The sequence below is a fragment of the Kitasatospora sp. NPDC058218 genome (genome assembly GCF_042882445.1).
Taxonomy (GTDB): domain Bacteria; phylum Actinomycetota; class Actinomycetes; order Streptomycetales; family Streptomycetaceae; genus Kitasatospora.
Genome location: NZ_JBHVWC010000049.1, coordinates 1 through 57,671 on the forward strand (window position 1 = coordinate 1; position 57,671 = coordinate 57,671).

The 57,671-nt window shown below is 74.1% G+C and carries 47 protein-coding genes and 1 pseudogene (1 of these 48 running past the window's edge); 32 read left to right on the top strand and 16 right to left on the bottom strand.

What is annotated here, in order from left to right; genetic code table 11:
- The first annotated feature begins 333 nt into the window (after positions 1-333).
- The gene (locus ACFVYI_RS28125) at positions 334-846 is read left to right on the top strand and encodes a universal stress protein (RefSeq protein ID WP_387890604.1); all 513 of its coding nucleotides are present in this window, start codon (positions 334-336) and stop codon (positions 844-846) included.
- Between the two features lie 161 nt (positions 847-1,007).
- Here the strand turns inward: ACFVYI_RS28125 and ACFVYI_RS28130 are convergent, their stop codons facing one another.
- Positions 1,008-1,337, bottom strand: a complete 330-nt coding sequence (locus ACFVYI_RS28130) for a chaplin family protein (protein ID WP_387890607.1) — start codon at positions 1,335-1,337, stop codon at positions 1,008-1,010.
- A 375-nt stretch (positions 1,338-1,712) separates the two neighbouring features.
- On the opposite strand from ACFVYI_RS28130, the gene ACFVYI_RS28135 reads away from it, so the two are divergent.
- The 10 genes from ACFVYI_RS28135 to yidD all read left to right on the top strand — a co-directional run bounded on the left by ACFVYI_RS28135 (position 1,713) and on the right by yidD (position 12,724).
- Positions 1,713-2,000 (top strand): hypothetical protein, encoded by a 288-nt coding sequence (locus tag ACFVYI_RS28135; protein WP_387890609.1) that lies wholly within the window; start codon positions 1,713-1,715, stop codon positions 1,998-2,000.
- A gap of 208 nt (positions 2,001-2,208) precedes the next feature.
- A complete protein-coding gene (locus tag ACFVYI_RS28140; protein WP_387890611.1) occupies positions 2,209-3,735 on the top strand; it encodes a PLP-dependent aminotransferase family protein in 1,527 nt (508 codons plus the stop codon).
- A gap of 209 nt (positions 3,736-3,944) precedes the next feature.
- Positions 3,945-4,454 carry a hypothetical protein gene (locus ACFVYI_RS28145; RefSeq protein ID WP_387890612.1) on the top strand — a complete coding sequence of 170 codons (510 nt, stop codon included), beginning with the start codon at positions 3,945-3,947 and terminating at the stop codon, positions 4,452-4,454.
- A 126-nt stretch (positions 4,455-4,580) separates the two neighbouring features.
- Entirely contained in the window at positions 4,581-5,519 is a 939-nt protein-coding gene (locus ACFVYI_RS28150; RefSeq protein ID WP_387890614.1) for a DUF1963 domain-containing protein, read from the top strand.
- 169 nt (positions 5,520-5,688) lie between these two features.
- A complete protein-coding gene (locus ACFVYI_RS28155; RefSeq protein ID WP_387890616.1) occupies positions 5,689-6,663 on the top strand; it encodes a hypothetical protein in 975 nt (324 codons plus the stop codon).
- Positions 6,664-6,842: 179 nt separating this feature from the next.
- Positions 6,843-8,123 carry a KamA family radical SAM protein gene (locus ACFVYI_RS28160; RefSeq protein WP_387890618.1) on the top strand — a complete coding sequence of 427 codons (1,281 nt, stop codon included), beginning with the start codon at positions 6,843-6,845 and terminating at the stop codon, positions 8,121-8,123.
- 419 nt (positions 8,124-8,542) lie between these two features.
- On the top strand, positions 8,543-9,952 hold the full coding sequence (locus tag ACFVYI_RS28165; protein WP_387890736.1) for a family 2B encapsulin nanocompartment shell protein: 1,410 nt from the start codon (positions 8,543-8,545) through the stop codon (positions 9,950-9,952).
- Between the two features lie 316 nt (positions 9,953-10,268).
- On the top strand, positions 10,269-11,144 hold the full coding sequence (locus tag ACFVYI_RS28170) for a hypothetical protein (protein WP_387890619.1): 876 nt from the start codon (positions 10,269-10,271) through the stop codon (positions 11,142-11,144).
- A 186-nt stretch (positions 11,145-11,330) separates the two neighbouring features.
- A complete protein-coding gene (locus ACFVYI_RS28175) occupies positions 11,331-12,104 on the top strand; it encodes a hypothetical protein (RefSeq protein ID WP_387890622.1) in 774 nt (257 codons plus the stop codon).
- A gap of 86 nt (positions 12,105-12,190) precedes the next feature.
- Positions 12,191-12,724: a membrane protein insertion efficiency factor YidD gene (gene yidD, locus ACFVYI_RS28180; protein WP_387890624.1), complete on the top strand. Its 534-nt coding sequence runs from the start codon at positions 12,191-12,193 to the stop codon at positions 12,722-12,724.
- Between the two features lie 129 nt (positions 12,725-12,853).
- On the opposite strand, the gene ACFVYI_RS28185 is transcribed toward yidD, so the two are convergent.
- Positions 12,854-15,199: a glycosyl hydrolase family 18 protein gene (locus ACFVYI_RS28185; protein ID WP_387890627.1), complete on the bottom strand. Its 2,346-nt coding sequence runs from the start codon at positions 15,197-15,199 to the stop codon at positions 12,854-12,856.
- 275 nt (positions 15,200-15,474) lie between these two features.
- On the opposite strand from ACFVYI_RS28185, the gene ACFVYI_RS28190 reads away from it, so the two are divergent.
- From ACFVYI_RS28190 to ACFVYI_RS28200, 3 genes are all read left to right on the top strand, one after another.
- On the top strand, positions 15,475-16,125 hold the full coding sequence (locus ACFVYI_RS28190; protein WP_387890629.1) for a class I SAM-dependent methyltransferase: 651 nt from the start codon (positions 15,475-15,477) through the stop codon (positions 16,123-16,125).
- 234 nt (positions 16,126-16,359) lie between these two features.
- On the top strand, positions 16,360-16,944 hold the full coding sequence (locus ACFVYI_RS28195) for a TerD family protein (RefSeq protein ID WP_387890631.1): 585 nt from the start codon (positions 16,360-16,362) through the stop codon (positions 16,942-16,944).
- Between the two features lie 244 nt (positions 16,945-17,188).
- Entirely contained in the window at positions 17,189-18,226 is a 1,038-nt protein-coding gene (locus tag ACFVYI_RS28200) for a DUF5954 family protein (RefSeq protein WP_387890633.1), read from the top strand.
- A gap of 90 nt (positions 18,227-18,316) precedes the next feature.
- Here the strand turns inward: ACFVYI_RS28200 and ACFVYI_RS28205 are convergent, their stop codons facing one another.
- The 7 genes from ACFVYI_RS28205 to ACFVYI_RS28235 all read right to left on the bottom strand — a co-directional run bounded on the left by ACFVYI_RS28205 (position 18,317) and on the right by ACFVYI_RS28235 (position 25,886).
- Positions 18,317-19,735 (bottom strand): lytic transglycosylase domain-containing protein, encoded by a 1,419-nt coding sequence (locus ACFVYI_RS28205; protein ID WP_387890634.1) that lies wholly within the window; start codon positions 19,733-19,735, stop codon positions 18,317-18,319.
- Positions 19,736-19,957: 222 nt separating this feature from the next.
- Complete coding sequence (gene pqqB, locus ACFVYI_RS28210) at positions 19,958-20,947, bottom strand: pyrroloquinoline quinone biosynthesis protein PqqB (RefSeq protein WP_387890737.1); 990 nt, start codon at positions 20,945-20,947, stop codon at positions 19,958-19,960.
- Positions 20,863-22,263 carry a pyrroloquinoline quinone biosynthesis protein PqqE gene (gene pqqE / locus ACFVYI_RS28215; RefSeq protein ID WP_387890637.1) on the bottom strand — a complete coding sequence of 467 codons (1,401 nt, stop codon included), beginning with the start codon at positions 22,261-22,263 and terminating at the stop codon, positions 20,863-20,865. The genes pqqB and pqqE overlap by 85 nt, the downstream gene beginning before the upstream one ends.
- Positions 22,260-23,006, bottom strand: coding sequence for a pyrroloquinoline quinone biosynthesis protein C (locus tag ACFVYI_RS28220; RefSeq protein WP_387890639.1), 747 nt, complete (start codon positions 23,004-23,006; stop codon positions 22,260-22,262). The genes pqqE and ACFVYI_RS28220 overlap by 4 nt, the downstream gene beginning before the upstream one ends.
- Positions 22,991-23,158, bottom strand: a complete 168-nt coding sequence (gene pqqA / locus ACFVYI_RS28225) for a pyrroloquinoline quinone precursor peptide PqqA (RefSeq protein ID WP_387890642.1) — start codon at positions 23,156-23,158, stop codon at positions 22,991-22,993. Before pqqA ends, ACFVYI_RS28220 begins: the two co-directional genes overlap by 16 nt.
- A 192-nt stretch (positions 23,159-23,350) precedes the next feature.
- Positions 23,351-24,934 carry a PQQ-binding-like beta-propeller repeat protein gene (locus ACFVYI_RS28230; protein WP_387890645.1) on the bottom strand — a complete coding sequence of 528 codons (1,584 nt, stop codon included), beginning with the start codon at positions 24,932-24,934 and terminating at the stop codon, positions 23,351-23,353.
- A 271-nt stretch (positions 24,935-25,205) separates the two neighbouring features.
- Positions 25,206-25,886, bottom strand: coding sequence for a hypothetical protein (locus tag ACFVYI_RS28235; protein ID WP_387890648.1), 681 nt, complete (start codon positions 25,884-25,886; stop codon positions 25,206-25,208).
- 421 nt (positions 25,887-26,307) lie between these two features.
- Here ACFVYI_RS28235 and ACFVYI_RS28240 point away from each other — a divergent pair, with 421 nt between their 5' ends.
- Positions 26,308-26,691 (top strand): hypothetical protein, encoded by a 384-nt coding sequence (locus ACFVYI_RS28240; RefSeq protein WP_380577156.1) that lies wholly within the window; start codon positions 26,308-26,310, stop codon positions 26,689-26,691.
- A 21-nt stretch (positions 26,692-26,712) separates the two neighbouring features.
- A complete protein-coding gene (locus ACFVYI_RS28245) occupies positions 26,713-26,976 on the top strand; it encodes a hypothetical protein (protein ID WP_387890649.1) in 264 nt (87 codons plus the stop codon).
- Positions 26,977-27,021: 45 nt separating this feature from the next.
- Here ACFVYI_RS28245 and ACFVYI_RS28250 read toward each other — a convergent pair whose 3' ends face one another.
- Positions 27,022-27,957 carry an NADP-dependent oxidoreductase gene (locus ACFVYI_RS28250; protein ID WP_387890651.1) on the bottom strand — a complete coding sequence of 312 codons (936 nt, stop codon included), beginning with the start codon at positions 27,955-27,957 and terminating at the stop codon, positions 27,022-27,024.
- A gap of 142 nt (positions 27,958-28,099) precedes the next feature.
- Here ACFVYI_RS28250 and ACFVYI_RS28255 point away from each other — a divergent pair, with 142 nt between their 5' ends.
- Positions 28,100-28,501, top strand: a complete 402-nt coding sequence (locus ACFVYI_RS28255) for a winged helix-turn-helix transcriptional regulator (protein ID WP_387890654.1) — start codon at positions 28,100-28,102, stop codon at positions 28,499-28,501.
- Here ACFVYI_RS28255 and ACFVYI_RS28260 read toward each other — a convergent pair.
- Together ACFVYI_RS28260 and ACFVYI_RS28265 are read right to left on the bottom strand one after the other, a co-directional pair.
- The gene (locus ACFVYI_RS28260; protein WP_387890656.1) at positions 28,480-29,154 is read right to left on the bottom strand and encodes an AAA family ATPase; all 675 of its coding nucleotides are present in this window, start codon (positions 29,152-29,154) and stop codon (positions 28,480-28,482) included. The two genes, ACFVYI_RS28255 and ACFVYI_RS28260, sit on opposite strands and share 22 nt — an antisense overlap.
- 70 nt (positions 29,155-29,224) lie before the next feature.
- On the bottom strand, positions 29,225-29,992 hold the full coding sequence (locus ACFVYI_RS28265; RefSeq protein WP_387890659.1) for a hypothetical protein: 768 nt from the start codon (positions 29,990-29,992) through the stop codon (positions 29,225-29,227).
- 209 nt (positions 29,993-30,201) lie between these two features.
- Here ACFVYI_RS28265 and ACFVYI_RS28270 point away from each other — a divergent pair, with 209 nt between their 5' ends.
- Positions 30,202-30,738: an AAA family ATPase gene (locus ACFVYI_RS28270; RefSeq protein ID WP_387890661.1), complete on the top strand. Its 537-nt coding sequence runs from the start codon at positions 30,202-30,204 to the stop codon at positions 30,736-30,738.
- A 21-nt stretch (positions 30,739-30,759) separates the two neighbouring features.
- On the opposite strand, the pseudogene ACFVYI_RS28275 reads toward ACFVYI_RS28270, so the two are convergent.
- Positions 30,760-31,290 (bottom strand): annotated as a pseudogene (locus ACFVYI_RS28275) (MarR family winged helix-turn-helix transcriptional regulator); the annotation flags it as partial.
- Positions 31,291-31,336: 46 nt separating this feature from the next.
- Between ACFVYI_RS28275 and ACFVYI_RS28280 the strand changes: the two are divergent.
- Entirely contained in the window at positions 31,337-32,272 is a 936-nt protein-coding gene (locus tag ACFVYI_RS28280) for an EamA family transporter (protein ID WP_387890663.1), read from the top strand.
- A gap of 57 nt (positions 32,273-32,329) precedes the next feature.
- Here the strand turns inward: ACFVYI_RS28280 and ACFVYI_RS28285 are convergent, their stop codons facing one another.
- Entirely contained in the window at positions 32,330-33,634 is a 1,305-nt protein-coding gene (locus ACFVYI_RS28285) for an MFS transporter (protein WP_387890664.1), read from the bottom strand.
- Positions 33,631-34,878 (bottom strand): aminotransferase class V-fold PLP-dependent enzyme, encoded by a 1,248-nt coding sequence (locus ACFVYI_RS28290; RefSeq protein WP_387890665.1) that lies wholly within the window; start codon positions 34,876-34,878, stop codon positions 33,631-33,633. Before ACFVYI_RS28290 ends, ACFVYI_RS28285 begins: the two co-directional genes overlap by 4 nt.
- Between ACFVYI_RS28290 and ACFVYI_RS28295 the strand changes: the two genes are divergently transcribed.
- The 4 genes from ACFVYI_RS28295 (at position 34,877) to ACFVYI_RS28310 (ending at position 40,524) form a co-directional block, all read left to right on the top strand.
- A complete protein-coding gene (locus tag ACFVYI_RS28295) occupies positions 34,877-36,304 on the top strand; it encodes a PLP-dependent aminotransferase family protein (RefSeq protein WP_387890668.1) in 1,428 nt (475 codons plus the stop codon). The genes ACFVYI_RS28290 and ACFVYI_RS28295 overlap by 2 nt on opposite strands.
- A 506-nt stretch (positions 36,305-36,810) precedes the next feature.
- The gene (fusA, locus tag ACFVYI_RS28300) at positions 36,811-38,922 is read left to right on the top strand and encodes an elongation factor G (RefSeq protein ID WP_387890669.1); all 2,112 of its coding nucleotides are present in this window, start codon (positions 36,811-36,813) and stop codon (positions 38,920-38,922) included.
- 170 nt (positions 38,923-39,092) lie between these two features.
- Entirely contained in the window at positions 39,093-40,010 is a 918-nt protein-coding gene (locus ACFVYI_RS28305) for a neutral zinc metallopeptidase (protein WP_387890670.1), read from the top strand.
- 151 nt (positions 40,011-40,161) lie between these two features.
- A complete protein-coding gene (locus ACFVYI_RS28310) occupies positions 40,162-40,524 on the top strand; it encodes a hypothetical protein (RefSeq protein ID WP_360642264.1) in 363 nt (120 codons plus the stop codon).
- 203 nt (positions 40,525-40,727) lie between these two features.
- Here the strand turns inward: ACFVYI_RS28310 and ACFVYI_RS28315 are convergent, their stop codons facing one another.
- A complete protein-coding gene (locus ACFVYI_RS28315) occupies positions 40,728-42,272 on the bottom strand; it encodes an alpha/beta hydrolase (RefSeq protein WP_387890672.1) in 1,545 nt (514 codons plus the stop codon).
- A 771-nt stretch (positions 42,273-43,043) separates the two neighbouring features.
- Here ACFVYI_RS28315 and ACFVYI_RS28320 point away from each other — a divergent pair.
- The 9 genes from ACFVYI_RS28320 to ACFVYI_RS28360 all read left to right on the top strand — a co-directional run.
- Positions 43,044-44,375: a condensation domain-containing protein gene (locus ACFVYI_RS28320; RefSeq protein ID WP_387890674.1), complete on the top strand. Its 1,332-nt coding sequence runs from the start codon at positions 43,044-43,046 to the stop codon at positions 44,373-44,375.
- 260 nt (positions 44,376-44,635) lie between these two features.
- Positions 44,636-45,484: a fatty acid desaturase family protein gene (locus ACFVYI_RS28325; RefSeq protein ID WP_387890677.1), complete on the top strand. Its 849-nt coding sequence runs from the start codon at positions 44,636-44,638 to the stop codon at positions 45,482-45,484.
- Between the two features lie 20 nt (positions 45,485-45,504).
- The gene (locus ACFVYI_RS28330; protein ID WP_387890679.1) at positions 45,505-46,173 is read left to right on the top strand and encodes a GNAT family N-acetyltransferase; all 669 of its coding nucleotides are present in this window, start codon (positions 45,505-45,507) and stop codon (positions 46,171-46,173) included.
- Positions 46,145-47,854, top strand: a complete 1,710-nt coding sequence (locus tag ACFVYI_RS28335; RefSeq protein ID WP_387890682.1) for an aspartate aminotransferase family protein — start codon at positions 46,145-46,147, stop codon at positions 47,852-47,854. The genes ACFVYI_RS28330 and ACFVYI_RS28335 overlap by 29 nt, the downstream gene beginning before the upstream one ends.
- 107 nt (positions 47,855-47,961) lie before the next feature.
- Entirely contained in the window at positions 47,962-49,467 is a 1,506-nt protein-coding gene (locus ACFVYI_RS28340; protein ID WP_387890740.1) for an AMP-binding protein, read from the top strand.
- The gene (locus ACFVYI_RS28345; RefSeq protein WP_387890683.1) at positions 49,464-50,537 is read left to right on the top strand and encodes an amidohydrolase family protein; all 1,074 of its coding nucleotides are present in this window, start codon (positions 49,464-49,466) and stop codon (positions 50,535-50,537) included. The genes ACFVYI_RS28340 and ACFVYI_RS28345 overlap by 4 nt, the downstream gene beginning before the upstream one ends.
- Entirely contained in the window at positions 50,534-50,782 is a 249-nt protein-coding gene (locus ACFVYI_RS28350; RefSeq protein ID WP_387890685.1) for a phosphopantetheine-binding protein, read from the top strand. The genes ACFVYI_RS28345 and ACFVYI_RS28350 overlap by 4 nt, the downstream gene beginning before the upstream one ends.
- Positions 50,779-51,762 (top strand): amidohydrolase family protein, encoded by a 984-nt coding sequence (locus ACFVYI_RS28355; RefSeq protein WP_387890686.1) that lies wholly within the window; start codon positions 50,779-50,781, stop codon positions 51,760-51,762. Before ACFVYI_RS28350 ends, ACFVYI_RS28355 begins: the two co-directional genes overlap by 4 nt.
- Before the next feature lie 125 nt (positions 51,763-51,887).
- Positions 51,888-57,671, top strand: partial view of an amino acid adenylation domain-containing protein gene (locus ACFVYI_RS28360; RefSeq protein ID WP_387890689.1) — the 5' portion only. The gene runs 552 nt beyond the window's last position; 5,784 of the gene's 6,336 nt are visible here — the first part of the coding sequence; it begins with the start codon at positions 51,888-51,890; its stop codon lies off the right edge, out of view.

Below are 57,671 nucleotides of genomic sequence, written 5' to 3' on the forward strand. Positions count from 1 at the left end.
CAACGGGTTCGAAGTTACGGGGGTGGTGGTGGGGGTTTCAAGGATTCGGAGGTTTAGGCATGTCAGGGTGGTGTTACCGGGTGTATGGATCAAGGAAATGGGCTGTTTTGAAGGCAAATGTCCCGTTTTTCAAGATCGAATATGGCCGCGAAGTGGTCCGGGCCACAGGATTGGTGGTGTGAGGCCGGGCACATCGTCGACGGTGGGTGACGGGTCCTCGGCCGCCCGTACGCGGATCGGGGGGTGGCCGTCCGCTCCCGGGTGGCGCGCACCACAGCCCTCACCCGTCGTGCCCGGCGCCCTCACCCGCCGTGTCCGCCATAGCCTCTGGGCATGAGCAACGAGAGCGATGCAGAGGCCGTCGGCGGTGCCGAGGAGCCGGGGGCGGCGGTCGCGCCGGCCGGGTTCGAGCTGGGGACGGACGGGCCCAAGGTGATCCTGGCGGGCCTGGACGGCTCGGAGTCCTCGTGGCGTGCGACCGCCTACGCGGCCGGCCTCGCCCGGCGGCAGAGCGCGAGCCTCGCCGTGGCGTACGTGCAGCCCGTCCTCGGGGCGGCCACCGCGCTCGCGGGCGCGGCCGTCGAGGAGACCACCCAGGAGATCGCCGACGAGCTGCTGACGGCGCTGCGCGAGGCGGAGCACCGGTTGAGCGACGTCTGGCGGGTGGACTGGCGCTTCCTGACCGTCCGGGGCGACCCGTTCGCGGGCCTCGCGCGGACGGCGGACGAACTCCGGGCGGACGCCGTGGTGGTCGGCGCCTCGGAGCAGGCCGGGCACCGGGTGATCGGCTCGGTCGCGGTCCGGCTGGTGAAGGCGGGCCGCTGGCCGGTGACCGTGGTGCCGTAGGGGAGTGCGCGCGGGGGCCGGCAGGAGGGGGCACGGAGGAGGAGGGTGGGAGGCCGCGGGGTCGTTCCGGGGCGGTGGAAAGGCCGAAGGGCTGCGATCCGGAGCGAAGACCGGATCGCAGCCCTTCGGCGATCGAGGAGGGGGTAGTCGGAGACGGGCTCCTAGTTGTTGCCGCCGCTTCCGCCACCGACCGGGTTGAGCGCACCGATCACGTTGACGCTGTTGCCGCAGATGTTGATCGGGATGCTGATCGGGATCTGGATCTGGTTACCGGAGAGCACGCCCGGTGAACCGGTGACGACGCCGCTGGCGTAGGCACCGCCGGTGTTGATGCAGGTGGTTCCGCCTCCGCCCCCGGAGAACGCCTCGGCGGCGGCGGGGGCGCTGTGCGCGGACGCGTCGCAGTCGCCCGCGAACGCCGGGCCGGTGGAGATGACCGCCAGCGCGGCGGTGAGACCGGCGGCGAGCAGGTACTTCCTGGTGTTGGTCATGCCGGAAGGAATAGCCAGCCGACACGCTGAACCGGACATGATCCGACCGAATTGCCACCCGATCGGAGCTGCGATCCGACCCCGATGCAGGAGCCGGGCGGCCCGGTGGTCACCCGGACGGACGGCAGCCCGCGCGGCCCGCGGCCACCCGCGCCGGCCTCGCGCGGGTCCGGGTCCGGGCCCGGGTCCGGCGTCCGGTCCCGGGCTCTCGCCGGGCCCTGTCCCGGTCCGCGGCCGGGGCCGCGATGGGCCGCCGGCCCCGTGCGCCCGGGACATCCGCCGTCCGATGCTCGATGCACGGGGTCGTCACAACGGCCCCGCGGCTCACCGCCCGACGTCCACCCCCGACGGCTCACGCCACGCAAGGGAGACCGCATGTTCGCGCACTGGGGAACCTTCACCAAGAACGACACCCTCGGCGACTGCCTCGGCCTGGCCCAGTCCGCGCTGCAGCGCCAGGGCTTCCAGGTCTGGGACCTCGCCGGCGACGGCGACTACCAGGTCATCGGCGGGAACAGCAATGTGATCGCCAACATCGTCTGCGTCCCGCAGTCCGGGAACATCTGGATCACGGTCAGCGCCTACTCGCCCGACTCGACCCTCGCCGAGCGGACCCGCAACGACGTCCGCACGTTCATCGTCGACTCGATCCGCATCGACTGAGACCGCCCGGGGCCACCGACGGGGACCGACCGGACCGGACAGGACCAGATCGGACCGGACGGGCCGAGGCGGGACGGAGCGCGCCCGTTCCGCCGACTCCCGCCGACGTTCCGCCCGGACCTCGGCGCCCGCCCCGTTGCGGACCGGCCCCGGTGGTGGCCCGCCCACCCTCGGGGCCGGTCCGTACCCGGCGATAGGGTTCGTGACCATGACGGACACCCCGGTCGCGCACCCCCGGACGCCCGCCCGCCGGACGGCCGGGGCCAGACCCCGCCCGGCAGCGACCGCGACGGCGACGCCCGTCGCCGACCCGCCCGCCACCCTGCCCGGCAGCGACCTGCACCTCGAACTGGCCGCCACCGGCGGTCGCCGCGCCGCGTTGATGGCCGCCCTGCGCGAGGCGATCCGCAGCGGCCGCCTCGCCCCCGGCACCCGGCTGCCGCCCTACCGCTCCCTCGCCGCCGACCTCGGCATCGCCCGCAACACCGCCGCCGACGCCTACGCCGAGCTGGCCGCCGAGGGCTGGCTGACCGCCCGGCAGGGCTCCGGCACGACCGTCGCCGACCGGGCCGAGCCCATCGCCCCGACGCGGGCCCGCCGGTCGGCCCCGTCCCACCGGCCCGCCCACGACCTGCGCCAGGGCCGGCCCGACACCGCCTCCTTCCCCCGCGCCGCCTGGCTCGCCGCCGGCCGCCGGGCCCTCACCGCCGCGCCCAACGAGGCCTTCGGCCCGGGCGACCCGCAGGGCCGCCGCGAGCTGCGCGTCGCCCTCTCCGACTACCTGGCCCGGGCCCGGGGGGTGCGCACCGACCCCGAGCGGATCGTCGTCTGCTCCGGCTTCGCCCACGCGCTGCGCCTGCTGTTCGACGGACCGGGTGCGGTGCTGGGCGGCCCGGCCGCGGGGCCGCTGGCCGTCGAGGCCTACGGGCTGGCCTTCCACCGGGGGCTGCTCGCCCGGGCCGGGGTGACGACCGTGCCGTTGCCGTTGGACGAGGACGGCGCACAGGTCGAGGCGCTCGCCGCGCACCCGGAGGTCCGGACGGCGCTGCTCACCCCGGCCCACCAGTTCCCGACCGGCGGCCCCCTGCACGCGTCCCGGCGTGCGGCGGTGGTCGACTGGGCGCGCGGGCGCGGCGCGCTGGTGCTGGAGGACGACTACGACGGGGAGTTCCGCTACGACCGCCGGCCGGTCGGTGCGCTGCAGGGGCTCGACCCCGAACGGGTGGTCTACCTCGGCAGCGTGAGCAAGAGCCTCTCGCCGGCGCTGCGGCTCGGCTGGATGGTGCTGCCCGAGCAACTGGTGGACCGGGTGCTGGCCGCGAAGGGGGAGCGGGAGGCCTGGGCGAGCGCGCTCGACCAGCTGACGCTCGCGGAGTTCATCGACTCGGGCGGGTACGACCAGCACGTGCGGCGGACGCGCCGGCGCTACCGGGACCGCCGGGACCACCTGGTGGCCGCGCTGGCCGCGCGGGCGCCGCACATCGAGGTGTCCGGGATCGCGGCCGGCCTGCACGCGGTGCTCCGGCTCGCCCCCGGCACCGAGCGGTCCGTGCTCAAGGCGGCGGTCTACCGGGGGCTGGCCCTGGACGGGCTGGCGGACTACCGCCACCCGCGGATCGGGCAGGACGCGATGCCCGCGACGGACGGCCTGGTGGTCGGGTACGCCGCGCCGGCCGACCACGCCTACCAGGCGGCCGTCGCCGCACTCTGCGACGTCCTGCCCGACCCGCTCTGACCGGCCCGACCCGCGTCGCCCTTCGGCGCGGGGGCGGGGCGGGGCGCCGGACCGGCGGCGTGCGGGCCGGAGGGTAAGGGGCCGCGCCGCGCCGGGGGGCGCCGTGGCGTAGCCAATGGCCCGCCGCGTCCGCTCGGCTGTCATATGCCGGTACGGGCCTGGGCGGAGGCCGCTTCCCGAACCGGCGGCGGCCCCTACGCTTTCTGGTCATGCGCACAACACATGTGAGCCGTCTCGGAATCGCCGCGATCCTGGCCCTCGTCGTCGGTCTGCTCCTCTCGGCCGCCCCCGCCCAGGCGGACACCCCGCTGCTCTCCGTCAGTTCCGACCGGGCGACGGCGACGCCGGGCACCTCGGTCACGCTGACCCTGACCCTGACCAACCCGCACGACACCCCCGTGCAGTTCGTCTACCAGTCCGTCCAGCCGACCTACACCACCACCCAGGTCGCCGGCCTGGCGTACGCGTTCTCCGCCTGCGGCGGCGCCGTCAGCGCCTGTGACACCGGCAGCACCAGCGGCCTGGTCCACCACACCGTGCCCGTCGCCGCCGGCGCCTCCACCACCGTGACGCTGACCTACGACATCGGTGCCGGCTCGGCCTGCGGCACCGGCACGCGGATCGACTTCTACACGTACCTCTACTACGAGTACCAGTCCGGCGCCGCCTCCGACTCCGGCATCTTCGACGTCCCCGGCAACGAGGTCGTCTGCTCCTGACCCGTCCGGTCCGGCCCGCTCGCGCGGGCACCCACCCGAGCCCCCGTCAGGTGCCGGCCGCCCCCGTACCGGCACCTGACGGGCCTTTAGCGTGGACTGTCGGACCCCCGTGGCAGGCTTGCGCCCATGGCCGAACCGCTGATCGACGCGACCGACCGCGCCACCGTGCGCGCGCCCGCACCTGTGCACACGGGCGCGGGCGGCCCCGAGGGCGTCCACCCGGTCCGGCCCGCCGCCCGGGCGGGTGGGCCCCACGCGGACGAGCCCCACACGGACGATCCCTGCCCGGCCGAGCCGCGCCCGACGGAGTTCGACGGGCCTCCGCTGCCCGTCCCGCACGGCGTCCACGAGGCGATCCGTGCGCGGGCCGACGAGCGGACGGCGCCACTGGTCCACCGGCTGATGCGGCCTTCGCTGGCCCTCGCCGCCGAGGGCGACGGCCCGCCGGCCGGCCGCCTCGGCGGGCTGCCCGCGCTGCCGGCCGGCACCGAGTGGCCGCGGTTCGCCGGCCAGCCGATGCAGTTGCTGGCCCAGCTCGACTGCGCGGGCCTGGCGGAGGCCTTCCGCACCACCGGCCGGGGCGGTGACTGGCCGCTGCCGGCGGCCGGGCTGCTGCTCTTCTTCCACGACGAGTGGGTGTCCGACTTCAGCGGCCGCGGCTGCCGTGTCCTGCACGTGCCCGCGGGCGCCCCGCCCGGGCCCGCCCCGGCGGACGGGCCCGGCACGCCGGCCGTCCCTGCCGTCGAGATCCGGGCCCACTGGCGGCTCTCCGCGCCCTCCTACCAGGACCGCGAGCTGGAGAACCTCTTCCCGGACGACTTCATGATCGCCCTCGACCTCGCCGCCGACTTCCGCGACCACCTGTCCGCCCCCGGCGTGCGCGTGCTCGGCTGGTGCGACACCGACACCGGCCGCCCCGTCGGTCACCGCCCGCTGCTGCAGGTCGAGAGCCGCGCCCTGGACGTGGACTGGGGCGAGTGCGTCAACGTCTCGTTCTGGATCACCGACGAGGACTTGGCGGCCGGCCGCTTCGACCGCGTCCGGCACGGCTTCGAGGCCGCCTGAGCGGTGGCGCCTCCGGCTCGGCTCCGAGGTCGCCCGCCCGGGCCCCGCGCTGCCCGGGCGGCCAGACCCCGCCCCCACTAGGCTGCTGGGAGAGGTGGGCACCCTACCGCGGCTGCCGGTCCCCCGGCCGGGCGGTCGGTCCCCCGATCGCCGACGCAGTGGGACGGACGTGACAGCAGAGGGATCGGCGGCACCCGACGCGGAGGCGCCCGACGAGCCGGAGCCCCCGGTCGGTGAACTGCTGCGCTCGGTGCGGGCCCACCCCTCCCGGCTGCCCGAGATCCTCGCCGTGTTCGCCGTCCGCCACCGCGGCCCCCGGGCCGCCCGCCGGATCGCCGCCCTGCGGGCGGCCCATCCGGAGGCGACGCCGCAGGAGCTCGCGGCGCTGGCCGTGACGCATGCCCGGCGGGTCAGCCAGAGCGAGGGCGCCTTCGTCGGCGGGCCGTTCATGGTGCTCATCCCGTTCGCCTTCTGTACGGCGCTGCTGGCCCAGGGCCAGCTGTTCCTCGAACTCGCCGCCCTGGCCGGCGAGGACCCGGCCGCCCGGGCCCGGGCCGCCGAGGTCCTGGTGCTCCAGGGCGCGTACCCCGATCTGGCCGCGGCGGAGCGCGCCCTCGCGACCGCCCCCCGGCCCTCGGGCGACCGACGGCGCGGGCTCTGGTCGCTGCTCCGGCGGATGGCCCGCCTGCTCGGGCTGACCAGTGAGGGGGCCGACCCGCCGCCCTCCCGCTGGCGGACGGCCGGCGGGTGGCTGCTGGTGCTGCTGACCTTCCTGGTCGGGTTGGTCGCCCCGCTGGTCTGGCTGCCCTACATGGCGTTCTCCTACGCCCGGGCGACGGACCGGGTCGGCGCCCGGGCCGTCGACTACTACTTCGGCGGCGACGTCGCCGGGGCCGCGCTGCAGGGGCGCCGACGCCGCGCCGACCCGGGGACCATCGCGGCCACGATCAGGGCGGGGATCTCGCTGCTCCTGCCGGCGGCCGCGCTGATCGTGCTGGTGCTCGCCGACATCCGGCTGGCGGGCAGCCGGTGGCCGCTGCTCTCGCTCACCCTCGTGTTCCTCTCCTGCCTGGTCGGCGAGCTCTGGCACCGCCGCTACCGCCGTCGCTACCGCCGCCTCCGCCGCCGCCACCGGCGGGGGTAGCGCGGTGCGGGTGGGGGTCCGCCCCGCGGGCGATCGGGTACCCGACGGTCCGTCATCCGGCGCGGTTAGGCTGCCCGGAGGGCCGTGGGGTGCGGCCGGGGCGAAGGGTGGCAAGGATGCGAACGATGCGCAATGGCCAGGGGGAAACGGGAGTTGAACGGCGTCCGAAGCTGAGGGCGGTGCCCGGTCACCGGCTGGCGGGGCTGCCGCAGCTCGCTGGCGCGCCGGAGCGGCTGCGGCACGAGATAGCGGTGGTCGCCGCCGTCCTCCCGTTCAAAGTGAACAACCACGTCCTGGAGGAGCTGATCGACTGGAGCCGCGTCCCGGACGACCCGATGTACCGGCTGACCTTTCCGCACCGGGACATGCTCCCGCCCGAGATCTTCGAGCGGATCTCCCGGCTGATCGCCGACGGGGCACCGCGCGAGCTCCTCGCCGAGGCGGTCGCGGCCGCCCGGCGCGCGCTCAACCCGCACCCGGGCGGGCAGTTGGAGGAGAACATCCCGGAGCTCGGCGGCCGGCCGGTCCCGGGGCTCCAGCACAAGTACCGGGAGACCGTGCTGCTGTTCCCCGCACAGGGCCAGAGCTGCCACGCCTACTGCGGCTACTGCTTCCGCTGGGCGCAGTTCGTCGGCGAGCCCGACCTGCGGCAGAGCCTGCCCGGCCCGGCCACCGCGCTGGAGTACCTGCGGGCCCACCCGGAGGTCTCCGACGTGCTGATCACCGGTGGCGATCCACTGATCATGTCCACCGACCGGCTGGCCGGTTACGTCGAACCGCTGCTCGGGCCCGGCACCGAGCACCTGCGCACGATCCGCCTCGGGACGAAGGCGCTCGCCTGGTGGCCGCACCGGTTCACCACCGACCCGGACGCCGACGCGCTGCTCGGCCTGTTCGAGCGGGCCGTGGCGGCCGGCCGGCAGGTGGCCGTGATGGCCCACGTCAGCCACCCGCGCGAGCTGGCCGGCGATGCGGTCCGCGCCGCGGTGGCGCGGATCAGGTCCACCGGTGCGGTGGTCCGCGCGCAGGCACCGCTGATCCGGCACGTCAACGACGATCCCGACGTCTGGGCCCGGATGTGGCGCGACCTCGTCCGCCTCGGCATCGCGCCGTACTACCTGTTCGTCGAGCGGGACACGGGTGCCAGCTCCTACTTCGAGGTGCCGCTGGCCCGCGCGCTGGAGGTCTACCAGGGCGCCGTCCGCCAGGTCTCCGGTCTGGAGCGGACGGCGCGCGGGCCGGTGATGTCCGCCGGTCCCGGCAAGGTGTGCCTGGACGGCGTGGCCGAGGTCGCGGGGGAGCGGGTCTTCGTCTGCCGGTTCCTGCAGGCCCGCGAGCCCGGTCGGGTGGGTGTGCCGTTCTTCGCCCGGTACGACGAACGGGCCACCTGGTTCGACCAGTTGCGGCCCGCCTCGTTCGAACGCCGGCCGTGGTTCGAGGGGGAGCCGGCCCTGGTCTGAGGGGGCGCCGCCCGGCGCGGCCGCACTCCGTGGTCATCCGTTCGAGAGGCGAACACCTGTTCCGTCCGCCCGTGGGCCGCCCGCCGGCCCACGGGCTTTGGCGTTGCTCCGTTCGGGTGGAGGGGATCGTTCCGGGGCGGGGACGATTCGCATGCACAGCAAATCGGACATCCGTAAGGGAAGAGTGCGGGATTCCAACCGCCCGGCGCGTCAGATTCACCCTATCGGGGGGTGCAGTGGGGCCGTACGGCTTCGGTCGGGCGCGGGTGATCTAGGGTTCCCGGTGGGTCGCCCCGAGTGGGCGGACACCATCGCGAGATTTCGCCAACACCCCTTCCCATACACGTATCTGATGATCCGTCCCCGGCTCTCCCGGGGTGGGTCGGTGTGACCTTGACCAGATGAAGGAGACCCTGCCGATGCCGGTGGAGACCAGCCCGGAGACGCAGCAGGTACCGCAGCAGTCGAGCCTGACGACGGCCGCTGCCCGCAACCTCGCCACCACCACCAAGTCCGCACCGCAGATGCAGGAGATCACCTCCCGCTGGCTGCTCAAGGTGCTTCCCTGGGTCCAGGCCGCCGGTGGCGCCTACCGGGTGAACCGCCGACTCACCTACACCGTCGGCGACGGCCGGGTGGAGTTCGTCAAGACCGGCTCGCAGGTCCGGGTCATCCCCCGTGAGCTCGGTGAACTCGCCCTGCTGCGCGGCTTCGACGACGAAGATGTGCTGACGGCCCTCGCCGACCGCTGCGAGCAGCGCGACTTCGGCCCCGGCGAGGTGCTGGCCGAGCGGGGCGCCGAGGCGGACCGCATCTTCCTGATCGCCCACGGCAAGATCAACCAGATCGGCACCGGAAAGTACGGCGACGAGACCGTGGTCGGTGTGCTCGGCGACGGTGACCGCTTCGGCGAGCACGCCGTGCTCGACCCGGACGCCGTCTGGGAGTTCACCGCCAAGACGGTCACCGGCGGCACCGTGCTGTCGCTGCCGAGGCGCGAGTTCCAGGCCATCCGGGACGGCTCGCCCGCGCTCCAGCAGCACCTGCACGACTTCCTCGCGCTGCCGCTCCAGCGCCAGAACGAGCGCGGCGAGGCCGAGATCGCCATGTCGGCCGGTCACCAGGGCGAGTTCGAGCTGCCCGGTGCCTTCGTGGACTACGAGCTGAAGCCGCGCGAGTACGAGCTGAGCGTCGCCCAGACGGTGCTCAAGGTGCACAGCCGGGTCGCCGACCTCTACAACCAGCCGATGAACCAGACCGAGCACCAGCTCCGGCTGACCATCGAGGCGCTGCGCGAGCGCCAGGAGTACGAGCTGGTCAACAACCCCGAGTTCGGCCTGCTCAACAACGCCGACTTCTCCCAGCGGATCCAGACCCACTCCGGCCCGCCCACCCCGGACGACCTCGACGAGCTGCTGAGCCGCCGCCGCGACCCGGACTACCTGCTCGCCCACCCGCGCGCCATCGCCGCGATCGGCCGCGAGCTGAACGCCCGCGGGCTCTACCCCCACCACGTCGACCTCGGCGGGCAGCAGGTGCCGGCGTGGCGCGGGGTGCCGATCCTGCCGTGCAGCAAGATCCCGATCACCAAGGAGAACACCAGCTCGATCCTGGTGATCCGGACGGGCGAGGACAACCAGGGCGTCATCGGCCTGCACCAGACCGGCATCCCGGACGAGTACCAGCCGAGCCTCTCGGTGCGGTTCATGGGCATCAGCGAGAAGGCGATCATCTCGTACCTGGTCAGCGCCTACTACTCGGCCGCGATCCTGGTGCCGGACGCGGTCGGCGTCCTGGAGAACGTCGAGATCGCGCACGGCCGCCACTGAACAACGGCCCGATCGGGCGCGGCCGGGCCGTAACCGGCCCACCGCAAGATCGTTTCACCTGACGTCGGACGGCCCGCCCCCGGGGTCCTGTCCGGTCGATCCTGGCGCTGATCCGCCAAGATCGGCCGGACGGGGCCCAGGGCGGGCCGTCCGACGTCGCCCCTCCCCTCCCGGTGCCGACCGGCCCGCCGGGCGGGGGCGACCCTCCCGATGAGGCCAATTTCCCGCAGGGGCGGGCCTCCTGACGATGCGAGAGGTGCATGGAGTCCATGCCGCAGCCCCAGCAGCCCCGACGGATACCGGTGGACGGGCAGTCGTGACCGCAGACCTGATCGTCGTGAGCGGCGGCGCTCCCGGGCGCCGGGCCCGGCTGGCCGGCGCGGCAGCCGGCGTGGCCGCACTCTGCGCACTGCTGAGCGGCGCGGCCGGCGCCCGGTCCCCCGAGCACCACGACGGGGGCGGCCCGCACGGGCCGGTCGTCGAGACCTGCGTCTCCACCGGGACGGACGTCTCGGTGTCGGTCGGCCACGGGGGCGTGGGCGTCGATGTCGATGTCGACGTGGCGGTGGGCGTCACGGTCGACCTCTTCGGAGTGCTGCACCACCCCGGACCGCGTCCGAAGCCCGGCCACCCGCCCTGGCACCACCACCACCCGTGCCCGAGCCCCACCCCGACGCCCAAGCCGTCTCCGACGCCGACACCCACGCGGACGCCGACCCCCAGCCCGACCTTCACACCGACGCCGACACCGACACCGACGCCGACACCGACGCCGGAACCGAAGCCCACGCCGACCCCGACGCCGACCCCCGCGCCGGTGCCGCCGCCCGCACCCGCCCCGACGCCGAGGCCCACCCCGCCACCCGCGTCGACCAGACCCGCGCCGAAGCCCACGCCGAAGCCGACCGTGGCACCCGTCGTGCCGCCGCCGGCTCCTCCGCCGGCCCCCGAGCCGCCCTCGCCGACCGCCACGCCGACTCCGGCGCCGGTCGTCCCGGTGCAGCCGCGGCCGGTGGTCAAGCCCGTCCGGGTGCCGCTGGCCCCGCCGGTGCCCGCTCCGGAACGCCACCACGGCAGCCCTCCCACCCGGACGATGCTGCTGGTCACCGTGCCCGCGGTGCTCGCGGCGGCGGCGCTGCGTCCGCGCGGCCGTGCGGGCCGCGCCGGCCGGGGTGGCTCCGGCGGCTCCTGAGGCGGCCCGCCCCGAGCGGGTCTGTCCGTACCGGGCCCGGCCCACCCCGAGCCGGTCGGCCGCGGGGCAGGCGCGGGGCGGACCGGCCACGGCGCGGCCGGTGCAGGATCGTTCCAGCCGGCCCGGCCGCGTTCCGACGGTGGCCGGGCCCCGACCAGAAAACCCGAGCTGAAGAAGGGAGTTCCCATGTCCGAGTGGTTGGCGCTGGCCATCGCCATGTCGGCGGCCTGCGCCGTCGTGGTGGCGGTGGTGTTACTGAGGCACCGCCGGGTCAGTGAGGAGGAGGACACCGACGAGACACCCGACGTCATCGAGTACATGACGATGATGATCGGTGTGGTCTACGCGATCGTGCTCGGCCTGGCCATCGCCGGCGTCTGGGAGGCGCGCGGCGCCGCCCAGGACGACGTGTCGCGCGAGGCGCAGTCGCTGCACGAGGTGAGCGAGCGCGCCCAGATCTACCCGGTCGAGTTCCGCGACAAGGTCCGGGCCGATGTGGACGCCTACGTCTCCTACGTCGTCGACGTCGAGTGGACGTACATGCGCGAGCACGGCGAGATCTCCGAGCGGGGCACCGAGCTGCTGGACAAGCTGCGCACGGACGTCGCCACCCGCACGCCGGCCAGCGACTTGGAGGCCCAGGCCTACCAGCCGATCATGGACCGGATCAGCGTCGTCGACGACGCCCGGAACGCACGCGGCCAGAACGCCGGACCGACCATGCCGGGGGTGGTCTGGTTCGGCCTGATCGTCGGGGCCGTGGTGACCGTCGGCATGGTGTTCGCGCTGCAGATCCGGCGCTCGGCCCGGGAGTTGCTGCTGGCAGGGGCGTTCAGCGCGCTGATCGCCTTCCTGCTCTTCCTGATCTGGGACTTCGACGACCCGTTCGGCCGGAGCGTCTCGGTGACCACGCAGACGTTCACCGACCTCTTCCCCACGCTGGGTGGCGGTCAGGACTGACAGTTCACCCGTGGCGGCCTCCTTCGATAATCTGATCGGGCCGTCGGGGGTCGGTCCCGTCGGGCGCATCGAGAGGATCGTCAGTCGTGACCTACCCGCCGCCCCAGCAAGGCGCGCCGTACCCGCCCCGACGCCCCCGGGTGGCCTGGTGGTGGCTGCCCGAGAAGGAGCGCCGCCGGCGCAGGCAGCAGCGGGAGGAGTGGAAGGCGTACCAGCGGCAGAAGGGCAGGAAGAACGACAACGACTGCTCGGACGCCTGCGACTGCTGCGACCTCGGGGATCCCTGCCTGATCGCGCTCGTCCCGGTGATGATGGCCTCGGGTCTGCGCTTCGCCGTGACCGGGGGCCGTGGCCCGGGTGGCGCCGCCGATCCGGCGGCGCCCGCCCCGAACGGCTTCGCGGCGGGTGTGCTGTACGGGGCGGTGCGGTACTACCGGAGCGAGGTCAGCCCCGGGCGTCCGGCCTGCTGCCCGTACACGCCGACCTGTTCGACCTATGCCGTCCAGGCGCTGCACCGGCACGGTGCCGTGCGCGGCGCGCGGTTGACGGTCGGCCGGCTGCTCCGCTGCCGCCCGGGCGCGGCGCGCCGCGGCGGGGCCGACCCGGTGCCGGGCCGCTAGGCCCGGTCGGCCGAGGCCCGGTACGCCGCGCCACGGCACCCGGCGGCGGTGCGGGGACCGGCACGCAGAGCGGCGCGGGGGCCGCGCGGATCACTGCGATCCGTGCGGCCCCCGCGCTGTGACGGTGCGTCAGTGCAGGCTGCTGTTGATCGCGTTCAGCAGGGTGCCGGAGGCGTCGTCGTTCTCCAGCGAGAAGGCGAACATCCCGGCCAGGCCCTTGCTCTTGGCGTACGCCCCGCGCGCCTGGATGGCCTGCGGGGTGTCACCCGTCCAGAAGTTGGTGCCGTCGTAGACCCAGGAGGTCTCGGTCACCGGGTCCCAGTGGGTGGTGGCCGCCGTGGGGTTGAGCTCCTTCCAGGCGGCCAGGCCGGCCTCGGCGCTCAGCGGCTTGGCCGGGGTCGGGCCGGTCGCGCTCTGGTACAGGCCGAAGTTGGAGCCGGCCGGCACACCCGTCCACCCGCGCCAGTAGAACGGGATGCCCAGCACCAGCTTGTTGGTCGGGAAGCCGCCCGCGATGCCGTACTCCGGCAGCCCGGTGGTGTACGCGGCGAGGGTGGTGTCCACGTTGTACTTGCGGGTGCCCGGGGTGATCGGCGTGGTCGGGTCGGCGGGGCTGTCGTGCAGCGGGTCCTGGTGGTTGGTCGGGCCCTTGGCGTCCCAGGCGCCGTGCATGTCGTAGGTCATGACGTCGGCGTAGTCCAGGTACGCGCCGATCTTGTCGGTCTCCAGCTGCGCGATCTTGTCCTGGCCGCTGGGCAGCGCCGCGGTCAGCAGGAACCGCTTGCCCTGGGCGTTGCCGAGGGCGTCCAGCTGGGTGCGGAACTCCTTCAGCAGCAGCGTGAAGTTCTGCTTGTCGGCGGGGGAGTAGTGGTTGCCGGTGTGACCGCCGGCCGAGCCCGGGTACTCCCAGTCGAGGTCGACGCCGTCGAAGAGGCCGGCCGCGGAGGCCTGGCCGCCCGAGGCGTCACCGGCGACGCCGGTCGGCAGGTTCCCCTTCAGGAACATGTCGACGCAGGAGGAGACGAAGGCCTTGCGGGAGGCGTCGGTCGCGGCCGCGTCCGAGAAGTACTTGGAGTACGTCCAGCCGCCGATCGAGATGGTGAACCGCAGGTTGGGGTACTTGGCCTTCAGCTGGCGCAGCTGGTTGAAGTTGCCCTTGAGCGGCTGCTCCCAGGTGTCGCTGCTGCCGTCCACGCTGGCCGCGCCGTTGTAGTCGGCCTGGTAGTCGGCGTAGGCGTCCCCGGCACCGTCCCCGGCGTTGGGGTTGGACTCGTTGGCCGAGTCGGAGGCCTTCACGGCCTGGAAGCAGGTGTGCGTGGTCGGGTGGATGTTGGCGAAGGCGTAGGTGATCACGTCCAGCTTGCCCGCCGCACCGCTGGTGTCCACGTTCTTGGCGTGGTACGCGTTCTCGTAGACGCCCCACTGGTCGAAGTAGGCCGAGCGGAACGGGCTCGCGGCCGGGGCGGCCGCGGTGGTGGTGGCGACCGGCGCGGACTGCGCGGAGCCGTGGCTGCCCGAGTAGCCCTGCACGGTGAAGGTGTAGGCGGTGGTCGGCAGCAGCGAGCTGACGGCCACCGAGGTGCCCATCGAGGTCGCCACCAGCTGGCTGCCCGCGTAGACCTTGTAGGAGACCGGGCCGTCACCGCTGGTCAGGGTGGACGGCTGCCAGTTGAGCACCACGGCGTTGTGGGTGACCTTGCCGACGGTGAGCCCGCCGGGCGTGGTGACCTTGCCGTCCCCGGCCGGGCCGGTGCCCGTCGCGGTGGCGGTGGCCGTCGCGGTCGGGCTGCCGGTCGCGGTGGGGCTGTTCGACGCCGTCGGGCTGGTCGACGCGGTGGGGCTGCCGGTCGCCGTCGGGCTGCCGGTCGCGGTGGGGCTGGTGGAGGCGGTCGGGCTGGTGGACGCCGTCGGGCTGGTGCTGCTGGTCGGCCCGGCCGGTCCGGTCAGGCTGAGGTCGTCCGCGCGGTAGGTGCCGGTGCCGTACCAGCCGTGCGTGAACACCGTCACCGAGGTGGTGGTGGCGCCGGTGGTGAAGGTGCTGCTGAGCTGCGTCCAGCCGGTCGCGCTGGGCGTCCAGGCCGAGGAGTTGACGCCGGTCCCGGTCGCGCCGAGGTAGACGTAGCTGCCCTGGACCCAGCCCGACAGGGTGTACTGGGTGTTGGGCAGGACGGTGACGGTCTGCTGGCACTGCGCGGTGTCGGAGGCCGAGGCGGCCCCGCTGAGCGCGTAACTCCCACTGTGCACCGGGGTGGTGACGACGGATCCGTTGACACAGGTCCAGCCGGCCAGCGAGCCGGTCTCCAGACCGGCGTTGGTCAGCAGGTTGACGGGCGCGGCCGAGGCCGTGTTCAGGGAGAGCGCGAGCGCGGCGGTGCCGGTGGTGAGCGTGGCCGCCAGTGCCAGTGCGGTGGCCCGCCGGCGTGGTGCGGCGGACCGGCGCTCGGCAGGGCGCGCGGGCGTGACTCGGTCGTGCATGAGGTGTCCTCCGGATGAGTGGGGTTCCGGCGGTGCGATGGCCCGGGCGGGCCGAAGGGAGCCGAACCGAGCGCTGTGGGGGCGCCCGGGCGGGTGACACGTGCTGCGGTGCGGTGCGTCGACGCGGTCGGGCCGCTGGCCCGTACGCATCAACGACACCACAGATTGGACTGGACCAATATTCGCCGTCAAGGGTGTCCGCCCGCTGGACGGTCGGGAGTCGGCGCGCCGGTACGGTGGCCTACGGAGCAGCCCCGCCGAACGGAGGACGAGTCATGGACAGCCAGGACTGGAACGACCGCTACGCCGCGAGCGAGCTGGTCTGGGGCGCCGAGCCCAACCGCTGGGTGGTCGAGGAGCTGACCGGCCGCACCCCCGGCCACGCCCTCGACCTCGCCGCCGGAGAAGGGCGCAACGGCATCTGGCTCGCCCGCCAGGGCTGGCGGGTCACCGGCCTCGACTACTCCGCCGTCGCCCTCGAACGCGCCGAGCGGCTCACCGCGGACCTGCCCGACGAGGTCGCCGACCGGCTCACCTGGCGTCACGACGACGCCCGCACCTTCCCGGTCCCGCCCGAGGGCTACGACCTGGTGCTGGTCGCCTACCTCCAGCTCCCCGCCGACGACCGCCGGACGGCGCTGCGCCGGGCCGCCGCCGCCCTCGCCCCCGGCGCCACCCTGCTGGTGGTCGGGCACGACACGACCAACCTGACCGAGGGCGTCGGCGGCCCGCAGGACCGGCGCGTCCTCTTCACCCCGGACGACGTGCTCGCCGACCTCGCGGACGCCGGGCTGCGGACCGTCCGCGCCGAGCGCGTCCACCGCCCGGTGGCCGCGGAGGCCGGGCACCGCGGCTCCGCCGGCGAGGGCCGGGGTGTGGCGATCGACGCCCTGATGCGGCTGGAGAAGCCGGTTCCGTTCGGGTAGGTCCGATCCGTGCGCCCCGGGTGAGGGGGCGGCCCGCGGGCCTGATTCGGAGCTGACCGGCCGGACTCCCGGCGGCCGCCGGCGCAAGGCGCCCGGGAGAGCGGTCCGTGCCCGGATCATGTGGTGTTGATCGTGGGAGCGGGGTACGGGGATTCCCAGGGACGACCCTGTGCACCGAGAATCTCTACAGTGCTGTAGATTCAAGGCGCAGGGCGGAGCAACGAGGAGGACGCGATGAGCGTTTCGCTGGCCAAGGGGCAGAAGCTGAGCCTGGAGAAGCCGGGCGGGGGGCAGCTGGGCCTGGTGCGGATGGGCCTCGGCTGGCGGGCCGCCCAGCGGAAGGGGTTCTTCGCCAAACTGCTGGCCTCGCAGGAGATCGACCTGGACGCCTCGGCGGTGCTGTTCGCCGCGGGGAAGCCGGTGGACGTGGTCTTCTTCCAGCACCTCACCAGCAACGACGGTTCGGTGCGGCACAGCGGTGACAACCTGACCGGCGGCGCCGGGGACGCCACCGACGACGAGTCGATCACGGTGGACCTCACCCGGGTGCCGGCCGAGGTCGACCAGATCCTCTTCACCGTCAACTCCTTCACCGGGCAGACCTTCCAGGAGGTCGAGAACGCCTTCTGCCGACTGGTCGACGAGCAGACCGGTGCCGAACTGGCCCGCTACACCCTCACCGGCGGCGGCCCGTACACCGCCCAGATCATGGCCAAGGTGCAGCGCGCGGGCGGTGGCTGGCAGATGGCCGCGATCGGCCAGCCCGCGAGCGGGCGCACCTTCCAGGACCTGATGCCGGAGCTGGCCAAGCACCTCTGACCGGCCCGCGCATCACCCGCGACCGGCCCCCGGCCGGTCCGCCGACCGGCGGCGCGGGGCCCGTCCGATCTCCCCCCGGACGGGCCCCGCGCCCGCTGTCGCGCGCGCCCGCCCCGGGCGGGCCCGCGCCGCCGCGCGTGCGGACCGGGGCGGACGGCCCGCACGACCGCCCCGCGCTGCCCGGTCGGGTGCTCTTCCCCGATAACCCTGCGGCGCGCTCACCGCGTCCGCTAACACTGGCCGCATGGACGATGACGCTGTGCAGCTACCGGAGCACCTCACCATCCGGGTCGCCCACACCGACGACCCGGTCGCGGCCGTGGCCGGTCTGGAGGCCTGGGCGTCGCGCGAGCGGTATCCGAGCCTGATGATGATGCCGCCCGCCTTCGGCAGTCTCCAGCGCACCGACGACGGGGCCTGGCGCATCCTCGGCTACCACGCGACCACCCCGCAGATGGCCCGCGACGACCTCGGCCACCGGTTCCGCTGCTGGGCGCAGGCCGATCCCGGCACCCGGTTCGCCGCCACCTGGGACATCACCGACGAGGAGCGGGCCGCCTACACCGAGGCGTACCGGCGGATGGAGTGGGAGGCCCTCGACGAGATCACCGTCGCCGGGCGGGAGTACCGCGTCTTCCGGGCCGAGCAGGTCCTGCGCTCGGGGCCCGAGGGCATCGAGCCGCCGCGCCCCACCGACCCGGATCCGGCCGCCGTCGGCAAGGCCTACCGGGTGCCCTCCCGGGTGGACGGGTTCGTCATCGACCCCGCCGCCAGCGTCACCCTGGTCGACGGGATCCTCCGGCTGGACATGATGGCGCTGGTGCCGACCGGCCGGGGCATCCCCGAGGACGTCCGTGCCGAGGCCCGGCGCGCCTCGCGCCGGTACCCCAATGTGTTCGTGCTCCCGGTGCACTGTGCCGTCGCCGAGTACGAGGGTGGCCGCTGGGGCCCGATGACCGGGGCCTGTGAGACTCCGCAGGCCGCCCGTGACAGCCTCGCCGCCTACCTGCGCGACTTCGCCCCGCGCCTGATGCCGGACCTCGGCGAGGACGAGCGCGTCCAGTACGCCGCGGCCGCCGACCGGCTGGACGCCGAGCGCGGCCATGAACTCCGGGCGGCCGACCGGCGGTTCCGTCTGGTGCGGGTCGAACCGGTGGTCCGCCTCGGCCCCGACGGCCCCGAGCTGCCCCGGACCTCCGACTGGGATCCGGACCTCCCGGTCAAGGTGCAGGAGCAGCAGGACCGGGCGGCCGGGCGTTTCGAGGACGACGACGAGGACTGACCGGGCGCCGGCCCGGTGGGCCGCCCGTCGGGGGCCGCTCGGTGCAGCGGCCGGAGGAGCCGGGCGTGGGCCCCTCCGACCCGTGCGCGGTCAGCGTGCCGACGGCGAGGCCGACGGGGAGAGGGCGGCCGAGGGGGAGGCCGAGGCGCTCGCGGTGGCGGCGCCCGACGAGGTCGCCGTCGGGGTCCCGCTCGGGGTGCCCGTCGGGGTCGGGCAGCCGGGCGCGGTGGGCGCCGCGGTGGCGGTGGCCGAGGGGGAGGCCGTCGGGCTCGCGCCGTCGGTGGGCGTCGCCGTCGCCGTGGCCGTGGCGCAGGTGGTGGGCGTCCCGGTCGGGGTCCCGGTGGGGGTCGCCGTCGGCGTCCCGGTCGGGGTCCCGGTGGGGGAGGTGCTGGGGGTGCCGGTCGGCGTGGCGCTCGGGCTGGTGCCGGCCGAGGGCGACGAGGTGGGCGTGGGTGCCACGGTCGGACCCGGGCTCGGCGTACCCGTCGGCGTCGGTTCCTGCGTCGGGGCGTCGGTCGGCGTGCCGGTCGGGGTCGCCGAGGGCGCCGGCGCCGCGGGGCTGGTCGCCGGAGCGGTCGCGAACGGGGACGGACCGGTCGCGGGCGGCGTGGTGGCGGCGGGGGCCGGCCGGTCCGGGGTGGTGGTCGCCGTCCCGCTGCCGAAGTGGGCCATCCAGTTCTTGACGGTCCGCAGGTACTCGCCCGAGTTGTTGTAGCCGAGGATCGCCCGGTCCAGCTGCGCCGGGTCGGCGAGGTTGCGCCCGCCCGCGCAGAGGTAGCGGCCGGCCGACTCGGCGGCGTCGAAGACGTTGTTCGGGTCCGCCTGGCCGTCGCCGTTGGCGTCGACCCCCCAGTAGGCCCAGGTGGAGGGGATGAACTGCATCGGCCCGACGGCCCGGTCCCAGAGCCGGTCGCCGTCGTAGCGTCCGCCGTCGGTGTCGGCGATCGCCGCGAAGCCGTTGCCGTTGAGCGCCGGGCCGAGGATCGGCCGGTACGTCGTCCCGGCGGCGTCCACGCCGCCGCGGTTGGCCTGGCCGGACTCGACCTCGCCGATCGCGGCCAGCAGCTGCCACGGCAGGTGGCAGGCGGGCGAGCGCAGGGTCAGCGCCGCCTCGGCCTTGCGGTAGGCGGCGAGGACCGTCGCCGGCAGGGCGGGCCCGGTCCGGAACGGTCCGGCGGACGGGTCGCCCGGCGGGGTCGTGGGCGGCTGCGGCAGCGGGATGGCGCCGCCGCCGTCGACGGGCACGGCGGGCCCGCCGGGGAGCGTCGGCAGGGCGGCCCCGGACGGCGTCGCCCCGGGCAGCTCGGTGGACGAGGCGACCACGGCCGTGGTCGGGTCGGTCGCGGACGGCACCGGGCCGGCGGCCGCGACGGCGGAGAGGCCGAGGCCGGTCACCTGAGAGCCGGTCAGGGCCGCCAGCGCGGTGAAGGCGGCCGCCGTGCCGGTCACCCGCTTGCCCAGCCGTATCCGGCGCCCCGCCCGCTGTCCGCTGCCGACTCGTGTCCTCATGCCGTGCCCTCCCCGTGACCGTCCGGACCCTCGGGGAACGGACGGGCTGTCACCATCGTGCCTGCCGGCGCATGACGGTTCGTGTTACCGCAATGATTAGTATCACGACGATCCGACCGGGCCCGGGTGAGCAGCGGCTGTCCCGGGCCCCACGGTCCGGTGAACGTGCAGGTGAACGTGCAGGTGACGCCGGGCCGTGGGGCACGGAGCGGCGGTGGCGCCTCAGAACTCGACGAGCTGTCCGTCCTCGGCGACGGCCGCGCCCACCGCCGCCATCGCCGCCGCGAGGTCGGCGGAGCCGGGCGAGCCCGGGTGCGCCAGCGGGTTGGTGTTGTTGAGGTGGGTGTAGAGGTAGCGCGGGCCGGGGCGTCGGGCCAGGTGGGTCAGCGAGTCCTCGATCGCCAGGTGGCCCATGCCGCGCGAGGAGCGCGAGCCGCCAGTGCGCTCGGCGAGTTCGTCGTCGGTGGCGAAGGTTCCGTCGAGGATCACCACGGCCGCGCCGGCCACCGCCCGGTCGAGCTCCGGCGTCCAGGCGGCCAGCCCGGGCGCGTAGACGGCGCTCGCGTCGCTCCCGGCCGCGGTGAACCGGTAGCCGGTCACCCAGTCGGCCCGGCCGTCCCAGCCCTCGCCGGGCAGGTCGGCGGCGTACCGGGGCCGCTTCCCGCCGAGCGCCAGCGGCTCGGCGCGCAGGCCGCCGGCCAGGTCGACGGTGGTGCCGGGCACGACGGACTGCCAGCGGGCCTTGGTGTAGGGCGCGAGCAGCGGGCCGACCGGGAAGGCGCCGTGCAGCGCGGCCCGGACCGGCTCGGTCGCGTGCACGCTCAGCCCGGCGGCCTCCCGCAGGGTCAGCAGTCCGAGGGTGTGGTCGAGCTCACCGCTGGTGAGCAGGACGCCGCGCAGCGGGGTGTCCCGGGTGCCGGCGGCCGGGGCGAGCTCGGGCGCGGCCAGCAGCTGGCCGCGCAGGTCGGGTGAGGCGTTGACCAGGTACCAGGCGGCGCCGTCCGCGCTGACCGCCAGGCAGTCCTGGCTGCGGGCGGCGCCGGTGCGGCGGGCGGTGGCGCAGCCCTCGCAGCCGCAGTTCCACTGGGGCAGGCCGCCGCCGGCGGCCGTGCCGAGGATCCGGATCTTCAGCGCATCCTCCGGGGTGCGGGTGCGGGGGCGGCCGCCGGGACCGGCCCGGTGACCAGGTGGTGGTCGGGGGAGAGCCGGCAGGCCGGGTCGGTGGCGCCCGGGTCCCCGGTGAACTGGAAGGCCTGGCACCGGCAGCCGCCGTGGTCCACCTCGCGCAGCGCGCAGCTGCGGCAGGGCTCCGGCATCCAGTCGGTGCCCCGGTAGCGGTTGAACAGGGGCGAGTCGTGCCAGATCGCGGCGAGGCCGTCGGTCACCGCGTTCGGCAGCGCGGGACCGGGCAGCTGTGCGGCGGCCAGGCAGGGCAGCACGTCGCCGGTGGGGGCGACCACCAGCTGCCGCCTGCCCCAGCCGTCCATGCAGGGCTTCGCGGTGCCGCCGTGGTGGTCGGCCGCGACGTGCACGATCTCGATCCGGTCGCCGTGGCGCTCCCGGGCGGCGGCCACGTCCAGCTCGGCCTGGCGGACCTGCGCCTCGCTCGGGGCGAGGTGTGCCCGGTTGTGCCAGGCCCAGCCGTAGTACTGGGTGTGCGCCAGCTCGACCCGGTCGGCGCCGAGCGCCACCGCCAGATCGGCGAGCGCGCCGAGACGGGCCAGATTGCCCCGGTGCAGCACGGCGTTGACGGTCAGCGGCAGCCCGGCGCCGGTCAGCAGCGCGGCCGCGGCGAGCTTGCGCTCGTGCGCGGCCAGGCCGGCGACGGCGTCCGCGCGGCGCAGGTCGGCGTCCTGGACGGAGAGCTGGACGTGGTCCAGGCCCGCCTCGGCGAGTGCGGCGGCGCGTGGCCCGTCCAGCGGGATGCCGCTGGTGACCAGGTTGGTGTAGAGGCCCAGGCCGTGCGCGTGGGCGACGATCCGGTCCAGGTCGCGGCGGAGCAGCGGCTCCCCGCCGGTGAGGTGGACCTGCAGGACGCCGAGCCCGCGGGCCTGGTCGAGCACCCGGAGCCACTGATCGGTGTCCAACTCGTCCCGGTAGCGGGCGAGTTCGACCGGGTTGGCGCAGTAGGTGCACTGCAGCGGGCAGCGGTAGGTGAGCTCGGCGATCAGGCCGAACGGCGCCGGCGCCCGGACGGCGGCGCCCGGCAGCCCGGTGGCCGGGTACGGCAGCGCGGGCGCGCCGGAGCCGTCCAGGGTGAGCAGCCGGCGCTCGGCGAGGTCGGCGAGCAGTGCGCGGACCTGTGCGCCGTCCACTCCGTCGTACTCGGCGGCGAGCCCGGCGGTGATCAGGCCGGCGTCGCGCCGGCCGTCGCAGTGGCGCAGCACGGCGGCGGCGGTGTCGTTGAGCAGCAGGACGCCCTCGGGGTACAGCAGTGCCGCCCGGTCGCGGACCGGGTCGTGCACCAGCCGCACCCCGCGCCGCAGCCCGGGCACCTCGACGGTCGGAACGGTCGGAACGGTCGTCACCGGTCGCCCCCGTAGTCGACGGCGTCCAGCATGGCGCGCAGCACCTCGCACTTGAAGGCCAGGGCGTCGAGCGCGGCCTGCTGCTGGTGGGCGGTGACGCAGTGGTCCAGCACGAGCTCCAGGGTGCGGGCGCTGTCCTTGCGGGCGGTGGGGATGCGGTGCTCGAAGTACGCGTACCCCGCCGGGTCGATCCAGTGGTAGTGGGTGCGCCAGGCGGTCACCCGCTCGGCCATGTGGTCGGGCGAGAACATCTCGGTGAGGGCCGCCGCCACGCCCTCCGTCCACGGCCTGGTCTGGCAGAAGTGCAGGTAGCCGTCGACGGCGAAGCGGACGCCGCGGGCGACGTGCCGCTCGTCGGTGACCTCCGCGCGGTCCAGGCCGACGGCCTCGGCGAGCACCAGCCAGTCGGCCAGCCCGCCCTCGGTCGGCGCGGCGCCGTCCCTGCTCCCGGTCCGGTCCCGGTCCTCCGGGGCCGTCGGCCCCGGGCCCGGTCCGTCCTGGTAGCCGAGCCGCTCGACCCAGGCCCGACGGACCTCCGGCAGCGGGCAGTTGGCGATGATCGCGGCGTTCTTGCGGGTCAGGCAGAGCTGGTAGTACCAGCGGTTGGCGACCCAACGCCGCAACTCCGGTGGCGTGCAGCCACCGGAGTGCAGGCGCAGATGGAACGGGTGGGTGTCCCAGTACCGTTCCCGCAGGTCGTACAGCCTGGCCGCGAACCGCTCGCGGGTCAGCGGTTGCGCCACTGGGCGGCCCGTCCGGCGTAGGCGGTGACCTCGGCGCCGGTGCGGTGGCACTCGACCGCCGGCGCGGACCAGGCGGGCCTCGCGGCGGCGCCGGCCGGGCGCTCGGGCGGTGCGGTGGCGGGGGTGGGCAGCGGAGCGGCAGTGCGGTTCATCGGGATTCCTCCTCGGGAGGGGGTGGGTGGGAGGAGCGCACGGGCCCTGCGGGCCGCGCGGCCCCGTGGGTCAGGACGCTACGAGCCGTCGGGCCCGGCCGCCGGTCCAACCCGCACGATGCGCGGGCAAACGCGCTCGAACGGGTGACGGACCGGGGCCGGGGGTTCGGGCGCTCGCACCGCGGTCCGCGGTCAGGAAGCGGCGCGACCGAAGGCGACCAGGTGCCCGTCCTTGGTGCCGACGAACACCCGCCCGGCGTCCGTGGCGGGGACGGAGAACCTGCTCACCGTGCCGAGCGCGAAGCTGCGGCGCAGCTTGAGCGTGCCGTTGACCGGCAGCGGGTCGTACACCCGAAGCTCGCCGTTCTGCCCGCCCGGACCGGTGCCGGAATAGACGGTCCAGACGAGCGCCGAGCCGGAGACCGTCCCGTTGGAGGTGACCACGGGTGAGCCGGAGGCGTAGCCGAAGCCCTCGGCGCTGGTGCCCGCGCTGGTCAGCTGGGGGTTCCCGGCGCCGTTCACCGAGTACTTGAGCGCGCGCAGCGAGCCGTAGTTCTCGACCAGGTAGACGTAGCCGCCGTCGCCGCCCCAGACCCCGGGGTGGCCCCAGACGCCCTTGAACGGGCCGGTCGTGCCGACCGCGCCGTCGGTGCCGTTCGGGCCCTGGCCCATGCCGCCCAGGTGGTCGCGGTCCAGCAGGAAGATCCGGCCGTCCTTGCCGACCTGCACCAGCAGGTGCGGGTGGGCGGCCGTGCCGAAGGCGGACGGCAGGGCGGCCGGGCCGCCGGAGCCCAGGTCCACGTCGCCGTGGTCCATGTCCCGGTTGTTGGTCGGGCTGAAGAAGTCCTTCGGGGCGAGGCTGCCGTCGGCGTTCACGCCCAGCCGCACGACGGACTCGGCGAAGTGGCCCTGCGGCTTGTCGCCAGGACCCTTGGGCGGGGAGGAGCCCGCGCCGGCGCCGTTGCCGGTGGCGAGGATGATCCGCCCGGCGCCGTCCGAGACCAGGCCGCCGCCGCTCATCCAGACACCCGCGTTCTGCGAGGCGGAGCCGGACTCGGTGGACCAGAGCGTGAGCTTGCGGGAGCTCGTGTTGACGCCCCCGACGACGCCGACGTACGTGCCGACCCCGCAGTCCGAGGCGAAGCCGAAGTACACCGCGCCGTCCAGCAGCAGGAGCCCGGCGCGCTGCGCCGAGGTGCCCGGGTCGAACGGCACCCCGGGGCTGTTCACCGGCGAGCCCTGGATGGGGACCGGCCAGCCGCTGCGCTCGGCGCCCGAGGCGACGTCCAGCGCGTGCACCGAGAAGTGGGCGCCCCCCTCGGAGGACTTCGTCACCAGGTAGACCGTGCCGGTCGCCTTGTCGTACACGGGCGTCGAGGTGATGCCGGTGCCGGGGGAGAGGCAGGCGGTGGACGACGGGACGGGCGCGCCGAGCGCGCGCTGCCACAGGATCCGGCCGTCGGCCGCGCCGATCCCGTAGACGTGGTTCGTCTCGCTGGCGACCACCACGGTCGAACCGGCGACCAGCGGTTGCGCGAGGACGGCGCCGTCGACGGCGGTGGACCAGCGCCGGCCGAAGTCCGAGGCGGAGACCTGCGCGGGGCCCAGGCCCGGCTCGGCCGCGTCCCAGCCGGTGCGCAGGCTGTTCACCGAGACGGTGGGGTTGTCGGCCCGTGCGGGTGTCGCGGTGGCCAGCGAGCCGGCCACGGCCGGGGCGAGCAGCGCCAGCCCGCTCAGCAGGGCCGTACCGGTGCGGGCCGCCGGTGTTCGGGGCACCGCAGGACGGCCTGCCGGCGCGCTGCGCGGGCCGCCCGGGGGCGGGGATGGGTGGAGTCGGCTCATACGGTCCGCCTTGGCTGTCGGGGGAGTACGGGTACGGCGCCGTGGCGTCATTCTGTGAACGCCCGCGCCGTGCCCGCATCCGCCCGCAGCCCCCGCCCCGGCGCCGTTCACGCCCCGGAGGGAACGGGCTGCGCCGCCCGGCGTCTCCCCGGTCGTCCTCCGCAGCTCCTGCGCCGCTCCTCCGCCGGACCGGGGCCGGGGCGGCTCAGCCCGTGAGCTGCTTGGCCAGCACCATCGCCAGCGCGCCCTCGGCGAGCGCCTCGGCCGGGGCGTTGACCTCGTCGTCCGGGCCGCGGTCCTTGACCACCTCGACGGCGTAGGCGCGACCGCCGGCCAGGAAGAGCACCCTCGGGTGGGTGCCGTCCTTGCGCTGGGACAGCACCGCCTCCTGCCCGACCCCCGGCAGCGGGGTGACCTGGAGCTCGCCGTTCGCCCTGGCGGCGGCCAGGGCGGTCGGGCTCGTCTCGCGGATGGAGGCGTACGACTGGAAGGAGCCCCAGGTGCAGCCCCAGACCGGGCTGCCGTCGCTCGCCGGGTCGGGGTGGGTGCCCCGGAACGGGCCGCCGGTGCCCACCGCGGCGATGACCTGGGGCGAGGTCAGCAGCGTGCAGGCGTCACCCGGCCGGGCGGCGGGCGCGGTGCTGGGCGTGCCGGCGGCGGTGGGGGCCGGCGCGGAGGCGGTGGGCGCGGTGGATCCGGGCGGCGTCGATCCGGCGGGGGTCGACGCGGTGGGCGCCGTCGGGGTCGCCGCGGGCGTGGTGGGCGGCGGCGCCGCGGTGGCCCCGCCGCCGGAGGACGAGCAGCCGGCCACGGCGACGGCCGCGAGGGCCAGCGCGGGCAGCCAGAGCTGCCGACGGTCGTACCGGACCGGTGACTTGAGCTGCATGGGACCCCCTCGACTGGCGCCCGCCGGTGCGGCGGACTGCGATATCGAAGGGATCCTAGTGGTCGGGCCCGGCCGGTATTTCCCGTTCCCGCAACGGGAGTTGTACGACTGCGTCACGACGGTGAACCCGGCGCGTCCGGCGGCCGAACGGGCGGTCCGGGGTGCGGGGGTGGTGCGCGCACGTCCGGGCGGGCTCCGGGCGGCGCCCGTGGCGGGTGGTCCTGACCAGGTCCGATGCGGTGAACGTCCTTTACCAGTGCGGGGTGTTCGGTGTCGAGCTCTCCACCATCAGCTCCCCGGACGGGTGATGTTCTGGTGAAAGTGGTCATGCCAGGAACGGTCGCCCGGCATCCTTGGGCCGGTGACCAGGTGGATCCCGCACCCGGCGGATCCCGTGACCAGGCGGATGGAGGCCCAGACGGTGAGCACGAACCTGCCGGAGACCGTGGCGGAGGGGCCGGTGGTCCTCCCGGCGCCGCCTCGCGTGGTGGACGACCTGGCCCGTGACCTGACCCATGCCGCGGCCGCCGTCCGCGCGGTCTCGCGGGCGGGGCGCAGCGGCGGCGACGTCGCCGTCGCCGCGTACACCGCCGTGGTGTGCACCGGCCGTTCGGCGGCCCGGGCCCTGGAGGAGGCCGCCGCCTGGTGCCGGCAGGCGCCCGAGGCCGAGGTGCACTCGCTGGCCTGGGCCCGCGTGCCCGGGCACCGCGACGACGTCTACGAGTACCGCGTCACCCTGGCCGTCAGCTTCCCCGACCACGAGACCGGCGAGCACAGCGGCGACACCCACCACGCCCCGCGCTGAGGCCGACGTAGGATCGCCCTCATGGATCATGGGGGAACGACCGATACGCAGGCGACGGCGACCGAGGAGCGGGAACTGTCCACCGGGGCGGCGGTGGCCGCCACCGCGTTGGCGGCGCTGGGTGCCGTCGCGGTCCTGCTGGCCGTCTTCCACTGGCTTGGCTGGACGGCGCCCGGCATCGGCTGGCTGCTCGCCAAGGGCGCCGTCAAGCTCTGCGCGGGCGGCGTGGTCGGCCTGCTCGGCGCACTCGCCTGGCTCCGCCAACGGTACACGGGGCGAAGGTAGTTCGAGACCTCGGGCAGCCCGGACCGGCGGCCGGCCCGGGGTGGTTCAGGGCACCAGGACGAGCCGGCCGCGCAGGCCGCCGCGGGCCAGCCGGCGGTGGGCGTCGGCGGCCCGCGCCAGCGGGTGCGTGCCGGCCACCCGCAGGGTGAGCCGCCGGTCGGCGGCCAGGGCGGACAGTTCGGCGAGTGCCCGGCCGTCGGCGGCGATCCAGACGGTGGACACCCGGATGCCGCGCAGGCCCTGCGGTGCGCCGCCGGCCACGCTGACGAAGGCCCCCCGGTTGCGGACCGCGCCGAGCGCGACCACCCCGAGCAGGGCCGCGTCCAGGGCGCCGTCCGCCCCGCCCGGGACGAGTGCCCGGACGGCGGCGGCCGGATCGGCGGTGCCGCGCGGCACGAACCGGTCGGCGCCCAGCCCCCGGACCAGCGCCTCGTCGGCCTCGCCGGCCATCGCCACGACCCGCAGGCCCCGGAGGGCGGCGAGTTCGACGGCGAAGCCGCCCACCGCACCGGCCGCGCCGGTCACCAGCAGCGTGCCGCCGGCGGGCAGGTCGAGCAGGTCCAGTGCCTGGGCGGCGGTCAGTCCGTTCAGCGGCAGGGTCGCGGCCTCGACCGCCGGCACCCCGGCCGGGGCCGGGGCCAGCGCCGAGGCGTCCAGCACCACGTACTCGGCGTAGGTGCCGAGGGAGACGTCCAGGCGGTCGCGCAGGCCGATCACCGGGTCGCCCGGGCCGAAGCCGGACACCCCCGTGCCCACCCGGTCGACCGCCCCGGCCACGTCCCAGCCCAGGCCGGTCACTTCGCGCGGTGCCATCAGCCCCGCCGCCAGCAGGGCCCCGGACCGGGTCACGGCGTCCACCGGGTTGACCCCGGCGGCCGCCACCCGGATCCGCACCTGGCCCGGTCCGACCTCGGGCACGGGGACGTCCACCAGCTCCAGGGCTTCGGGACCGGCATTGCTGCGAACGACGACGGCGCGCATGGCGCACTCCTCGGGGGAACGACAACGGGGACTGTGGAAGGCCCGGAGGTCCGGGCTTGCCAACGGCCCCCACGCTAGGGAGAGTTGCCCTCCAGCGGGAAGCACGCACCGCGAAGTGCGTACCGCACGGGGAGGAGAGCCCATGGCCACCATGACCGCCGCTCAGCGCCGCTCGGCCGAGCGCGCCGGCTTCGACGCCTATCTCGCGCAGTGCCCGGCCCGGCAGTTGCTCGACCGGATCGGTGACAAATGGGTCAGCCTCCTCGTCAACGCCCTGGCCGACGGCCCGCAGCGCTACAGCGACCTGCGCCGCCGACTGGCCGGGGTCAGCGAGAAGATGCTCACCCAGACCCTGCGCGCCCTGGAGCGCGACGGCCTGCTCACCCGCACCGTCACGCCCTCGGTGCCGGTCCGGGTCGACTACGCGCTGACTCCGCTGGGGGCCGGCCTGCTGCCGCTGATGCGGGCGATCAAGGCCTGGGCCGAGGAGAACATGCCCGAGGTGCTCGCCGCCCGGGACGCCTACGACACCCGGCCGCTCTGACGGACCGCCGGGGCCGGGGCCCCGGCCGGGACCTCGGCCGGAGCCTCGCCCCGGGGCGGGCGAAGCGCTTCGTCGAGGCGTGCGGCGAGCGTGTCCCAGGGGCGGCAGGCGACCACCGGGAGGGCATGGCGGTGGGCCTGCTCCGCGAGCCACCGCGAGTACCGGGCGCCGACCTGCGCCCGCCGCGCCTGTACGCCGCACTCGGGCTCGCGGGCGGCGTAGTTGGCGGTGATCCGGGCCGCGGCCGGCTCGTGCAGGAAGACCGCCCGGACGCGCCGCCCGGCCGCCCGGCCCGCCTCGACGGCCCGGGCGGCGGCGGCCGGGGTGAGATAGTCGCCTTCGACCACAGCGGGCACGTCCACCGTCAGCCGGTTGCGGACGACGCCGAGCACGGCGGGTTCCAGCGCCCGGGCGGTGGCGATCTGCAGCTCCAACTCCCGTTCGACCGACAGGCCTTCGGCGCCGGCGAGGTCGTCGAAGTGGTGCAGCCCCGGGTGCTGGGCGGCTGTGGTGATCTCCTGGACGGCGCTGACCACGTCGTCGAACTCCACCACGAAGGCGCCCGCCTCCCTGGCCAGCCGCGCGGCGGCCCGGCTCTTCCCGATGCCCGAGGCCCCGCCGATCAGCACGATGTCCCACCACAGCTCCGCCATGGGGCGGACGGTACCGCGTGCCACGGTGCGGGATCACCCGCATTCGGCCGGACCGGTGCGGGGGCGGCGGTCAGCTCCGGGTCTCGTGGGCGGAGACGTTGGCGGTGACGCCCTTCAGCAGGGGATCGAGGCGGTCGGTGAGTTCCTGGTAGTCGCTCTGCCGTCCGTCCGACCACTGGCCCAGGCCCACCACCATCGCGCGCCCGGTGCCGGTGAAGGCCTGGATCATCCCGCTGTCGGGTGCCAGCGTGGGAAGGCCGGAGCCGGGCGGCGGCGCCTGGGCGCCCACCTGGTAGTCGTCGAACGCCATGGCCAGCTGGGTGACCAGGTGCACGGTGTCGGCGGGTTCCCGCATGGTGAAGACCGACAGGTTGAACTGGTTGTTCCGGGCGTCCTTGTAGAGCGCGACCTGGTGGCTCACGCAGCCCTTGCTCCTCTTGATCATCGAGATCAGGCGGGGGCCGACGGAGTCCTGGAACGTGCAGGAGTCCAGGGTCTTGGCGGCCACCTTGGTATAGACCGTGCCCGAGTCCGCCCTCACCTCGGCGGGGAACGCCTGCTCCAGCGGCACGGCCGGCCGGGACTCGGCGGCCGCGGGCGGCGTGGTCGCGGACTGCGCGCCGGCGGACGGCGCGGTCGGGCTCGGTGCGGCCGGGGGGACGGCCGGGGCCGCCGCCGGGGGTGTGCCGCCCCCGGCGTCCTCGGACGGCGGCTCGACGGCCTTCATCGCCCCGAACGCCACCGCCGCCGCGGCGAGCGCGAGTGCCAGGTTGCGGGGCCAGACCGGCTTCCGGGGCTCGGGTCGGTCCTGGTCGGGGATGTTGTCGCTGGTGTTCACGCCGATACCGTAGTGATCACTGCAGTCGAACTGATGACCGGTCGATCACATCTTGATCACTGACGGCGGCGCGCGGTTGCTCCCGGGACCGGGGTGTCGGGCGGGCGGGGCGGTGGGCCCCGGCGCGCCCGCCGGCGGTCCGGTTCGTGCGCAACCCGGTGGCAGCGGAACGACTGACGCCCCGGGGGCCGTCCACTAGCGTGGTGCAGATGACGGGGAGTGAGCACACCGTGCTGATCGTCCTGCGGGGCAACAGCGGATCCGGCAAGTCGAGCATCGCGGCCGCCCTGCGGGCCCGGTACGGGCGAGGGCTCGCGCTGGTCGGCCAGGACAACCTGCGCCGGACCGTGCTGCGGGAGCGGGACACGGACGGCGCGGCCGCGATCGGCCTGATCGACACCGTCGCCCGCTACGCCCTCGACCACGGCTTCCACGTCGTCGTCGAAGGCATCCTGTCCGCCGCGCGCTACGGCCCGATGCTGGGCCGGCTGGCCGCGGACCACCGCGGCCGCACCCGGCTGTACTACCTCGACGTCGACCTCGTGGAGACCTTGAACCGCCACGCCCTGCGGCCGCAGGCCACCGAGTTCACCTCGGAGGAGATGACCGGCTGGTACGTCGGGGGCGACCTGCTGCCCGGGGGTGTGGAGCGGGTCATCGGCCAGGACAGCACGCTGGAACAGAGCGTGGACCGGATCCTGGACGACACCGGACTGACGCCGCCGGGGCCGATGCCGGCGCCCTGAGCGAACGGCGGCGGTGGGTGGCTGCGGGTGGTCCAGGCGGTGCTGCCAGGCGGTCAGGAGGCCCTCCAGGGTGCCCGCCTCCTGCGGGGTGAGGAGCTCCAGCAGGCGGTGCTCGTTGCGCATGTGGGCGGTGAAGGCCTCGTCGATCAGCCGGCGGCCGGCCGGGGTGAGGGCGACCACGCGCCCGCGCCCGTCCTCGTCGCTGCGGCGGCGGGTGACCAGGCCGGCCCGTTCCAGGCGGTCGATCCGCTTGGTCATGGCGCCGGTGGTGACCATCGTGTGGGCGGCGAGCTCGCCGGGCGCCCGTTCGAACGGGGAACCGGCCCGGCGCAGGGCGGCGAGCACGTCGAACTCGCCCTCGCTCAGGCCGTAGCGGCCGTACACCAGGCCGAGTTCGTCGGTGAGGCGGGCGGCGAGGCGGTGCAGCCGGCCGATCACCGCCTGCGGCGAGACGTCGAGGTCGGGCCGCTCCCGTCGCCATTCGGCCTGGATGGCGGCCACGTGGTCCGGGGCTCCGGGCGGCGGTCCGACCGGTTCGCGCTGCTGCTCCATGGCCCCATCCTAGCCGGATAGCTTCCTTGGAAGGTATATTGCTTCCATGGAAGCGAATCTGCGGTGGGTGCTGCTGACCGCCGTCGCGCCGGTCGCCTGGGGTGCCAACTACTACGTCACCCGCGAGTTCCTCCCGGCGGACCGCCCGCTCTGGGGCGCCGCCCTGCGGGCCCTGCCGGCCGGGCTGATCCTGCTGGCCCTCTGCCGACGGCGGCCGCGCGGCGCCTGGTGGTGGCGCTCGGCGGTGCTCGGGCTGCTCAACACGGGCGTCTTCTTCGTCCTGCTCTACGTCGCCTCGCAGCTGCTGGCCACCAGCATCGCCTCGACCGTCATGGCGGCCTCCCCGCTGGCGATGATGCTGATCGCCTGGGCCCTGGTGGCCGAACGACCCGCCCGCGCACACCTGGCCGGCGCACTGGTGGGCCTGGGCGGGGTCGGACTGATGGTGCTCACCCGGACGGGCCCGGTGAGCCTGCCCGGGCTGGCCGCCTCGGTGGCGGCCATGCTGGTCTCCTCCTGCGGCTACGTGCTCGCCGGGCGGTGGCGCGACGGCGCGGACGTCCTGGCCTCGACCTCCTGGCAGCTGATCGCGGGCGGGGTCGTACTGCTCCCGGTGGCCGCGCTCGCCGAGGGGGCGCCGCCGGCACCCGCCCTGCCGGAGCTGCTCGCCTTCGGCTACGTCACCGTGGTGGCCACCGCGCTGGCGTTCGCGGCGTGGTTCGCCGGACTGCGGCACCTGCCGGCGGGGACGGTCGGGCTGATCGGGCTGCTCAACCCGCTGACCGGCGTCCTGCTCGGCACGGCGGTGGCGGGGGAGGAGTTGGGGCCGCTCCAGGCGGGCGGGCTGCTGCTGGTCCTGGCGGGCGTGGTGCTGGGACGGCCGCGCGGGGCGGGGCGCCCACCGGGGCGCCGCCGGTCGGGGCGCCGGTCGAGGATGCCGGCCGCGCCGGCCGGGAGCGAGGCCTGCCGCAGCGCACCCTGACGTCGCCCGGGGTGCGGTCCGGGCGGCCGGGCAGGGTCCCGGCCGCCCGTTCCGGGTTCAGCGGCCCACGTCGTCGGCCGCCGCAGGCAGCTCGCGCAGGTGGCGGACCGGGGAGACGAAGAGGCCGATCACCACGGCGGCGGAGCCGGCCGCGGCCACCCGCAACGCGCCCTCGGCGCCGATCCGACCCGCCAGGAGGCCGGCGCAGAGACCGCCGAGCGCGCCGCCGCCGAACAGCAGGGTGCGGAACGCCGCCGTCATCCGCCCCATCATCGACTGCGGCGTCATGGCCTGGCGCAGGCTCACGATCACGACCCCGGCCACCCCCAGCCCCAGGTAGGTGGTGAAGAAGGAGAGCACGCACAGTGCGATCACCACCGGGCGGGGGCCGGCCGCCAGGGCGATCGGGCTCGGCCCGAGCAGCAGCGCGGACTGGGCGACGAGGTAGACGCGGCCGAGCGGGAACCGGGCGACCACCCGGCGGGAGATCAGCGCGCCGAGGAGCCCGCCCACCGAGGAGGTGGCGAAGACGGCGCCGAGGGCGGCCGAGCCGAGGTGGAGGTCGTTCGTCCCGTGGAGCAGGAACATCGTCCAGACGGTGACCATGGAGAAGTTGCAGCAGAAGCCGATCAGCGCGAGCGCCCGCAGGACGTCGTTGCCCATCACCCATCCCAGGCCCTCCCGGAGTTCGGCGAGCAGGTGCCGCTCGGCGGCCGGCTCCGGGTGCGGTTCGGGCGTGCGGATCAGCAGCAGCGTCAGCACGGACACCGCGTACGAGCAGGCGTCCACCACCAGGGCCACCGGGGCCGTGAGCGCCGACACCAGGAGGCCGGCCAGGCCGGGGCCGGCCACGTCGGCGGCGGAGGAGCCGGCGCCCATCTTGGCGCCGGCCTCCACGTAGTGCGCGGGGCTCTTCACCAGCACGGGGACGTACGACATCCAGCTGACGTCGAACACCACCGAGGCGACACCGACCGCGCAGGCGATCACCAGCAGGACGGGCAGGTCGAGCGCGTGCCACCAGTACAGCAGGGGGACGAGGGCGAGCAGGACCAGCCGGGTGAGGTTGGCCGCCAGCATGACGGGGCGCCGCCGCACCCGGTCGGTCCAGACGCCGATCAGCAGGGCGAGTCCGAGGTAGGGCGCGAGCTGCAGGAAGCGCAGCAGGCCGACCTGTTCGTCGGTGGCGCCGAAGGCGCTGATGGCGGTCAGCGGCAGGGCGAGGTTGGTGACCTGGGTGCCGAGCAGTGACACCGTCTCGCCGAGCCAGAACCGGAGGAAGTCGCCGTTGCGCCACAGGCTCGCCGGGGGTGCCCCGGTCGCGCCGTCCGCCGTCGCCGCCGTCAGTTGGGCGTCCGTCATCGCACACCGCCCGGTGCACGGCGGGCCAGCCGGGCGACGGTGTCGGCGACCGCGTCCACCTCGTCCTCGGTGTTGTAGTAGTGCGGCGACAGGCGAAGGCACCACTCGACGTCCTTGTCGGCGAAGTCGAACTGCGCGAACTCGCGGTGGCTCAGTGCGGAGTTGATGCCCTGTGCGTCCAGCGCCGCCTTGAAGGGGCCGGCCTGCCACAGCTCCACCGCGAAGGTCACCAGCGCGGCGGGCGCCCGTCCGCGGTCGAGCAGGCGCACCCCGGGGGCGTCGGCCAGTCGCTCGCGCAGCCGGGCGGCGAGCGCCGGGGTGCGCCGCGCCACCGGCTCGACGCCGACCTCGAGCGCGTAGCGGACGGCTGCCGCGCAGCCGAGCACGGCGGCGTACGGGAACTCCCACTCCTCGAAGCGGGCTGCGGTGTCGACCGGGCGGTAGGCGTCGGGGGCCGTCCAGCGCGCGCCGTACATGTCGATGAACAAGGGCTCGAACCCGGCCCGGAGCAACCGCTCGGAGACGTACAGGAAGCCCGAACCACGGGGCCCGCGCAGGAACTTGCGGCAGGTCGCCGTCAGCAGGTCGCAACCGATCTCCTCGACGTCCACTCGCAACTGGCCGACGGACTGGCAGGCGTCCACCAGGTACAGCAGGTCCAGCTCCCGGCAGTGCCGGCCGATCTCGGCCACCGGCTGGACCAGGCCGGAGTTGGTGGGCACGTGGGTGACGGCCACCAGGCGCGGCCGCCGCGCCCGCATGAGGCGGGCCATCGCCTCGACGTCGACGCCGCTGCCGTCCTCGTGGTCGGGGGCGTGCACGATCTCGACGCCGTGGCGCCGGCGCAGGGCCAGGAAGGCGATCTGGTTGGAGACGAAGTCGTTGCGGGTGGTCAGAACGACGTCGCCGGGCCGGAAGTCGATCGCGGAGAGCGCCTTGGTGTAGGCGTGGGTCGCGCTGCCGGCGAAGGCGATGGTGCCCGGCCGGGCGTTGATCAGCTCGGCGACGGAGGCGTGGAAGTCGGCGACCTCGGCGGCTCGGGCGGCGGAGGCCTCGTAGCCGCCGATCGCGGCCTCCAGGTGCAGGTGGTCGACCATCGCGCGGAGCACCGGGCGGGCCGGCAGACCGCAGCCGGCGTTGTTGAAGTGGATCACGGACTCGCAGCCGGGGGTGTCGGCCCGGAGGGCGGCGAGATCGAGAAGCGGTTCCGGGCTGCGGGTGAAAGCGCTATTCTCATTCTTCATGTCAGACGGTAGCAGTACTGAGATGCTCGTGACGATCCTCCGGGCCGAGATCGCCGCCCTCGGGCCCGGCGACCGGCTGCCCAGCAGCCGCGACCTGATCACCCGTCACGGGGTCGGCCCGGTCACCGTCTCCCGCGCGATCGCCCTGCTGGCTGCCGAGGGTGCGGTGGTGACCCGCCCCGGCAGCGGCACCTTCGTGGCCGTCCGGCGGCCCCGGCAGAGCGGCGGAGCCGCCGACACCTCGTGGCAGGCGGTCGCCCTGGCCGGCCGCCCGCACGTTCCCGGAGCCGACCCCGGGGCCGAACCCGGTGGACCCGACGGATCGTCGACCCCGCTCCCGGCCGGCACCATCAGCCTCTCCGGCGGCTACCTGCACGAGAATCTCCAGCCCACCAGGGCACTTGGCGCGGCACTCGCCCGAGCGGCCCGCCGGCCGGACGCCTGGCACCGGGCCCCGGCCGCCGGCCTGGCTCCCCTGCGCGCGATCTTCGCCCGCCAGGCCGGGGCTGGAGTCGGCCCCGAGGACGTCCTGGTCACCGGAGGGGGGCAGGGGGCGCTGTCGATGCTCTTCCGGGCGATCGCGGCGCCGGGCGGTCCGGTGCTGGTGGAGTCGCCCACCTACCCCGGCGCGCTCGCGGCGGCCCGCGCTGCCGGCCTGCGCCCGGTGCCCGTCCCGATGGACGACGACGGCATCCGCCCCGACCTGCTCGCCGACGCCTTCGCCATGACCGGAGCGCGGCTGCTCTACTGCCAGCCGACCTTCCACAATCCGACCGGCACCGTGCTGAGCCCCGAGCGCCGCCGCCAGGTCGTCGACGTCGCCCGCGCCGCCGGGGCGTTCCTGATCGAGGACGACTTCGCCCGGCACCTCGGTCACGGCCGCCCGGTGCCGCTCCCGCTGGTCGCCGACGACCGGGACGGCACCGTCGTCCAGCTGACCTCACTGACCAAGGCCGCCTCACCCAGCCTGCGGATCGGCGCGGTGATCGCCCGGGGTCCGGTCATGGGACGGCTCCGGGGCATGCGGCTGGTGGACGACTTCTTCGTCGCCCGCCCGCTCCAGGAGGCCGCCGTCGAACTGGTCAGCAACCCTGCGTGGGACCGTCACCTGCGTACCCTGGCCACCGCGCTGCGCGAGCGCCGGACCGTCCTGGCCGACGCGCTCGCCCGGGAGCTGCCGGACTGGACGGTCGCCGGCCTGCCGTCCGGCGGGCTGCACCTGTGGGTGCGTCTGCCGTCCTCGGAGCCGGACACCGCCGTCGCCGACGCGGCCCGGGCGCACGGTGTCGCCGTGAACGCCGGCCGGCGCTACTTCCCCGCCGAGCCGCCGGCCGCCCACCTGCGCCTCAGCTTCGCCGCAGCCGCTGATCAGGCCGAACTCACTGAGGCGGCCCGGCGGTTGGCCGTGGCTCGCGCCGGTGGGTGAGGCCCGCCGCTGACCGTCGGCTGTCGGCGGCCCCTCGGCTGTCGGCGCCCTCGGCGGGCGTCGCCTCTCCGGCAGACCGCCCGGTGGGTGCCTTCCCGGGGGAGCCGCCCGGCGGGTGCCGCCGTGGCCGACCGGCGTCGGGCGGGAAAACCGGGTGACCCGCGCCGCCCGGGCTCCCTAGACTCGCCCCGCAGTCGCACGCCGCCGCGGTCCGTGGGGTGGCGTGCCCCGTGACGAGAGAGGGAGGACCAGTCGTGCGCTACCGCACCGCTGTTGTCGTTCCCTCGTCGCGGTACGAGGTGATCCTGGTGTCCTCGTGCGCCCGGTGCCCGCTGCGCGGCCGGCACCGGAAGTCCGCGACGAACGCCTGAACTCCCGTCCCAACCCGCCCTGATGACAGGGTGCCGGGTGGGCTCGGACGGCCGGACACCCTCCGGCCGGTTCGCCGCCGTCGTCGCCGCAATCGCGCCGCCACCTCCGCGGAACACCCCGAAAGGCACCGGGCCATGCGCACCGACCTCGTCAGCACGACCACCGCCACCACGACCACCGCCGCCACCACGACCGCCGCCGCCACCGCGGCCATCGCCACCGTGCGCAATCTGGGCATCCTCGCCCACGTGGACGCGGGCAAGACCACCGTCACCGAGCGGATCCTCTACCTCACCGGCGCCACCCACAAGCGGGGCGAGGTCCACGACGGCACGACCGTCACCGACTTCGACCCCCAGGAGCGCGACCGGGGCATCACCATCTTCGCCGCGGCGGTCAGCTGCGCCTGGGACGGCCATCGGATCAACCTGATCGACACCCCGGGCCACGTGGACTTCGCCGACGAGGTGGAGCGCTCGCTGCGGGTGCTCGACGGGGCGGTGGCGGTCTTCGACGCCGTGGCGGGCGTCGAGCCGCAGAGCGAGTCGGTGTGGCGCCAGGCCGACCGGCACGGGGTGCCGAGGATCGCGTTCGTCAACAAGCTCGACCGCGCCGGCGCCGACCTGGACGCGGCCGTGGCCTCCATCCGCGACCGCCTGCACCCCGTCCCGTTGGCCGTCCAGTTGCCCATCGGGCAGGAGGAGGGCTTCACCGGCGTGGTGGACCTGCTGCGGATGCGCGCCCTCACCTGGGCGGACCGGCCCGGCCCGGACGCCTACCGGGAGGGCCCCGTCCCCGAGGAGCTGCGGGCCGAGGCCGAGCACCGCCGCCGCCTGCTCGACGAGGCGGTGGCCGGGCTCCACCCCGGCGCGCTGGAGGAGTACTGCGACCGTGCGGCGCTCTCCACCGGGACGCTGTCCGCCGCGCTGCGCGACCTCACCCGCACCGGCGGGGCCGTGGTCGTGCTGTGCGGCTCGGCCTACCGCAACCGGGGCATCGAACCGCTGCTCGCGGCCGTGGTGGACTACCTGCCCTCGCCGCTGGACGTGCCGGCCGTGCGCGGTCTGCTCGACGGCGCGGAGCAGCTGCGCACCGCCGATCCGGCCGGGCCGTTCGCCGCGCTGGCGTTCAAGGTGAACGCCACCGCCACCGGCCGGCTCACCTACCTGCGCGTCTACTCGGGCACGATCCGGAAGGGGGAGACGGTGCTGGACGCCGGCACGGGGCGCACCGAACGGGTCGCCCGGATCCTGCGGGTCCAGGCCGACCGGCACGCCGAGACGGAGTCGGCGGCGGCCGGGGACATCGTCGCCGTGGTCGGGGTCAAGGCCGCCCGCGCGGGTGCCACGCTCTGTGCGCCCGGCGCGCCGCTGGTCCTGGAGCCGACCGTGGCGGCCGACCCGGTCGTCACGGTGGCCGTCGAGGCCCGCCGGGCCACCGACACCGACCGGCTGGCCACGGCGCTGGCCCGGCTCGCCGAGGAGGACCCGTCGCTGGTGGTCCGGACCGACCCGGAGACGGGCCAGCGGGTGCTGTCGGGGCTGGGCGAGCTGCACCTGGAGGTCGCGGTGGAGAAGATCCGCCGCACCCACGGGCTGGAGGTGACCGTCGGGCGGCCGCAGGTGGCCTACCGGGAGACCATCGCCGGCGGCGTGTCCGGCCTCGTCCACCGGCACGTCAAACAGGACGGCGGCGCCGGCCAGTTCGCCCATGTCGTGCTCGACGTGGCACCGCTGGACGGCGACGACGCCCGGGCCGCCGAGGGGTTCGTCTTCCGTTCGACCGTCACCGGCGGTCGGGTGCCCAGGGAGTACGTCCAGGCGGTGGAGGCCGGCTGCCGCGACGCGCTCACCGAGGGACCGCTGGGCGGTCACCCCGTCACCGGGGTGCTCGTCACGCTGACCGACGGGGCCACCCACCCCAAGGACTCCTCGGACCTGGCGTTCCGCACCGCCGGGCGCCAGGCCCTGCGCCAGGCGCTGCGGGCCTGCCGCCCGCTGCTGCTGGAGCCGGTCGCCGAGGTGACGGTGAGCGTGCCCGAGGAGGTGGTGGGCGGTGTGCTCGGTGACCTGGCGGCCCGCCGCGGCCGGGTCCAGGGCTCGCAGGCACGGGCCGGTGCGGCGACGGTGACGGCGACCGTGCCGGTGGCCGAGCTGTTCGGCTACGCCACCGGGCTGCGCAGCCGCAGCCAGGGCCGGGGCACCTTCACCGCCCGGCCCGCCGGCTACGCCCCGGCTCCGCGGTAGGCGCCGGCCGGGCCCGCCCGCACCTGGGCGGGCCCGGGCCACGGGTGCGGCTGCCCGCCCCGGCAGACCGCCTCTGACCTGCGCGTCCTTCCCCGGTCGGGGTGGCTCGACGGGCTACCGTGGCCGGGCGGCCGCACCCGCGCCGCGGCGGGTACGACGGACGGACGACCATGCAGTTCGACGAGCAGGGGGACCTCGACACCTCACAGGTGGACGACCGGCGCGGGCGGCCGGGTGGCCGGATCGCGATCGGCGGTGGCGCGGCGGGCCTGCTGGTCGCCCTGGTCGCGGTGCTCCTCGGTGTCGACCCGAGCGTGCTCGGTCTCTCCGACGGGGGTGGGGAGGGCGCCGGCGCCCTCCCCAGCACCGCCGGGGAGGTGCAGCAGGTCTGCCGCAGCGGTGCGGACGCCAACCGCCGTCAGGACTGCCGGATCGTGGCCGTCACCAACAGCGTTCAGGAGTACTGGCGGGGCGAACTGCCCCGGCACGGCACGCCCTACCGGCCTGCCGAAACGGTCCTGTTCACCGACCGGGTCTCCACCGCGTGCGGCGCGGCGAACTCCGCCGTCGGCCCGTTCTACTGCCCGGGTGATCGTCAGGCCTACTTCGACCTCGGCTTCTTCGACGAGCTCTCCACCCGGTTCGGCGCCCGCGGCGGCCCCTTCGCCGAGGCGTACGTGGTGGCGCACGAGTACGGGCACCACATCCAGAACCTCACCGGCACGATGGAGAAGGTCGGCCGGGACCGGCAGGGCCGGGACAGCGCCTCCGTGAAGCTCGAACTCCAGGCGGACTGCTACGCGGGGGTCTGGGCCCACCACGCCACCACCACCCCGCAGGCCTCCACCGGCCGCCCGCTGATCAGCACCCTCACCGATCAGGACATCGCCCAGGGCCTGGACGCGGCGGCCGCCGTGGGCGACGACCGGATCCAGCAGCGGGCCACCGGCCGGATCGACCCGGAGAGCTGGACGCACGGCTCCTCCGAGCAGCGCAAGGCCTGGTTCACCACGGGGTACCGGACGGGCTCCATGACCGCCTGCGACACCTTCACCGTCCCGCGCCGACCGGCGCCCGCGTCGTCCTGACCGTCGGGCGTCCTGACGGCCCCCGCGTCGACCCGCGGCCCGGCACACCCTGTCATCCGTCAGGGACCGCTGCCGCCGCACCGCTCCTACGCTGCTGATCACCGGCCGGGCCAGTCACACCCGGACCAGCCACAGCAGAGGGAGAACCACCATGCGCAGGATCCTGCACGCCGCCGCGGCGCTCGCCCTGGCGACCGCCGCCGTCACCACCCTGGGCGCCACCGGTGCCCAGGCCGCCGACAGCTGGGACGGCTGCCCGTCCGGGGCGGTCTGCATCTACGGCGAGGGCGCGCCCACCTCCACCCCGCCGACCGACGTGTTCTACAGCTACGGCGCCCACAACCTGAGCAACAAGACCGGCTGGCACTGGGTGCTCAACAACCAGACCGGCGGCGCCCACGCCCACCTGTGCCTCGGCTACAACGGCACCAACTGCAACTACGACATGCCCGCCCAGAACGGCGTCTGGGCCGACCTGGGCCCGGTCAACTCCATCACCCTCGACCGCCCCTGATCGTCCCCGACCGACCTGCCGACGACGCGGCGGTGGGGGGGGCGGCCGGGGGGGGGGCGCCCCCCCCGCGGCGCCGCGGGGGGGGCCGAACCCCCCCCCCCCGCCCCCCACCCCCCACCGCCGTGCTCCGAGTGCGGCCGTCATCGCCCGCCCGGGCCGTACCCGGCAGCCCGCACCCGGCGCCGGGGGGCGCCGGGGCACGGTCAACCGGCCTGCGGCGAGGGGCAGGTGAGGTCGTGGCGGGGGGCGCGGTCGGCGAGCAGGTAGGACTCGACGACCTCGCGGACGCAGCTGTCGGGCCCCGGGTACTGGCCGTGGTCGCCGTTGCCGGTGACCGTCACCAGCCGGGAGCCGCGCAGCGCGCGATGGGCCGAGCGGGCGGCCTCGTAGTAGGTGGCCGGGTCGTGGCGGGAGTTGAGCATCAGGGTGGGCGGCAGGCCCGCTCCGGTCACCCGCACCCGGGGCGCGGTCGGCGCCGGCCAGGAGGCGCAGACGGCGGCGAAGGCCAGTGTCCGGGCGCCCGCCAGCGGCCAGCGGGCGGTGAGTTCGGCGCCCTGCGCGACCCAGGTGTCCAGATCGCGGGTCCAGGGCGTGTCGTTGCAGGTCACCGCGAAGTACTCGGCGAGGAACTCGGGGCTCAGGTACTGGCCGAAGACCAGCCGCGCCGTCGCCCGGGCGGTCTGGCTCGCGCCCGGCCAGTCGTCCAGCGCGGTCAGGGCGGTGGCCAGCCCGGGGAAGCCGTCGCCCGCCCGGTAGACGGCCTGGACGGTCCCGTTGTCCAGCTGGTTGGGGCCGACGGTCAGGGTGCCGTCGACGAGGGGGCTGTCGTGCAGGGCCGCGCGTCGCCGCTCCCAGTGGGCTTTGGCCTCGGCGACGGTGGTGCCGTAGTGGTACGTGCCGTCCCGGGCCGCGAGCCAGGGCAGGAAGTCCTCCTCGAAGCGACGCTGGAAGCTCATCGGCTGCCCCAGCTGGAACCGTTCCCAGCTGCCGTCGAAGCCGACATTGCTGTCCAGGACCATCCGCTCGACCCGCTGCGGGAAGAGCGTCGCGTAGTAGGCGCCGATCATGGTGGCGTAGGACGGGCCGTAGTAGCTGATCCGCCGCTCGCCGAGCAGGGCGCGGAAGAGGTCGAGATCGCGGGCGGTCTGCTCGGTCGTCAGGTACGGCAGCAAGCCGCCACTGCGCTGCTCGCAGCCGGCGGCCAGCCGGCGGGAGTTGTCGATCACGCGGGCGCGGGCGGCCGGGGAGTCGTCGCGGAAGTCCCCGGCGAAGAAGGCCCGGAACTCCTCGGGTGTCTGGCAGACCGCCCGGGTGCTGTGGCCGACCCCGCGCTGGTCGAAGCCCACCACGTCGTACGCGGCCCCGACGGTCGGTGCCGCGCGCACGAAGGTGTCCGGGCGCAGCAGCCCCGCGCCGCCGGGGCCGCCGGCGGCCATCAGCAGGGTGCCGCGCCGCTGTGCCGGGTCGCCCGCGCGATGGCGGGACACCGCGACGGAGAGGTCCGGGCCGCCGTTCGGGTGGTGCCAGTCGCGCGGGACGGCCATCGTGGCGCACTCCAGCGCGGGCGCCTCCGCGCAGGGCTGCCAGGCGAGTCGCTGCTGGGCGTAGCGGGAGGGGACGGCCGGCGCGGTGGCGGCGCTCGCCGAGGCGGTGCCGGTGGTGGGCAGGGCGACGGCGGCGAGCAGCGCGGCCGCCACGGCGGCGAGCGGAGCCCGGCGTCGACGGGTGCTGGGTGGGGATGCGTTCACGTCATCGATCCTGGCCGTCCGCGGCGGCGCGATCGATCCGGTGCGCACCCCTTTCCGGGGTGGTGCGGGCGACACCCGCTGAACGGCGGGGGTGCACGCGGGAGGTGGCCCGTTCGCGCTCGCGTCGTGCCTGAGGTGGCCCGTTCGCGCTCGCGTCGTGCCTGAGGTGGCCCGTTCGCGCTCGCGTCGTGCCTGAGGATCCACTGTCAAGACGGCCTTGACGGAACTGGCCAGCTCATCGCCGGCCGGTGAACCGGTGATGAAGTCTCCCGGTGGACTCCGCCGGCCCCGCTCGCACCGCTGCCACCAGCCGTCTCGTCCCGGCCGTCAGCTGCCCCCGGGTGGGCCGGACGCCCCGACCGCCGGTCACACGAGGAAGGTTGGATCACACCATTCACTCTGGCGAATCTGATAATGGCGTTCCCGTGACCAGCGGATCTTCCGTATCCCCTCGGTGCATAGTGATCAAATTTGACCGTATCGTAGCCTGTCTTGATCGCAACATCGGCCAATCATTACTGATTGAGGCCATCTCGTTGCGCGTGTAGCGTCTTTCAGGTCGACCGCCAAACATCATTTTCTGGTCACGAGATGTCCGATATTCGGACTGTTCGCAGCGTTATCCGGCACCGCCGGTCAGCCATGGCCGCCGGCATGACCTCCATGCCGGTCATCTCTTCTCTCCTGCCGAAACCAGTGCATCCGGCCAATTTCCTCCTCGCCCGCTTCTGAAGATCTTCGGTCTGTCCTACGTCGGAGAAGGGACGCACGGTGCACGCACCTCACGGGGAACACTTTCCGCTGCTCCCCACACAGTCGAGAACCTGGAATGCGCAGATCGGCGACCTCACCAATCCCGTCTTCTCCGTCTGTGACTACTTGGAGATCCGCGGCCCGGTGGACCTCGATCTCCTGCGCGCCGCACACCTGCGGGTCCAGCGCGAAGCCGACGCGCTGCGTCTGGGGATCATCACGGTGGAAGGCGAGCACCGCCAGTTCGTGCACCCGGACCCGACTCCCCTGCAATGGGTCGATCTGAGTGCACGGAGGGATCCGGCCGCGGCGGCCGCGGCGTGGATGGCCGAGGACGTCCACCGTCCGGTGGATCCGCTGAAGCTGTGCGGTGCCACCGTCATCAAGACGGCGGACGACTGTTTCCTGCTGTACTGGAAGGTCCACCACGCCGTCGTCGACGGCTGGAGCCTCGCGCTGATCCTCAACCGCATGGCAGCCGTCTACAGCGCCCTGGCGCAGGGGCGGAACCACGAGCAGGGGATGCTGCAGCCCTTCGAGCGGCTGCGGGAGAACGAGGCCGCGTATCGGGAGGGGAAACGTTTCCTCTCGGATCGAGCGCACTGGCACGCCAAACTGGCGGACCGCCCGGAGCCCGTCGGACCCTCCCGTCGCCGAGCCAAGACCGCCATCGCAGGCCGGCGTACTCGGCACGAGCTGGCGCCCGACCGGGTCGCCCGTCTGGGGAAGGTCGCGGACGGCCTGGGCGTGACCTGGTCCGATCTGGCCATCAGCGCGATGGCCGCGTACGTGGGCAGCACGGTCCGGGAGTCCGAAGTGCTCCTGGGGCTCCCGACGGTAGGCCGGCTGAGTCCGCAGGTGCGCAACGCCGTCGGCATGGCGATGAACATCCTGCCGCTGCGGGTCCCCTTCGACGACGGATCGTCGCTGGTCGGCCACGCCCGACGGGTCTCGCGCGAAGTGCGTGAACTTCTGTTGCACTCGCGTTATCCCACGGCCGAGTTGTCGCGGGAGATCGCCGAACAGGGCGGCAGCGGACGGTTGTGGGCCGCCATGGTCAACGTCATGCAGTTCGACCACCGGCTGGACTTCGCGGGAGTCCCGGCGATCCAGCACACGGTTTCGCTCCCCCTCACCGTCGACATGACGGTGTACCTGATCCAGATCGCGTCCGACGGGACGATGGAACTCATCCTCGACACCCACCCCGACCTCTACAGCGCACCGGAGAGCGAGGCGCACCTGGCGGGGCTGCTGTCGATGTTCGACGCGATCGAGAAGGCCGGTCCGCACACACCGCTCCACGCGCTGTGTCCCGGTCCCGAGCGGTCCCGCGCGTCGGCGGGCTGACCACACGCCGACCCGAGCAGAGCCGAACGGCGAACCAGGCCGGCCAGATCCGGTCCCGGCCGGGTCGAGGGCGGTGTGCCACGAGCGCACCCTGCCCGCACGCGCCCTCAGCGATACGCACCTTGCGTCGTGATCGGAAAGGAGGCAGGAGTGTGGACGCGCCCGCAGGCGAGACGGCAGTCCCTCGTTCATCCCGGCATCAGGAGGCCGTTGAGCTCAGAGCAACGCTGAAACACCTGCGCACCGAGCCCCGGGGCTGGGTGTTCTCCCTCAAGTTGACCCTGTGCGCCGTCCTCACCGGGGCGGGTGTCGCGCTGGCGCTGCAGCCCGTGCTCTGGTGTCTGATCGTCGGAGTGGTCCTGATCGGCGCCATGTTCGCGCACGCCGCGGAGCTCCAGCACGAGACGCTGCACAATCTGGCCTATCGCAGCAGCCGGGCGAACACCGTCACCGGCATCGTCCTCGGGCTGCCGATGCTCATCTCCTTCGCCGCCTACCGGGCCACCCACATGCGCCACCACCGCGATCTGGGAACCCCGATGAACCGTGAGTTCTTCGACTACGGCGACCAGTACGGCGCGAAGGGCGACCGGTCGCGACTGGCTGTCGCTCTCGACTGGGCCGTTCGTTTCTCCATGGCCCACCACTACGTGTTCTTCGTCGCGAATCTCGGCCGCTCGCTGCTGGGCCGGGACTTCTCCGAGGAGAACGCCCTGGTCTCCCGCAGGATCCGGCGGGACCATCTTCTTGCGGCGGCCGTCATTGCCGGGTTGGGCGCACTGACCTGGTGGACAGGGAATGCCGTCATCGTCCGGGTGTGGTTGCTGCCGCTCCTGCTCGTCGCCGCTCCGGTGCACGCGGTGATCGAACTGCCCGAGCACTACCGGTGCGAGACCCTCGATCGGGACCCCTTCGCCAATACCCGGACGATACGTTCCAACCGGATCGCCATGTGGTTCACGAACGGCAACAACTACCACGTCGAGCACCACCTGATGCCGAATCTTCCGATCGAGCGACTGCCCGCTCTCCACGTCGAGGTCCGGGACCGGATCCGTCATCTCCACAGCGGATACCTCGACTTCTTCGTGAAGCTGCTCCGCAAGTGATCTCAAGAGGGGTGAAGGTCATGGACGTTACCTATCGAATAGCCCGGACAGAGGCCGAGCGAGCCGATGTGATCCTGCTGCGTGACGCCGTCTACGTGCAGGACCAGGGCCGGCTCGCCGACACGGCCGACACGGCGGCCACCTTCGACCGCTTCGACGGGACGGCCGAATACATCGTCGGCTACCTCGACGGCGTGGCGGTGGGCACCGTCAAGGTCGTTCCCGACTCGCCGTCAGGGCTGCCCTGCGACGACACCGTCGACCTCTCCCTGCTGCGGCCGCGCAACCGACTGGTGGAGTTCGGCCACCTGATGACCCTGCCGAAGCTCCGGAACCAGGAGATCGGCCTGGCGCTCATGCGCCAGGCGCTGGTCCACAGCGTCCGTAGGCACCGGGTGACGCACATCATCGGCGACTTCTTCGTCGACGACTCGGGGGGCCTGCGCACCTTCTACCGGGACCTCGGCTTCGTGGCGCTCGGCGAGCCGTACGCGGACGAACGCTTCCAGGGAGCGCCGCTCAGCCTGGTGGCGACCCTGGATGTGCACGGAGCCGCCCAGGCGGCGCGCGACGACGTACACCGCGGCAACCGGGTGCTGCAGTACTTCTTCGGCGACTACGACACCTACGCGTCCGCCGATCCGAAGGAGGAGGCCGTACATGCGCACTCGACGCCAGCAGCTGGCTGAACTGAAGGCGGCGCACAACCACCCCACCTACGCCAAGATGGCGTTCGTCATGGGCTGCAAGGTCCAGGCCAGGGGGGAGGGGAGCCGCGTCAGCGACGACGAGGGACGGTCGTTCCTCGCGATGTTCGACCAGTACGGCAACCAGTCCTTCGGCTACTCCCACCCGCGGATCGTCGCGGCCGTACGGGAACAGCTGGACACCGGGGTGCTCAACAGCACCAAGATCATGTTCGAGGACGTGCAGATCCGGCTCTCCGAGCGGCTCGCGCAGACCACCGGGCAACGTCTGCCGTACTCGTACCTGGCCAACGGCGGCGGGGAGACGATCGACAACGCGCTGAAACTGGCCCGTGCCGCGACCGGCCGGCCCGGTGTCATCAGCGCCCGCGGCTGCTTCCACGGCAAGACCTTCGCCACCCTCAGCGCCTCCAACCGCCCCGAACACCGCACGCACCTCGGCCCGTTCATGGAGCACTTCCGGCAGGTGACCTTCGGTGACACGGCCGAGCTGGCCGCCGCGCTGGACGACTCGGTCGGCGCGGTCCTGCTGGAACCCGTACAGGCGGAGGCCGGGGTGATCGTGCCGCACCCCGACTACCTGCGGGAGGTGCGCAGGCTGTGCACCGAGGCCGGGGCCCTCCTGATCCTCGACGAGATGCAGACGGCCTTCGGGCGGTGCGGGACCTTCTTCGCCTACGAGCAGTCCGGCATCGTCCCCGACCTGGTGTGCGTGGGCAAGGCATTCGGCGGCGGTGTGCTGCCCGTCTCGGCGGTGCTGGGCACCGAGGAGGTGTGGGGAGTGCTGCGGGAACTGCCCTCGACGTTCGGGTCCAGTCTGGGCGGCAACCCGCTGTCGTGCCGGGTCGGTCTGGAGAGTGTCGCCATCGCCTCGGACCCCCTCTTCCTCGACGGAGTGCGGGAAAGGGCGGGGACGATCGGGCAGCGGCTGGCCGCGGCCGCGGAGCGCCACCCCGGCGTGGTCGCCGCGCACCGCGGGGTGGGCATGATGCACGGCCTGGAGTTCCACGACCAGGCCCTGGCCGGTCTCGTCCTGGGACGGCTGCTGGAAGAGGGCATCACGTCCACGTATTCGCTGTACAACCCGAGGGTGCTGCGGGTCCAGCCCCCCATGGTCATCACCGTGGAGGAGCTCGACCACTGCCTGTCGGTCCTCGACACCCTCCTGGCGGAGGCCGACGCGCATCTACGGGCCGTCGGCGACGGGCGTGCCGACGGCTCCGGTACCGAACTGTCCCCGCTCACCCGCACCGTGTCGCTGCCGCACCCGGCCGCTGAGGTGCTGGAACTCCTGCACACCCGGCCCCGCATCCTGGATCCCTTCGCCACCGCCGACACCGGACCGGTCGGGTACGACGCGGAGTTCGCCGGACGGCTCGGGGCGGACACCGTGATCTGGGCCGACCGTGCGGAGACCACCGCCCGGGGTGTCCGGCTGAGCGCCGAGGCCGGCTGGCTGTGGCGCACCCTCCGCCGCGAGGCGACGGTCACGCCCGCCGCCGACGGCGGCAGCCTCCTGCGGCTGTGCATCACCTGGGACACCGACAGCGGCTCGTACGAGGAACTGCTCGGCGGCCGCATCGGCTTCCTGGCCGGCCGGGCGCTGACCGAGTGCGTCGCGGCGCTGCGGTCCGCGCTCGGATCCGTGCGGGAGACCGTGTGAGCCGCGGGCAGCCCCCTGCGGGCAGCCCTGCGAACGCCCCGATCGGCACGACGGCTACAGCGGCTACAGCGGCTACAGCGGAAACGAAAGGCGGACCCGAAGTGAGCATGACCCTGCACGACCTCACGAACCGGTACGGCGGCCACACGGACGCCCGCGTCGTGGAGATCGACGTCTCGGGCGGTCGCCGGGAATTGACGCACAGCGATCTGCACGCCCTGGCGGCCGTCCGCGCCGGGCAGTTGACCGCTGCGGGCGTGCGGCGGGGCCACCTCATCGGGATCAAGGCGGGCAACAGCCTCGACTGGCTGGCCTGGGACCTCGCGGCACTGGCCGTCGGCGCCCTGCTCAAGGCGTTCCCGGACTCCACGGAGGTGGCCGACCCCTCGGAGTTCGTCGCCCGGCACGGCCTGGCGCTGTTGATCGCGGACGACTCCGTACCGCTCACGGCACCCACCGTGATCCGGCCCGACGGCGTCCCCGGGGAGAACGTGGCGCCGTCGAGTGCCGAGGTGTACGACGGCGAGGACGTGCACAGCCTGGTCTACTCCTCGGGCACGTCGGGCCGGCTCAAGGGACTCCGGATCAGCGGAAGCGGCACCGCCTACGTCATCAACCGCTTCATCGACAGCTTCCGTCTGACCGCCGCCGACCGGCACCTGATCTTCCTGCCGCTCTCCAACTACCAGCAGCGGCTGTCGGTCTACTGCTGCCTCTGGCTCGGGGCGGATCTGGTGCTCGCCCCCTACCAGCGCGTGTTCCAGACCCTGCGCAAGGAGCAGCCGACCTTCCTGATAGGCCCGCCCGTCTTCTACGACACCGCGTTGCAGCTCTCCGCGTCGAGCGGCGCGGACGTCAGCCTGGGCGACTTCCTCGGTGGGCGCATACGGTTCCTGATCACGGGGATGGCGCCGATCCGGCGTGAAACCCTCGAAGGGTACTGGAAGCAGGACGTCCGGCTCCTGGAGGCGTACGGGCTGACGGAGACCGGCATGGTCGCCTGGAACACCCAGGACGCCTACCGGCTCGGCTCCGTCGGCAAACTGATAGACCCGGACGCGGTGACCTTCCTGGAGGACGGGGAGGTGGTCATCAACCGCCCGGCGCCGCTGAGCCGGGGCTACTTCGAGACCGACGACGGCTCGGCGCCCGAGGACTGCTTCCGTCCCGACGGCTCCATCCTGACCGGTGACTACGGGCGACTGGACGAGGACGGGTACCTCGCCCTGATCGGCCGCAAGAAGGACGTCATCGTGCTCGGCAGCGGACGCAAGGTGCACCCCGCCGAGATCGAGAGTGCGTTCGTCTCCGTCGAGGGCCTCAGCGAGATCATCGTGGTGCCGACCGCGCAATCGGCCAGGCTCGGCGCGATCATCACTCCGACCGACCCCAAGGACACCGCCCTTCGCACGCGGCTGCGCAAGCGCGTCGAGGAGGTCAACGGGTCGCTCCCGCCCCACCAGCGCGTGATGTCGATGGTCTTCTCCGAGCGGCCGCTGCGCTCCGACCCCGCGTTCCTGACCGCCAATCTCAAGCTGAGCAGGGCCCGTGCGGCGGAGCACTTCGCCGCCACGCTCTCCACCGCGCCCGCAGCGGACGAGGGGGGCCGGTGAGCGAGCCGGCCGGGCCGACGACGGCCGGAAGCGCCGGCAACGGCAGGAGGGCCGGGAGTCCCGACCGGCCGCTCGTGGTCGACGCGCAGGTCCAGCTCGGCAGCGAACTGGCCATCCCGCGCGCCTTCCTGGAGTACCAGGCCGCCAACGTCCACCACCGGCTGGCCTCGTACGGCCACCGGGTGCCACCCTCGCGCACCTTGGAGCACGTCCTCGCCCTCCACCAGGACGACGAGGCCGACAAGCTCGTCGCCGAGATGGACGAGGCGGGCGTCGACCAGGCGTTCCTGGTCGTCCCCGACTTCTCCCAGGTGGCGCGTTGCCGGCTGTCCCGTCCCGAACTCGCGGCCTGGCACGACCGGGTCGCCCGCCGCCACCCGGGCCGCTTCCACGTCTTCTGGGGCGTCGACCCGCGAGCCGGCCAGGACGGCGTCGACCTCTTCGAACGGTGCGTGACGGAGTACGGCTTCGCCGGGCTGAAGCTGTACCCGCTGTGCGGCTACTCGCCCAGTGACACGCGGTTGGACCCGTACTTCGAGATCTGCGCGCACCACGGACTGCCCGTCCTGACCCACACGGGTCCCGGCTGGGGGCCGCTGGACTTCTCCTACGGCAGTCCGCTCCTGCTGGACCGGGCGGCCCGCGACTTCCCCCAGGTCGACTTCATCCTGGGGCACGGCGGGGTCACCCACGTCGACGAGGCGACCTATCTGTGCGCCCACCGGCCCAACGTGCACCTGGACATCAGCCAGTTCCACTCGGTCCTGGCCGCGGACGGCTGGCAGGCGCACCTGAACCGGCTCCTCCGCACGGGGATCAGCCACAAGATCCTCTTCGGGACCTGCTGGCCCTCCTACCGGCTGTCGGAGTCGCTCAGCGGCCTGGTCGGCGCGTTCGCCCAGGGTTCCCCCGCCGTCGCCGGACTGCGGGAGCCCGAGCGACGACTGCTGATGAGCGGCAACAGCCTGCGCCTGATCGGCCGCAGGAAGCCCACCGGAAGCGGTCCCGGGGAGCCGCACCGCACACCACCGCACGATGCCGAAACGACGCACGGGAGTGGCCTGATATGAACCAGGACAGCGCGGAGCTGGAGAAGTCGCTGATCGCATGGGTGGAGGAGTGGAACGCCGGGGAGACGCAGACCGTCGTCGACGCGGACACCAATCTCAGCCACACCGGCCTGCTCGACTCCATGGCGGTCGTCGGCCTGGTCGCCCACCTGGAGGAACAGAGCGGCACGGCCTTCGACTTCGCCACCTTCGACTACAGCGACGGCGTCACCGTCCGGGGCCTCGTCCAGCACTGCGTCGGATGACCACCGTCTACGACGGCCACTGCCACGTGGCGTCCACGCGCTTCATCCCCCAGGCGTTCGTCGAGGACGTCGCGGGCAACGTCCACAGCAGGCTCTCCGCGAGGGGCGCGGCCCCGTCGGTCGCCCGCATCGCCCGCGGCTACGCCGACCAGCACCAGGACCACCTGGCCGACGGGCTGGTCGCCGAGATGGACGCCGCCGGGATCGCCCGGGCGGTGCTGCTGGTACCGGACTTCAGCCTGCGCATGCCCGGAAGCACGCCGCCCGCCGAGGCGGCCCGGCTCCACCACGAGATCCGGCAGCGCCACCCCGGTCGCTTCTGGGTCTACATCGGGGTCGATCCGCGGCGCGGCCCCGAAGGGGTACGAGCCTTCGAGCGGATGGTGGACGAGTACGCCCTGGACGGGGTGAAGCTGTACCCGCCCTGCGGCTACTCGCCCTCCGACCCGGGCCTCTACCCGTACTACGAGATCTGCGCGGCCCTGTCGCTGCCCGTGTTCGTGCACACTGGACCCACGGCGGCGAGCCTGGACTACGAGCCCGCGGACCCGATCAGGATCGACCGGGCGGCCCGCGACTTCCCGCAGGTCGACTTCGTCCTGGGGCACGCGGGGCTGACCCACGTGGACACCGGCGGCTACCTCGCGGCATACCGGCCCAACGTGTACCTGGACATCGGCGGGTTCGCCAGCACCCCGACCCTCCGGGACTGGCCGGAGCATCTCAACCGGCTCTTCCGGACGGGCATCAACCACAAGATCATCTTTGGGACGGACTGGCCGCTGGGCCGCATGGGCGGCGGGCTGAAACGCCTGACCGACGAAGTCCTGCACGGGCCGACCGTCTTCTCCGGGGTCTCCCGCACCGACCGGCGACTCATCCTGGGCGACAACCTGCTGCGCGTCCTGGCGCCCGGCAGCCGCCCCGCCGCGCACCCGGCGGCCGCACCGCGAAACGGGGCCGCCGACGTAGCCGGCTGACGACACGACGGACCGTGGACACCCCGCCCGCCGCACCCCGGAACAGACCGGCACCGTACCTGGAACAGAGACCTGGAACAGACCGGCCGCGGGATCCGCCGGACGAACAAGTGAGGAACTGAGACATGGCAATCACCGGATCGGAAAGCGTACCGGCGGGCCACCGGCACGCGGCCGACGGTACGGCCCTGACAGACCTGTTCCAGGCTCAGGTGCTGCGCCATCCCCGCCGCACGGCCGTCAACCACGGCGGCGACAGCCTCGACTACGCCGCACTCGACGCACGCGCCAACCGACTGGCACGCGTCCTGATCGCGCGCGGCGCGGGACCCGAACAGCTCATCGCCCTCGCCCTGCCGCGCTCGATCGACCTCGTCGTGGCCGTTCTCGCGGTCCTCAAGACCGGCGCCGCCTACCTCCCGCTGGACCTGCACCACCCCGAGGAACGGCTGGAGAGCATCCTGGAGGACGCCCGCCCGCTGCTCCTGCTCAGCCTCGACCCCCATGACCTGCGCGCCGCGACGCCACGACTGGTGCTCTCCGCCCCGCAGACCGCCGCGGAGCTGGCGCAACAGGACGCGACCGCCCCCACCGACGCGGACCGCACCGCCCCCGTGGGCCCGGACACGGCCGCGTACGTCATCTACACCTCGGGATCCACCGGCCGGCCCAAGGGGGTCGTGGTCAGCCACCGGAACGTGGTCCGCCTCTTCACCCACAGCACGTCCCACCTCCACTTCACCGAACAGGACGTGTGGAGCCTCTTCCACTCCTACGCCTTCGACGTGTCGGTCTGGGAGATGTGGGGCGCCCTCCTGCACGGCGGAAGACTGGTCGTCGTCCCCTACGACGTCAGCCGCACACCCGACCGCTTCCTCACCCTGCTCGCCGAAGAACGCGTCACGGTCCTCAGCCAGACCCCGTCGGCCTTCTACCCCCTGATCCAGGCCGACCGGGACCGGCCCGCCCAAGGAGACCGGCTGGCCCTGCGCGCCGTCGTGTTCGCCGGCGAGCCGCTCGACTTCGGGAAGCTGGCCGCCTGGTACGAGCGCCACGCCGAGGACGCACCGGTCCTGGTCAACATGTACGGCATCACCGAGACCACCGTCCACGTCACCTACACGGCGCTCACCCGGGACGACACCCTCGGCCGGCCCGCCAGCAGGATCGGCACCGCCCTCGCCGACCTGTCCACCTACGTCCTCGACGAGGCCCTGCGGCCCGTGCCGGCCGGAGTCCCCGGCGAGCTGTACGTCGCCGGGCCCGGCGTCGCGCGCTGCTACCTGAACCGGCCCGCCCTCACCGCGGAACGCTTCGTCGCCGACCCCTTCGGGCCCCCGGGCAGCCGCATGTACCGCAGCGGTGACGTGGCGCGCTGGAACGCCGAAGGCACACTGGAGTTCCTCGGCCGCGCGGACCAGCAGGTCAAGATCCGCGGCTTCCGCATCGAGCCGGGCGAGATCGAGTCGGTGCTCACCACCCACCCCGCCGTGCACCAGGCGGCCGTCGTCGTCCGCGAGGACCGCCCCGGCGACCAACGCCTGACCGCCTACGCCGTCACCGCCCCCCTGACCGGCGGGGCACCCGATGACACGGCCGCCGAGCGGGTCGGCGACTGGGCGAAGGTGTTCGACTCCCAGTACGTGCGCACGCGTTCCACCCCTGCCCCCGCCTTCGGCGAGGACTTCTCCGGCTGGCACGACAGCTACCTCGACGGCGCGCCCCTGCCCGCACCCCACATGCGGGAATGGCGCGACGAAACCGTCCGCCGCATTCGCTCCCTGCACCCCGAGCGCGTCCTGGAGATCGGCGTCGGCACCGGTCTGCTGCTGTCGCAGCTGGCTCCCGGCTGCCAGGAGTACTGGGGCACCGACGTCTCCCGGCAAGCCGTGGACCTGCTGCGCCGCGAGGTGGCGGCGCTGCCCGCCCTGGCCCCGAGGATCCGGCTGAGCTGCCGGGCGGCCGACACCGTCGGCGAACTGCCCGCCGGGCACTTCGACGTCGTCGTCCTCAACTCCGTCCTCCAGTACTTCCCGAGCCCCGGCTACCTCCACGACGTCCTGACGCAGGCCCTCGCGCTGCTCGCACCCGGCGGGGCCCTCTTCGTCGGCGACGTCCGTGACGCGCGCTCCCTGCGCTGCTTCACCACCGCCGTGGAGCTGCACCGCGCCGCTGCGGACGACGACACGGCCAGGCTGCGCCGCGCGGTGGAACGCGCCCTGACGCTGGAGGAGGAACTGCTCCTGGCGCCCGACTACTTCCACGCCTTCGCCCGTCGGCAGCCGTCGGTCGGCGCGGTCGACATCCAGGTGCGCCGCGGCCGCCACCACAACGAGATGACCCGCCACCGCTACGACGCCGTACTGCACAAGACGGCGACACCGCTCACACCCGGCCGGCACGACGCGACCCCCCGGCTGCGCCGGCCCGACATCGAGGACGCCCCGGCCGCCCTCACGGCGTACCTGCGCGAGCACCGCCCCGCGCACCTGCGGATGTCCGCGATCCCCAACCGGCGAACGACCCAGGAGGCCGCGGCCGCCCGGGCCCTCGACGAGGGAGCGACCCCGGCCGAGGCACTGGAGCTCCTGTCCGCCGCACCGCACGGGGTCGAGCCCGACGAGCTGTACGCACTCGGCGCGGAACTCGGCTACGCGGTGGCGGTCGCACCGTCGCCGACGGACGTGGACGCCGTCGACGTCCTCTTCTCCCGCGCCGGCACCACCCTGCAGGCGTACGAACCCGCCGACGACCTGGGCGCACCGGAGGCGTACGCCACCGGTCCGGCAGCGGCGCGCCACGGCCGGGGACTGACCACCGCCCTGCGCGCGTACCTGCGCGAACAGCTGCCCGACTACATGGTGCCGACGGCGATCGTGCTCCTGGAGCGGCTGCCCCTGACGGTCAACGGCAAGCTCGACCGGGCGGCGCTGCCCGCCCCGGCCGTCGAGGCCGGCTCCGGCCGCCCCGCGCGCACGGACCTCGAACGCGAGCTGTGCGAGCTGTTCGGCGAGATCCTCGGCGTCGCGGACATCGGCATCGACGACGACTTCTTCGCCCTCGGCGGTCACTCCCTGCTCGCCACCCGCCTCGTGGCCCGGGTACGTGCCGCGCGGGGCACCGAACTCCCCGTCCGCGCGCTCTTCGACAGCCCCACCGTCGCCCAGCTGGCCGACCGGATCCAGGACCGCGGGTTCGACACCGACACGCGTCCCGCGCTGCGACCGGCCGCCCGCCCAGGTACGCTGCCGCTGTCCTTCGCCCAGCGCCGCCTGTGGTTCCTGCACCACCTGGACGGACCGAGCCGGGCGTACCACGTGCCCTGGCTGCTCCGGCTGACCGGCGAACTGGACACCGGCGCGCTCCGCGCGGCCCTCCAGGACCTCATCGCCCGCCACGAAGTCCTGCGCACGGTCTTCCCCGACCAGGACGGCGAGCCCTGCCAGCGGATCCTCGACCCGGCGGACGCCCCTGCGGCCATGCCCGTACGGAGCGTCACCGACGACGCGCTGACCACCGCCCTCGCCGAGGCGATCGACCAGCCCTTCGACCTCGCCGGTGGCATTCCGCTGCGCGCCCACCTCTTCTCCCTCGGCCCGCACCGGCACGTCCTGCTGCTCCTGCTCCATCACATCGCCTGCGACGGCTGGTCCTTCGCCCCGTTGGCCGAGGACCTGATGGCGGCCTACGAAGTCCATGCCGGGGCCGTGCCCGTGGCCGGGACCGCTGCCACGCCCCCGGTCCCGGCCGGGACACCCGCCGGGGCCCGTGCCGACGACGCCCGTGCCGACGCACGGCCCGGGCCGCCCGTGCAGTACGCCGACTACACGCTGTGGCAGCGCGACCTCCTCGGCGACCCCGGTGACCCGGCCGGCCGGCTGGCCCGCCAACTCGCCTACTGGCGGCAGGAGCTCAGCGGTCTGCCCGCGGAACTGGACCTCCCCGCGGACCGCCCGCGCCCCGCGGACCCCACGTACCGGGGCGCGACGGTGCCGGTCGGCTGGGACGCGGAACTGCACCGCGCCCTGGCCGACCAGGCCCACCGCGGCGGCACCAGCCTCTTCATGGCGCTGCACGCCGCCCTGGCCGCCCTGTTGACCCGGCTGGGCGCGGGACACGACATACCCATCGGCTCACCCGTCGCCGGACGTACCGACCAGGCCCTGGACCGGTCCGTCGGATTCTTCGTCAACACCCTCGTCCTGCGGACCTCCACCGCCGGCTCCCCGAGCTTCCGGGAACTGCTCCACCGCGCGCGCGACACCGCGCTGGGCGCGTACGCGAACCAGGACGTGCCCTTCGAGTACCTCGTCGAGGACCTCAACCCCGCCCGCGCCATCGGCCGCCACCCGCTCTTCCAGGTGTCCCTGGCCCTGCAGAACGCCCCCGAGCCCCGCTGGACCACCCCCGGGCTGAAGATCGACAGCGAGCTCCTGCACCCCGGGGCGGCCCGCTTCGACCTGCTGCTCAATCTCACCGAGCAGCGGACGGCGGACGGCGAACCGGACGGGCTGACCGGATTCCTCGAATACAGCACCGACCTCTTCGACCGGGACACCGCCCTCGGCCTGGTCGCCCGGCTGACCCTCCTGCTCACCAGGGCGGTGGCCGCCCCGGACACGCCCGTCGAGGCCCTGGACGTCCTGACCCCCGAGGAGCACGACCAACTGCTGGCGGAGCGCACGCGCACCGACCGCCCCCGGCCCGCCACCACCCTGCCCGCCCTCTTCCGGGACCAGGTCGTCCGCACCCCGGACGCGACGGCCGTGATCTGCGACGGCGACCGTCTCACCTACGCCCGTCTCGACGCCCGTGCCGACCGGCTCGCCAGGCGCCTGAGCGCCGCCGGAGCGGGACCGGAGCGGCTCGTGGCCCTGGCCGTGCCCCGGTCGGCGGACATGGTGGTGGCCGTGCTGGCCGTACTGAAGACCGGCGCCGCCTACCTCCCGCTGGACCCGCGCCACCCGGCAGGGCGCATCGCCCTGGTCCTGGACGACGCGGCCCCGGTCTGCGCGGTCGCCACCGACGAGACGTCCGCACTGCTGCCCGACGGCCTTCCCGTGCTCCGCGTCGACGGCGGCCCGGCCGACGACACCCTCGCCGGCGGCCGGGGCCGGCCGCAGGCACCGCTCCCCGGCAACACCGCGTACGTGATCTACACATCCGGGACGAGCGGCCGCCCCAAGGGCGTGGCGGTCCCGCACTCCGCTGCTGTGAACCTCGCGCTCTGGGCCCGCGCCACCTTCGGGCGACAGGGTCTCTCCCGTGTCCTGGCCGCCACCTCACTGACCTTCGACGTCTCCGTCTTCGAGATCCTGTGCCCCCTGCTGTGCGGCGGCAGCATCGAGATCGTCCGCGATGTGCTGGCGGTGGCGGAGCGTCCGGCCGGACGGTGGACGGGCAGTCTGATCAGCGGCGTGCCCTCGGCCGTGTCCAACCTCGTCGGCCACCACGACGTGGACCTGAAGGCGGAGACCGTCGTCCTGGCAGGCGAACCACTGCCCGCCCACGTCGTCGCGGAACTGCGGACCGCCGTCCCCGGCGCCCGCCTCGCCAACATCTACGGGCCGACGGAGACGACCGTCTACGCCACGGCCTGGCTGGGCGAGGACTGCGGCCACCGCACTCCGCCCATCGGCCGCCCCCTCGACAACACGCGCGTCCACGTGCTGAACCGGCACCTCCAGCCCGTTCCGCCCGGTGTGGCGGGTGACCTGTACATCGCGGGCGCCGGACTCGCTCACGGATACCTCGGCCGCCCGGTGCTGACCGCGGAGCGCTTCGTCGCCGATCCCTTCGGCGGTCCGGGAGAGCGGATGTACCGCACCGGCGACCTGGTCCGTCGCCACCGGGACGGCTGCCTGGAGTTCATCGGGCGGACGGACGACCAGGTCAAGATCCGTGGATTC

Bases quoted from the DNA above. Each gene is read 5' to 3' on its own strand.
- ACFVYI_RS28125 (WP_387890604.1), top strand. From the start codon at position 334: ATGAGCAACGAGAGCGATGCAGAGGCCGTCGGCGGTGCCGAGGAGCCG.
- ACFVYI_RS28130 (WP_387890607.1), bottom strand. From the start codon at position 1,337: ATGACCAACACCAGGAAGTACCTGCTCGCCGCCGGTCTCACCGCCGCG.
- ACFVYI_RS28135 (WP_387890609.1), top strand. From the start codon at position 1,713: ATGTTCGCGCACTGGGGAACCTTCACCAAGAACGACACCCTCGGCGAC.
- ACFVYI_RS28140 (WP_387890611.1), top strand. From the start codon at position 2,209: ATGACGGACACCCCGGTCGCGCACCCCCGGACGCCCGCCCGCCGGACG.
- ACFVYI_RS28145 (WP_387890612.1), top strand. From the start codon at position 3,945: ATGCGCACAACACATGTGAGCCGTCTCGGAATCGCCGCGATCCTGGCC.
- ACFVYI_RS28150 (WP_387890614.1), top strand. From the start codon at position 4,581: ATGGCCGAACCGCTGATCGACGCGACCGACCGCGCCACCGTGCGCGCG.
- ACFVYI_RS28165 (WP_387890736.1), top strand. From the start codon at position 8,543: ATGCCGGTGGAGACCAGCCCGGAGACGCAGCAGGTACCGCAGCAGTCG.
- ACFVYI_RS28175 (WP_387890622.1), top strand. From the start codon at position 11,331: ATGTCCGAGTGGTTGGCGCTGGCCATCGCCATGTCGGCGGCCTGCGCC.
- ACFVYI_RS28185 (WP_387890627.1), bottom strand. From the start codon at position 15,199: ATGCACGACCGAGTCACGCCCGCGCGCCCTGCCGAGCGCCGGTCCGCC.
- ACFVYI_RS28190 (WP_387890629.1), top strand. From the start codon at position 15,475: ATGGACAGCCAGGACTGGAACGACCGCTACGCCGCGAGCGAGCTGGTC.
- ACFVYI_RS28195 (WP_387890631.1), top strand. From the start codon at position 16,360: ATGAGCGTTTCGCTGGCCAAGGGGCAGAAGCTGAGCCTGGAGAAGCCG.
- ACFVYI_RS28200 (WP_387890633.1), top strand. From the start codon at position 17,189: ATGGACGATGACGCTGTGCAGCTACCGGAGCACCTCACCATCCGGGTC.
- ACFVYI_RS28205 (WP_387890634.1), bottom strand. From the start codon at position 19,735: ATGAGGACACGAGTCGGCAGCGGACAGCGGGCGGGGCGCCGGATACGG.
- pqqA (WP_387890642.1), bottom strand. From the start codon at position 23,158: ATGAACCGCACTGCCGCTCCGCTGCCCACCCCCGCCACCGCACCGCCC.
- ACFVYI_RS28235 (WP_387890648.1), bottom strand. From the start codon at position 25,886: ATGCAGCTCAAGTCACCGGTCCGGTACGACCGTCGGCAGCTCTGGCTG.
- ACFVYI_RS28245 (WP_387890649.1), top strand. From the start codon at position 26,713: ATGGATCATGGGGGAACGACCGATACGCAGGCGACGGCGACCGAGGAG.
- ACFVYI_RS28250 (WP_387890651.1), bottom strand. From the start codon at position 27,957: ATGCGCGCCGTCGTCGTTCGCAGCAATGCCGGTCCCGAAGCCCTGGAG.
- ACFVYI_RS28255 (WP_387890654.1), top strand. From the start codon at position 28,100: ATGGCCACCATGACCGCCGCTCAGCGCCGCTCGGCCGAGCGCGCCGGC.
- ACFVYI_RS28260 (WP_387890656.1), bottom strand. From the start codon at position 29,154: ATGGCGGAGCTGTGGTGGGACATCGTGCTGATCGGCGGGGCCTCGGGC.
- ACFVYI_RS28270 (WP_387890661.1), top strand. From the start codon at position 30,202: ATGACGGGGAGTGAGCACACCGTGCTGATCGTCCTGCGGGGCAACAGC.
- ACFVYI_RS28280 (WP_387890663.1), top strand. From the start codon at position 31,337: ATGGAAGCGAATCTGCGGTGGGTGCTGCTGACCGCCGTCGCGCCGGTC.
- ACFVYI_RS28285 (WP_387890664.1), bottom strand. From the start codon at position 33,634: ATGACGGACGCCCAACTGACGGCGGCGACGGCGGACGGCGCGACCGGG.
- ACFVYI_RS28295 (WP_387890668.1), top strand. From the start codon at position 34,877: ATGTCAGACGGTAGCAGTACTGAGATGCTCGTGACGATCCTCCGGGCC.
- ACFVYI_RS28290 (WP_387890665.1), bottom strand. From the start codon at position 34,878: ATGAAGAATGAGAATAGCGCTTTCACCCGCAGCCCGGAACCGCTTCTC.
- fusA (WP_387890669.1), top strand. From the start codon at position 36,811: ATGCGCACCGACCTCGTCAGCACGACCACCGCCACCACGACCACCGCC.
- ACFVYI_RS28305 (WP_387890670.1), top strand. From the start codon at position 39,093: ATGCAGTTCGACGAGCAGGGGGACCTCGACACCTCACAGGTGGACGAC.
- ACFVYI_RS28310 (WP_360642264.1), top strand. From the start codon at position 40,162: ATGCGCAGGATCCTGCACGCCGCCGCGGCGCTCGCCCTGGCGACCGCC.
- ACFVYI_RS28330 (WP_387890679.1), top strand. From the start codon at position 45,505: ATGGACGTTACCTATCGAATAGCCCGGACAGAGGCCGAGCGAGCCGAT.
- ACFVYI_RS28335 (WP_387890682.1), top strand. From the start codon at position 46,145: ATGCGCACTCGACGCCAGCAGCTGGCTGAACTGAAGGCGGCGCACAAC.
- ACFVYI_RS28340 (WP_387890740.1), top strand. From the start codon at position 47,962: ATGACCCTGCACGACCTCACGAACCGGTACGGCGGCCACACGGACGCC.
- ACFVYI_RS28350 (WP_387890685.1), top strand. From the start codon at position 50,534: ATGAACCAGGACAGCGCGGAGCTGGAGAAGTCGCTGATCGCATGGGTG.
- ACFVYI_RS28355 (WP_387890686.1), top strand. From the start codon at position 50,779: ATGACCACCGTCTACGACGGCCACTGCCACGTGGCGTCCACGCGCTTC.